This is a genomic window from Pseudaquabacterium terrae, from assembly GCF_013266755.1.
GTDB lineage: Bacteria > Pseudomonadota > Gammaproteobacteria > Burkholderiales > Burkholderiaceae_C > Pseudaquabacterium > Pseudaquabacterium terrae.
Genome location: NZ_JABRWJ010000014.1, coordinates 53,470 through 110,809 on the forward strand (window position 1 = coordinate 53,470; position 57,340 = coordinate 110,809).

45 protein-coding genes (2 of these 45 running past the window's edge) are annotated in these 57,340 nt (G+C 70.7%); 16 read left to right on the plus strand and 29 right to left on the minus strand.

Annotation, left to right across the window (positions count from 1 at the left end):
- From HLB44_RS32930 to HLB44_RS38280, 7 genes are all read right to left on the minus strand, one after another.
- Positions 1–203, minus strand: partial view of a bifunctional diguanylate cyclase/phosphodiesterase gene (locus HLB44_RS32930; protein WP_173133759.1) — the 5' end (the start) only. It extends 3,091 nt beyond the left edge of the window; only the first 203 of its 3,294 coding nucleotides appear in the window; its start codon is at positions 201–203; its stop codon lies beyond the left edge, outside the window.
- A gap of 141 nt (positions 204–344) precedes the next feature.
- On the minus strand, positions 345–686 hold the full coding sequence (locus HLB44_RS32935) for a hypothetical protein (protein WP_173133762.1): 342 nt from the start codon (positions 684–686) through the stop codon (positions 345–347).
- Positions 686–1,090: a hypothetical protein gene (locus tag HLB44_RS32940; RefSeq protein WP_173133765.1), complete on the minus strand. Its 405-nt coding sequence runs from the start codon at positions 1,088–1,090 to the stop codon at positions 686–688. Before HLB44_RS32940 ends, HLB44_RS32935 begins: the two co-directional genes overlap by 1 nt.
- Before the next feature lie 66 nt (positions 1,091–1,156).
- The gene (locus HLB44_RS32945; protein WP_173133768.1) at positions 1,157–3,526 is read right to left on the minus strand and encodes a DUF6600 domain-containing protein; all 2,370 of its coding nucleotides are present in this window, start codon (positions 3,524–3,526) and stop codon (positions 1,157–1,159) included.
- 92 nt (positions 3,527–3,618) lie between these two features.
- Positions 3,619–4,347: an ATP-binding protein gene (locus tag HLB44_RS32950; RefSeq protein WP_173133771.1), complete on the minus strand. Its 729-nt coding sequence runs from the start codon at positions 4,345–4,347 to the stop codon at positions 3,619–3,621.
- Positions 4,348–4,535: 188 nt separating this feature from the next.
- Complete coding sequence (gene xth / locus HLB44_RS32955) at positions 4,536–5,312, minus strand: exodeoxyribonuclease III (protein WP_173133774.1); 777 nt, start codon at positions 5,310–5,312, stop codon at positions 4,536–4,538.
- The gene (locus HLB44_RS38280; RefSeq protein WP_173133777.1) at positions 5,309–5,866 is read right to left on the minus strand and encodes a TraR/DksA C4-type zinc finger protein; all 558 of its coding nucleotides are present in this window, start codon (positions 5,864–5,866) and stop codon (positions 5,309–5,311) included. The genes xth and HLB44_RS38280 overlap by 4 nt, the downstream gene beginning before the upstream one ends.
- On the opposite strand from HLB44_RS38280, the gene HLB44_RS32965 reads away from it, so the two are divergent.
- Positions 5,853–6,704 carry a hypothetical protein gene (locus tag HLB44_RS32965; RefSeq protein WP_173133780.1) on the plus strand — a complete coding sequence of 284 codons (852 nt, stop codon included), beginning with the start codon at positions 5,853–5,855 and terminating at the stop codon, positions 6,702–6,704. The genes HLB44_RS38280 and HLB44_RS32965 overlap by 14 nt on opposite strands.
- Positions 6,705–6,719: 15 nt before the next feature.
- Here HLB44_RS32965 and HLB44_RS32970 read toward each other — a convergent pair whose 3' ends face one another.
- Positions 6,720–7,187 carry a VOC family protein gene (locus HLB44_RS32970; RefSeq protein ID WP_173133783.1) on the minus strand — a complete coding sequence of 156 codons (468 nt, stop codon included), beginning with the start codon at positions 7,185–7,187 and terminating at the stop codon, positions 6,720–6,722.
- Positions 7,188–7,412: 225 nt separating this feature from the next.
- Between HLB44_RS32970 and HLB44_RS32975 the strand changes: the two genes are divergently transcribed.
- Together HLB44_RS32975 and HLB44_RS32980 are read left to right on the plus strand one after the other, a co-directional pair.
- Positions 7,413–8,885, plus strand: a complete 1,473-nt coding sequence (locus HLB44_RS32975; protein ID WP_173133785.1) for a DUF4062 domain-containing protein — start codon at positions 7,413–7,415, stop codon at positions 8,883–8,885.
- A gap of 7 nt (positions 8,886–8,892) precedes the next feature.
- Positions 8,893–13,620, plus strand: a complete 4,728-nt coding sequence (locus tag HLB44_RS32980) for a WD40 repeat domain-containing protein (protein WP_173133787.1) — start codon at positions 8,893–8,895, stop codon at positions 13,618–13,620.
- Here HLB44_RS32980 and HLB44_RS32985 read toward each other — a convergent pair.
- Positions 13,607–14,155, minus strand: coding sequence for a GNAT family N-acetyltransferase (locus tag HLB44_RS32985; RefSeq protein ID WP_173133789.1), 549 nt, complete (start codon positions 14,153–14,155; stop codon positions 13,607–13,609). The genes HLB44_RS32980 and HLB44_RS32985 overlap by 14 nt on opposite strands.
- A gap of 80 nt (positions 14,156–14,235) precedes the next feature.
- Between HLB44_RS32985 and HLB44_RS32990 the strand changes: the two genes are divergently transcribed.
- On the plus strand, positions 14,236–14,598 hold the full coding sequence (locus HLB44_RS32990; protein ID WP_173133791.1) for an ankyrin repeat domain-containing protein: 363 nt from the start codon (positions 14,236–14,238) through the stop codon (positions 14,596–14,598).
- An 87-nt stretch (positions 14,599–14,685) separates the two neighbouring features.
- On the opposite strand, the gene HLB44_RS32995 is transcribed toward HLB44_RS32990, so the two are convergent.
- Positions 14,686–14,892, minus strand: a complete 207-nt coding sequence (locus tag HLB44_RS32995) for a hypothetical protein (RefSeq protein WP_173133793.1) — start codon at positions 14,890–14,892, stop codon at positions 14,686–14,688.
- Positions 14,893–15,068: 176 nt separating this feature from the next.
- Here HLB44_RS32995 and HLB44_RS33000 point away from each other — a divergent pair, with 176 nt between their 5' ends.
- Positions 15,069–17,564 (plus strand): ATP-binding protein, encoded by a 2,496-nt coding sequence (locus HLB44_RS33000; protein WP_173133796.1) that lies wholly within the window; start codon positions 15,069–15,071, stop codon positions 17,562–17,564.
- A gap of 42 nt (positions 17,565–17,606) precedes the next feature.
- Here the strand turns inward: HLB44_RS33000 and HLB44_RS33005 are convergent, their stop codons facing one another.
- From HLB44_RS33005 to HLB44_RS33030, 6 genes are read right to left on the minus strand one after another with little or no spacing between them, the layout of a single operon-like run.
- Positions 17,607–18,146, minus strand: a complete 540-nt coding sequence (locus tag HLB44_RS33005; protein ID WP_173133799.1) for a response regulator — start codon at positions 18,144–18,146, stop codon at positions 17,607–17,609.
- Complete coding sequence (gene nosR, locus HLB44_RS33010; RefSeq protein WP_343051712.1) at positions 18,143–19,486, minus strand: response regulator c-di-GMP phosphodiesterase, NosR family; 1,344 nt, start codon at positions 19,484–19,486, stop codon at positions 18,143–18,145. The genes HLB44_RS33005 and nosR overlap by 4 nt, the downstream gene beginning before the upstream one ends.
- Positions 19,483–20,400, minus strand: coding sequence for an ATP-binding protein (locus HLB44_RS33015; protein ID WP_173133801.1), 918 nt, complete (start codon positions 20,398–20,400; stop codon positions 19,483–19,485). The genes nosR and HLB44_RS33015 overlap by 4 nt, the downstream gene beginning before the upstream one ends.
- 23 nt (positions 20,401–20,423) lie before the next feature.
- Complete coding sequence (locus tag HLB44_RS33020; RefSeq protein WP_173133804.1) at positions 20,424–21,296, minus strand: HDOD domain-containing protein; 873 nt, start codon at positions 21,294–21,296, stop codon at positions 20,424–20,426.
- Entirely contained in the window at positions 21,293–21,442 is a 150-nt protein-coding gene (locus tag HLB44_RS33025) for a hypothetical protein (protein ID WP_173133807.1), read from the minus strand. The genes HLB44_RS33020 and HLB44_RS33025 overlap by 4 nt, the downstream gene beginning before the upstream one ends.
- Positions 21,443–21,466: 24 nt before the next feature.
- Positions 21,467–24,370 carry an EAL domain-containing protein gene (locus HLB44_RS33030; protein WP_173133809.1) on the minus strand — a complete coding sequence of 968 codons (2,904 nt, stop codon included), beginning with the start codon at positions 24,368–24,370 and terminating at the stop codon, positions 21,467–21,469.
- Between the two features lie 178 nt (positions 24,371–24,548).
- On the opposite strand from HLB44_RS33030, the gene HLB44_RS33035 reads away from it, so the two are divergent.
- On the plus strand, positions 24,549–26,240 hold the full coding sequence (locus HLB44_RS33035) for a sensor domain-containing diguanylate cyclase (RefSeq protein ID WP_173133821.1): 1,692 nt from the start codon (positions 24,549–24,551) through the stop codon (positions 26,238–26,240).
- Between the two features lie 20 nt (positions 26,241–26,260).
- Entirely contained in the window at positions 26,261–27,409 is a 1,149-nt protein-coding gene (locus tag HLB44_RS33040) for an HD-GYP domain-containing protein (RefSeq protein ID WP_173133823.1), read from the plus strand.
- A gap of 28 nt (positions 27,410–27,437) precedes the next feature.
- Here HLB44_RS33040 and HLB44_RS33045 read toward each other — a convergent pair whose 3' ends face one another.
- The 3 genes from HLB44_RS33045 to HLB44_RS33055 form a co-directional block, all read right to left on the minus strand.
- A complete protein-coding gene (locus HLB44_RS33045; RefSeq protein WP_173133825.1) occupies positions 27,438–27,935 on the minus strand; it encodes a hypothetical protein in 498 nt (165 codons plus the stop codon).
- A 119-nt stretch (positions 27,936–28,054) separates the two neighbouring features.
- On the minus strand, positions 28,055–29,758 hold the full coding sequence (locus HLB44_RS33050) for a CocE/NonD family hydrolase (RefSeq protein WP_173133827.1): 1,704 nt from the start codon (positions 29,756–29,758) through the stop codon (positions 28,055–28,057).
- Positions 29,759–29,833: 75 nt separating this feature from the next.
- Complete coding sequence (locus tag HLB44_RS33055) at positions 29,834–30,049, minus strand: hypothetical protein (protein ID WP_173133830.1); 216 nt, start codon at positions 30,047–30,049, stop codon at positions 29,834–29,836.
- 116 nt (positions 30,050–30,165) lie between these two features.
- Here HLB44_RS33055 and HLB44_RS33060 point away from each other — a divergent pair, with 116 nt between their 5' ends.
- Together HLB44_RS33060 and HLB44_RS33065 are read left to right on the plus strand one after the other, a co-directional pair.
- Positions 30,166–30,603, plus strand: coding sequence for a nuclear transport factor 2 family protein (locus HLB44_RS33060; RefSeq protein ID WP_173133833.1), 438 nt, complete (start codon positions 30,166–30,168; stop codon positions 30,601–30,603).
- Entirely contained in the window at positions 30,604–32,925 is a 2,322-nt protein-coding gene (locus HLB44_RS33065) for a penicillin-binding protein 1A (protein ID WP_173133850.1), read from the plus strand.
- Between the two features lie 170 nt (positions 32,926–33,095).
- Here the strand turns inward: HLB44_RS33065 and HLB44_RS33070 are convergent, their stop codons facing one another.
- The 5 genes from HLB44_RS33070 to HLB44_RS33090 form a co-directional block, all read right to left on the minus strand.
- Complete coding sequence (locus HLB44_RS33070) at positions 33,096–34,310, minus strand: glycosyltransferase (RefSeq protein ID WP_173133852.1); 1,215 nt, start codon at positions 34,308–34,310, stop codon at positions 33,096–33,098.
- Positions 34,311–34,369: 59 nt separating this feature from the next.
- Positions 34,370–36,496, minus strand: coding sequence for a hybrid sensor histidine kinase/response regulator (locus tag HLB44_RS33075; RefSeq protein ID WP_246312610.1), 2,127 nt, complete (start codon positions 36,494–36,496; stop codon positions 34,370–34,372).
- Positions 36,493–42,855, minus strand: coding sequence for a hybrid sensor histidine kinase/response regulator (locus tag HLB44_RS33080; protein WP_217283908.1), 6,363 nt, complete (start codon positions 42,853–42,855; stop codon positions 36,493–36,495). Before HLB44_RS33080 ends, HLB44_RS33075 begins: the two co-directional genes overlap by 4 nt.
- 240 nt (positions 42,856–43,095) lie before the next feature.
- Complete coding sequence (locus HLB44_RS33085; RefSeq protein ID WP_173133858.1) at positions 43,096–43,446, minus strand: hypothetical protein; 351 nt, start codon at positions 43,444–43,446, stop codon at positions 43,096–43,098.
- A 61-nt stretch (positions 43,447–43,507) separates the two neighbouring features.
- On the minus strand, positions 43,508–43,876 hold the full coding sequence (locus HLB44_RS33090; protein WP_173133860.1) for a response regulator: 369 nt from the start codon (positions 43,874–43,876) through the stop codon (positions 43,508–43,510).
- A 202-nt stretch (positions 43,877–44,078) separates the two neighbouring features.
- Between HLB44_RS33090 and HLB44_RS33095 the strand changes: the two genes are divergently transcribed.
- Together HLB44_RS33095 and HLB44_RS33100 are read left to right on the plus strand one after the other, a co-directional pair.
- Complete coding sequence (locus HLB44_RS33095; protein WP_173133862.1) at positions 44,079–45,482, plus strand: hypothetical protein; 1,404 nt, start codon at positions 44,079–44,081, stop codon at positions 45,480–45,482.
- Positions 45,482–46,666 (plus strand): serine hydrolase domain-containing protein, encoded by a 1,185-nt coding sequence (locus tag HLB44_RS33100; RefSeq protein WP_173133865.1) that lies wholly within the window; start codon positions 45,482–45,484, stop codon positions 46,664–46,666. The genes HLB44_RS33095 and HLB44_RS33100 overlap by 1 nt, the downstream gene beginning before the upstream one ends.
- Before the next feature lie 22 nt (positions 46,667–46,688).
- On the opposite strand, the gene HLB44_RS33105 is transcribed toward HLB44_RS33100, so the two are convergent.
- Positions 46,689–47,729, minus strand: a complete 1,041-nt coding sequence (locus HLB44_RS33105; RefSeq protein WP_173133868.1) for an isocitrate/isopropylmalate dehydrogenase family protein — start codon at positions 47,727–47,729, stop codon at positions 46,689–46,691.
- Positions 47,730–47,888: 159 nt separating this feature from the next.
- On the opposite strand from HLB44_RS33105, the gene HLB44_RS33110 reads away from it, so the two are divergent.
- From HLB44_RS33110 to HLB44_RS33130, 5 genes are all read left to right on the plus strand, one after another.
- On the plus strand, positions 47,889–51,317 hold the full coding sequence (locus HLB44_RS33110) for an ATP-binding protein (protein WP_173133871.1): 3,429 nt from the start codon (positions 47,889–47,891) through the stop codon (positions 51,315–51,317).
- A gap of 113 nt (positions 51,318–51,430) precedes the next feature.
- Positions 51,431–52,444 carry a hypothetical protein gene (locus HLB44_RS33115; RefSeq protein ID WP_173133874.1) on the plus strand — a complete coding sequence of 338 codons (1,014 nt, stop codon included), beginning with the start codon at positions 51,431–51,433 and terminating at the stop codon, positions 52,442–52,444.
- 23 nt (positions 52,445–52,467) lie between these two features.
- A complete protein-coding gene (locus HLB44_RS33120; protein ID WP_173133877.1) occupies positions 52,468–53,457 on the plus strand; it encodes a hypothetical protein in 990 nt (329 codons plus the stop codon).
- Between the two features lie 87 nt (positions 53,458–53,544).
- Positions 53,545–54,210 carry an NAD(P)H-binding protein gene (locus HLB44_RS33125; RefSeq protein WP_173133880.1) on the plus strand — a complete coding sequence of 222 codons (666 nt, stop codon included), beginning with the start codon at positions 53,545–53,547 and terminating at the stop codon, positions 54,208–54,210.
- Positions 54,211–54,290: 80 nt separating this feature from the next.
- Positions 54,291–55,283, plus strand: a complete 993-nt coding sequence (locus HLB44_RS33130) for a Bug family tripartite tricarboxylate transporter substrate binding protein (protein ID WP_173133883.1) — start codon at positions 54,291–54,293, stop codon at positions 55,281–55,283.
- Positions 55,284–55,308: 25 nt separating this feature from the next.
- On the opposite strand, the gene HLB44_RS33135 is transcribed toward HLB44_RS33130, so the two are convergent.
- The 4 genes in view from HLB44_RS33135 to HLB44_RS33150 are tightly spaced (at most 58 nt apart) and all read right to left on the minus strand, a layout consistent with a single transcriptional unit that may run on beyond the window.
- Positions 55,309–55,608, minus strand: a complete 300-nt coding sequence (locus HLB44_RS33135; RefSeq protein ID WP_173133886.1) for a type II toxin-antitoxin system RelE/ParE family toxin — start codon at positions 55,606–55,608, stop codon at positions 55,309–55,311.
- Positions 55,605–55,832: a hypothetical protein gene (locus HLB44_RS33140; RefSeq protein WP_173133889.1), complete on the minus strand. Its 228-nt coding sequence runs from the start codon at positions 55,830–55,832 to the stop codon at positions 55,605–55,607. The genes HLB44_RS33135 and HLB44_RS33140 overlap by 4 nt, the downstream gene beginning before the upstream one ends.
- A 56-nt stretch (positions 55,833–55,888) precedes the next feature.
- Positions 55,889–56,155 (minus strand): DUF3297 family protein, encoded by a 267-nt coding sequence (locus HLB44_RS33145; protein WP_173133892.1) that lies wholly within the window; start codon positions 56,153–56,155, stop codon positions 55,889–55,891.
- 58 nt (positions 56,156–56,213) lie between these two features.
- Positions 56,214–57,340, minus strand: partial view of a WD40/YVTN/BNR-like repeat-containing protein gene (locus HLB44_RS33150; protein WP_173133895.1) — the 3' portion only. Its footprint extends 100 nt past the window's final position; 1,127 of the gene's 1,227 nt are visible here — the last part of the coding sequence; its start codon lies beyond the right edge, outside the window — the gene reads right to left on this strand; it ends in the stop codon at positions 56,214–56,216.

Sequence of the window (57,340 nt, forward strand, 5' to 3'; positions counted from 1 at the left end):
AAGCCGCGCAGCACGGCGGTGTAGTCGTCGAAGCGGCCCTCGACCTTGCGCGCCAGGTCCATCGCCACGGCGTCGAACCGTTCGTTCGCCCCGCGTTCGATTTCCTGCTGCGCCGCGATGCCGATGAACAGCGACAGCGCGATGCCGGTAACCAGGACGATGAGCGGGAGGGCGACGCGGCCCAAGCGTGGCGGTGGGTGCATGTTGAGCTGTTTTCGCCCGCGCCCCGCCTGGGTTGATGGTTAGAAAGTGATAAATCTATAAGTTTCGATGCAATATGCAACGTTTTGGGGTGCCAAGCGCTCGCCCCCCGACGGGCGCCGGCGGGCGAGACGGGTTGGGGCCTATTGAGGCTTGGAGGCGGCGCGCTGGGCGAATGCGCGGCGGAAGCTGTCGTTGCCGGTCGGCTCGCCGGGCTGGAATACGCGCGGTCCGGCGCTGTGTTCGACGAAACCGGGGCGGACCGTGGGTGTCGTGGCGGCGTTGCGGGCAGCAACCGGGCTGACGGCCGCTGCGCTGGCCGGTGCTGCCACGGCCGGCGGCGCGAGCGCTTGCGGCATCGGCGCTGGTGCGGTCTGCGGCGCGCGCGGCGCCGCAATGAGCTTCACCGGTTCATGCTTCGGATCGCCGCAACCCGCCATCGCCGTGATGGCCGCGGCGGCCACGAGCAGCGCGCCGGTGCGCATCACTGCAGCGTGATCTGCCCGCTGCCGCGCGACACCCCGTTGGCGTCGAAGACCGTGCAGCTGCCGGAGAAGTTGACGACGCGCGGGCAGGCGACCGTGTAGCCGGCGATCAGCATCGTGATGCTCAGCGAGTCGTCGACGGCGGTGTACAGGCTGCCGGTCATGCCGTAGGCGCCGGTGGCGCAGTTCAAGGCACCGTAGACCACCAGCGAGCCGCTGTTTTGGTAGTCGCCGGTGGCGTCGAAGACGAGCTGGTTGCAGTTCGTCAACCCGGAAGCGGTGAAGCTCGCGCTCCAGACCAGGTTGGTGTAGGTCGTCGGTGTGCTGACGCCGATGGCGGCAGCCGGAAGAACACTGCCGGCGAGTGCCGCGGCGGCGGCGATGGAGGCGAGAAGCGTGCGCATGGTGGCCCCTTGTGGTGTGCCGACGCTCGGCAATTTCGGGGCCTGCAAATTTGATCGACCCGGCGCTCAGCTGCTGCCCGGCTCGCGCGGCTTGGCGCCGCGCTCGCGCTCCTGCCTGCGCTCGAACGCCGCGCGCGCATCGCTGCCGCGTTCGGCTGCCGGCGGCGCGCGGCGGGCGGCGGCTGGCGGCGCGGCTTCGGCGCGCTCGGCGCGTGGTGGCTCGCGGCCCTGCCGTTCCGCGCGGGCGGATGGCGCAGGCGTCGCGTCGCGTTGCGGCGGCGGGGCCGCGGCGGTCTCACGCGGCTTCGGCGGGCCGGACGCGGCCGCTGGCGGACGGGCGGCAATGGCCGGCGGCCGTGCATCGGGCGGAGGCGCGCTGCGCGCGGCGGCCGCTGGCGGTTGCCGCGCATCGACCGCGTTAGGCGGCACAGCCGCAGGCGGACGTGCCGGCGGCACGACCACGGCCTGGCGAGCCGGCGGTGCTGCCTCCGGTGCTGTCGGTGCGGCCACCGAAGCGGGACGCGCCGGCGGGAAGCCGCGCGGCGGACGCGCGGGTGGCGTCGCATCTGCCTGACGAGCCGGCGGCGGGGTGGCCTCTGCCTGACGAGCCGGCGGCGTGTTGTCTGCCTGGCGAGCGGGCGGCGCGGCCGGCGCCGGGCGAGCCGGCGGCGGGGCAACTTCCGCCTGCCGGGCCGGTGGCGCCGCTTCCGGCGCGCGCGCGGGCGGCAGCGATGGCGGCTGGCGGACGCCGGCCGGCGGCGGTGTCACCTCGGCCTGCCTTGCCGGCGGGACGACGGACGGGCGGCCACCCGGCGGCACCGCCTCGGGCGGCGTCGCCGCCGGCGGCAGCGCGGCGCGGCGTTCGGCAGCCGTCGCGCGATCGACGGTCGCTTGCGGCGGCATCGCGGCGGCGCGCGTCGTGACGACGCGAACCTGCGGTGCCGGCGCAGCCGCGGTCGGCCGTTGCGGCCCGGCGGGCGCGCGCGGCGCCGCAGTGGGTGCGCGCGGCTGGTCGGGCTGCGCAGCCGGGGCGCGGGCAATCATCGGCGCCGGCGGCGCGATGCGCGCGATCACCGGCCGGTTCAGCGCGGCGGCCGGCGGCAGGCGTTGTGCCGAGGGCGCGGCACCGGCGACGCTGGTCGCTTGCGGCGCAACCGGCGCGGCGCGGGCGATCGGCGCGCGCAGCACCGCTTCATGCGGCACGCGCAGCGCGGCCTGGGCGACCGGGCGCGCCTGCACGAAGGCCGTCGCCGGCACGGCCACGACACCGTCGGCGCGCCGGTTGATGAAGACGTTGGTCACCGGCGCGTTGATGATGTTGACGATGTTCGTCGTGTGGATCACCGTGTTGCTGGTGTTCACCGCCTGCAGGTAGCGCGGGCTGGCCTGGTACGGCGGGCGATAGACCTCGCGCGGCGCCAGCGCGATCCAGGCGACCGCGGCAATGCCGCCGATCATGAAGCTGTCGCGCGTGCTGGTCCCGCCGATGAATTGCACGACCGCCGGTGCATACACCGGACGCGCGCGCTGCGGTGGCGGCACCCAGGCCCAGGACTGGTCGACCCGTGTCCAGCGCCCATAGTGCGACGGCGCGAAGCCCCACGGCGCGTCGTCGATCCAGGTCCAGCCCCAAGGCTGGATCCAGGCCCAGTGGCCGTCGCGGTAAGGCGTCCAGCCGGAAGGCACGCGATGCGGCGTCCAGACCGGCCCGTACTCGGCGACGACGCGCCATTGGCCATGCTCGTCGAGGTCTTCATAACCCACCAGGTCCGGCGCGACGTAGCGCGCGGAGGCCGAGCGCTCCCAGCGCCGGTCGCGCGTGTCGGACCAGCGGTCGAACTCATCGGGGCGGGCGAGCGCATAACGCTCGTGCCGGCGCAGGTCGGTGCCGTAGAAGCGGTACGACAGGCCGGGGTTCAGCACGAAGGCGCGGCCGTCGCCGAAGGCCTCGCCGAGGCCGCTGCGCTGCGTGATCTCGGTCCAGCCGCCGGCCGGGTCGACGTCGACGCGGACGCTGCCGGGGCGCACGACGCGGAACGCGAGGTTCGGCGTGTCGATCTCCACCGGCATGTCTCGCGTGACCTGCCGCGCGCTGACGTTGATCGAGCCCTGCGTCAGTTGCAGCTGCGCGATGCGGTCGACGACGTTCAGCAGCATCACGCTGGTGTTCTCGCCCATGCGCAGCGCGGTGCTGCCGAAGCGCAGTTCGGCGCGCGAGCCGTCGTCGCTCCACAGGCGATCGCCGGCGACCAGCGGGCGATTGATCGGCGCTCCGACCCAGTCGTCGCTGCCCGCGGGCAGGAAGCTGACGGCGCCCCCGGCATGGGCCAGGCGCATCACGCGCGTCGGTGGATCGGCCTGGGCCGACGTGCCGACGGCGAGCGTCGAGACGGCGAACAGCAGGGTGGCGAGGCAACGGTACAGCATGGGCTTCATGGTCGCATCGTGGGCGCCGCGCGCGAGCGCGCAGCGCAGGAGTGCGCCGCGTTGCGATGTCGGCCCTGTCCGACGGGCCGACCAACGCCTGGTTACTGGCGCAGCGGCAAGGCGCGGTTGCGCGTCAGCCAAGCCTCCATCACCGGATCGCTGACCACGAATCGCTTGCCGCCGGTTTGACCGTAGTCGCGCGCGACCAGGCCCTTGCCCTCCAGCGCCTCCATTGCCCTCGTGATGCTCGAGGCCTGAACCTTGGTCTCGCCGAGCGCACGCGCGGCCCACTCCAGGCTATCGGCCGAGGTCGGCGCGCGGCCTTCGAACAGCAGGCGCAGCGCAGCGCGCTGCAGATCGGTCAGTGTGAACCAGTTGATCGTCCACTTGTTGCGCACCGCCGGGTCGAGCATCGCATCGAGCCCCTGCTCGAGCGTCCACTTCGGATTGCTCATCGTGTTGGCGACCGCATTGAGAAACGGCTCCGGCTGGCGGCCGAGCAGGTCGAATACGCGCAGCGCCTCGACCTGGTTCAGTTCGCGTCCGCCGGTGGCGAGGCGGTACTTCTGCGCGACGTGGCCAATGAAATCCTCGCCGAGCAACGGATAGGGCTCGGGATTGGCGAAGCCGTACAGCGGCGCCTTGGCGCGCGAGAAGGTCTGCAGCAGCAGCGTCTCCGACGAGCCGCTGAAGATCGCGCCGACGCGCGTGGTGGTCTGCGCCAGCGCGGCGCGCAGTGCAGCCGACGAGGGCTCGGCTTCGGGGCCGGTGCCGACGGCCTGGAACTCGTCGAAGACCAGCAGCACATCCTGACGCGTTTCTTCGAGCAACTGCGTCAGCAGCGCATCGAACAGCAGGAACTTGCTCTGCGGCAGCCGGCGCGCCGGCTGTTCGCCAAGCGCAGCAGTTTGCGTCAGGACGCGTAGCTGCGAATTTTACGCATCGATGCGTATCCGCGCAAAGACGCGCCGGTATTCCCACTGCCGGGTCGGCCAGGCGCTTCATCGGCGCGCTGCCGCTACTTCAGCACCACCCACGCCGGCGCGTGGTCGCTCGGCTTGTCGCGGCCACGTACTTCGCGGTCTATGCCGGCGCTCGCCAGCTGCTTCGCCGCGGCGGCATTGAGCAGCAGGTGGTCGATGCGCAGCCCGGCATTGCGCGACCAGCGGTTGCGGAAGTAGTCCCAGAAGGTGTACATCGGCACGCCCGGGTGCAGCGTGGCGATCGCGTCGGTCCAGCCCTGTGCCAGCAGGCGCCGCCAGGCGTCGCGGCTCTCGGGCTGCAGCAGCGCGTCGTCGAGCCAGGACTTGGGCGAATAGATGTCGCCGACCTCGTTGCTCGGCACCACGTTGTAGTCGCCGACCAGCACCACCGGCTCGCGGGCCTCGCACAAGGCGGCGGCATGCTGGATCAGGCGCTCGAACCAGGCCAGCTTGTAGTCGAACTTCGGCCCCGGCTGCGGGTTGCCGTTGGGCAGGTAGATCGACGCGACGGTCAGCCCGTGGACCTGCGCTTCGAGGTAGCGGCTGTGCGTGTCGTCCGGGTCGCCGGGCAGGCCGCGGCGGATCTCCACCGGCTGCGCGCCGCGCGCCAGCACCGCGACGCCATTGAAACCCTTCTGCCCGTGCCACACCGCGCCGTACCCGGCCGCTTCGATGGCCTGCAGCGGGAAGGTGGCGTCCGAGGTCTTCAGTTCCTGCAGGCAGGCGATGTCGGGCTGCGATTCGTCCAGCCACTCGAGCAGGCGCTGCAGGCGGCTGGTGATGCCGTTGACATTGAACGTGGCGATCTTCATGCGCCTGGATCGTAGCGATTCGGCGCGTGGCTGCCTTTGCGCTCGGCGATCTCCTGGCACGGTGCGCAGCGGGCGCTCGATGGTTGCACGTCGAGCCGGGCTACCGGGATGTCGCGGCCGCAATCGATGCAGACGCCATAGTGGCCGTGCGCCATGCGCGCGCGCGCCGCCTCGATGTGCCGCAGCTCGTCGATGTCGCGCTCGCGCTCGGCGTAGCGCACCTCTTCGCGCCGTTGCTGCTCACTTTGCTCGCCGGCATCCTCGACCTGGTTGCGCGGGCTCTTGCTCGGCGCGTCGTCGTCGGCATCGCCTTCGCGCACCTCGCGCTGCAGTTCGGCCTCGCGCGCGTCGAGCTGGCGGCGCAGCCGTTCGATCTGGGTGGTGTCGAGCGCAGACATGGCAATCCCTTTGAGTCGAACAAAGCGCGGCAAGGCACGTGCCCGCGCCATCACAATGCCGCCGATGCCCGACCCCTTCGGCACGCCCGATCCACCCGCCGCGCCGGCCACGCCGGTGGATTGCCCGAACTGCGCACGGCCGATGCGGCTCTTCACGCTGCAGGGGCATTACGGGCGGCAGGTGGTGGTCGACCTGTGCGAGCCCTGCCGGCTGGTGTGGTTCGACACGCTGGAGTCGGTCAACCTCGCCGGCCGCGGCTGGATCGAGCTGCTGCGCCGACTGCAGCAGGCCGCCGCGGCCGAGGCGCCCTGGCTCGGCCAGGCGCTCGGCTGCCCGCTGTGCCGCGCGCCGCTGCAGCCGGTGCACAACCTGACGCGCTTCGGACGCTGTGCGGCGCTGGAATGCAGGCAGGGTCATGGCCACCTGCAAAGCTTCGCGCTGCTGCTCGCCGAGCGCGGCCTGGTGCGGCCGCTGCTGCCGCCCGAACGGGCGCAACTGGCCGATGCGCAACGCAGCCTCGCCTGCCTGAACTGCGGCGCGTCGCTGCAGGGCAGCGACGGCGAGGCCTGCACGCATTGCGCGAGCCCGCTGGTGATGATCGACCTGCCGCGGCTGGCCGCCGCGCTGCGCGTGCGCCCGGGCGAGCCGCTGCCGACACCGGATGGCCGCCTCGCCGCCTGGCACTGCGCCGGCTGCGGCCAGGCCATCGAGCCGACCCGGCGCAACGACTGCGACCGCTGCGGCCAGCTGATCGTCGTGCCGAGCATGGCCGCGCTGGGGCCTCTGCTCGACGTCTGCGAGGCCGAGTGGTGGAAGCATCAGCAGGCGCCGGCGGCACGGCCCGCCTACAAGCGCCGTGCCCCCGACCCCGAGCCGTGGCGCGCCACCAGCTTCGCGCGCCTGCTCGGCAACTTCGGGCCGCGCGCGCAGACGCTCGGCGGCTGGATCGCGGCCGGCACCGCCGCGCTGCTGGTCTGGCTGTGGCTGCGTTAGCGGGGCCGCGCCAGCTCAGCCGCCCATCTTTCCCATGCCCTCGGCGATCTGCTCGGGCGTCAGGTCGCGCACATGCGTGGCCACCGACCAGCTGTGGCCGAACGGGTCCTTCAGCGTGCCAAAACGATCGCCCCAGAACATCTCGGTCACCGGCATCGTGAGCTCGGCACCGGCGGCCACGGCCTGCGCGACCGTGGCATCGACGTCAGGCACGTAGAGGTGGATCGTCACCGGCGAGCCCTGCGTCTTCTTCGGCCCGACCGCGCCCATCTCCGGGAACTCGTCGACCAGCATCAGCGCCGAGTCGCCGATGCGCACCTGGGCGTGGGCCAGCCGGCCGTCGGGGGTCGCCATGCGCGCCTCTTCGACGGCACCGAAGGCCTTCTTGTAGAACTCGATCGCCGCCGCGGCGCCGTCGCACACCAGGTGCGGCGTCAGGCTGCGCATGCCTTCGGGAATGGGTTTGACGGTCGGTGCAGGCATCGGGGACTCCGGTGTTGGGGGTTGAAGCAGTTCGGGCGCTGCGTGGTGGCGCGGCGCCAGCCCTTCCTACACGACGAACGGTGCGCGCGTTTGTCGACAAACTGGAAGTTGGTGCAAACCCTGGCAAGGCATGCGCCCAGGCGCTGGCCTGACAGCGCCGGCGCTGCGTGCGCTTCCGTCGAACAGCGGATGCCGGGGCGCACGCGCAGTGCTAAACCACTGCCCATGCCTCAACAGGTATTCATCAGCTACAGCCACGTCGATGACCAGCCCTACGGCCCCAAGGCCCAGCGCTGGGTCCAGACCTTCGAGCAGGCCCTCACCGAAACCTTGACCCAGCGTGTCGGCCGAGGGCGCATCGCCCTGTGGCGCGACAAGCGGCGCATGGACGGCGCCACGCTTTTCGACGAGCTGATCCAGATCGAACTGCGCAAGTCCGATGTGCTGATCACCGTGCTGTCGCAGGGCTACCTTGATTCGGACTACTGCCGCGACGAACTGGTGTGGTTCGGCAGGGACCGCCTGGCACACGGCGGATTGCAGGCCGGGCAGCGCAGCCGGATCGTCAAGGTCTACCGCGCGGCAGTGGACCGGGCGGAACTTCGCCACAGGTTCGACGCCACGCCCGAGTTGGCCGGCTTCTTCGACAGCACCGAGGGCTTCAAGCTGTTCTGCGTCGAGGGCGACATCGATCGCGATGCGCTGCTGCATCCCGATGGCATGGCGCTGGTGTGGCAGCGTGCCGACGACCTGGCGATCACGCTCAAGCGGATCATCGACGACGGCCTGTCCGAGGCGCGTGTGCCGGCGGCCCCTGGCGGCCCGGTGGTCTATCTCGCACGCACGGCGAGCGACATGGCCAATACGCGGGACCTGATTCGCCGCGAGCTGGAGGACCGCCAATGCCTGGTGCTGCCGGCGGGCGATCCGCCGCAGGATGCGGCCGACCACGCCGATGCGGTGCGCCGCGACCTCGCGTCGGCGCAGCTGTCGATCCACTTGCTGGGTCAGCGGTATGGGTCCATTCCCGAAGGCAGCCAGGAGTCGGGCGTCGCATTGCAGGTGCGGCTGGCACTGCAGGCCGCGCATGCGCCCTTCACGACGCTGCTGTGGACGCCCGAAGGAAGCGCGCCGCCCGAGGCGCCCCTGGCCGCCTTGCTCGAGGACTTGAGCGCCCACTGGACGCATCCGCCGGCGCGCGCCGAGCGCCTGCACGGCACGCAGGACCTGCTGAAGGCGCAGACGATCGCGCGCCTCGGCTCGCTGGCAGCGGCTGCTGCTACGCCGGTGCCGGCGGCAGCGGCGGCCGATCAAGCCAAGCTCGTCTATCTGATCTGCGACGCGGTCGACCACGAGCACACCAAGGCGCTGAAGCAGGCCCTCGAAACGCTCGGCTTCGAGGTGACGCGTCCGTTGCGCGAAGGCACGCCCGACGAGATCCTGGACGAGCACAAACGCTGCCTGGTCGCGTGCGATGTCGCCGTCATCCTTTGGGGCAGCGTGCGCGAGCCCTGGGTGCGCGCGAAGCTGCGCGACCTGCAGCAGTCGGTCGGCTGGGGCCGCGCGTCGCCGCCACGCGTTCGGTTGGTGCTGGTGGGCCCGCCCGATAGCGATTCCAAGCGCGACTTCGACGTTCCGGCTGGCGTGAAGGTCCTGGCAGCCACCGAGCTCTCGGCCCTCGGGCCCTTGCTGACATAAGCGACCGATGAGCGACCGCCCGGCCAACCCGTTCCCCGGTCTGCGGCCCTTCGAGGCCGGCGACACGCACCTGTATTTCGGATGCGACGGTCAGAGCGTGGCCATCATCGCCTTGCTGGCGCGTACGCGCTTCGTCGGCGTCGTCGGCAGCTCGGGCAGCGGCAAGTCCTCGCTCGTGCGCGCTGGCCTGCTGCCTCAGCTCGAGGGCGGACTGATGGCCAGTGCCGGTCCCAATTGGCGCATTGCCGTGTTCACCCCGGGCGAAACGCCGATTCGCCAGCTGGCGCAAGAGCTGGCGAGTCCGTCGGCGCTGGGCGAGGAAGGCGTCGACATATCGCTTCGCGCGGCGCAGATCGAAACCGTCCTGCGGCGCGGCAGTCTCGGACTGATCGAGGTGATCACCCAGGCGCGGCTGCCGCCGGGCGACAACCTGCTCGTGGTGGTGGATCAGTTCGAGGAGCTGTTCCGCATGGCGCGTCCGATGGCCGCCGACGGCCGGGATGACGCGGCCGCCTTCGTCGCGCTGTTGCTCGAAGCGCGCCAGTCCACATTGCCGATCCATGTCGTGCTGACGATGCGCTCGGACTACCTGGGCGACTGCGCGCAGTTCCGCGGCTTGGCCGAAGCGCTCAACGACGGCCAGTACCTGGTGCCGCGCATGACGCGCGACCAGCGCCGGCAGGCGATCGAGGGGCCGGTGGCGGTGGGCGGCGCCACGATCGCCCCGCGCCTCGTCCAGCAGATGCTCAACGATGTCGGCGACAAGGTCGACCTGCTTCCGGTGCTGCAGCATGCGCTGATGCGGACCTGGGAGGCCTGGGCCGACGATCGCCGGCCCGAGTCGCTGATCGATCTGGAGCACTATCGGCGTATCGGCACGCTCGACAAGGCCTTGTCAGAGCACGCCGAAGAGGTCCTGCAGGAGCTCAGCGCAGCCCAGCGTGCCATCGCGCGCAAGGTGTTCCAGCGGCTTTGCGACCGATCGGCCGACTACCGGGAAGCGCGGCGGCGCACGGTGCTCAGCGAACTGGCCGAAGTCGCCGAAGCCGACGAGGCGGCCGTCGCCGAGGTCATCGATCGGTTCCGGCGACCCGGACGGGCCTTCCTGCTGCCGGCCAAGCATCGGCGACCGAAGCTGGTCGGCTCCACCGTCATCGACATCAGCCACGAGTCGCTGATCCGGCTGTGGGACACGCTGCGCGGATGGGTCGACGAGGAGGCGAACGCGGCCAAGCAGTATCGACGCCTGGCCGAGGACGCCGAACGTTATGACGACGGCGAATTGGCGAAGTGGGTCGACCCGCAGTTGCGCGCCGCGCAGTTGTGGCGCGTGGCCTGGCGCCCCACCGAAGCCTGGGCTCGACGCTACCATCCCGGGTTCGCCTCGGCGATGCGCTTCCTCGATGCGAGCGTGGCGGCGCGCAATCGCGCGCGCATCGGGTGGGTCGTGCTGCTGGCCGGGTTGCCGCTTGCGCTGGTCGGTGCGTTGGCATTCTGGAAATACGATGTCGACCGGGCCGAAGCCGGCCGATTGCTGGCGCAGAAGAACACCGAGCTGGCGCAGAAGAATGACGAGCTCGAGGCGCGGACCAAGGATCTCGGTGCCCTCGCCCACCGGTACAGCGTCCAGGCGGTGACCTTGGCTGCCGAGGTGGATCAGCACAAGGCCACCAACGACATGCTGGTCGATGCCAACGAACTGGCGCGCAAGAAGACGGCATTGGCCGAAGAGCAGCGCCAGCGCGCCCAGGTGCTCAGCGGCCAGGCGCAGTCCGGTCGCCTCGCGGTGCAGTCGCTGCTGGAGAGCGACAACGAATCGGGCGCCTTGCTGGCCATCGAGGCGTGGCGCATCGCCCGCACCGAAGAGACGGCAGCCGCCTTGTGGCAGGCGATGGCGCAACCGGGGCAACTGCCGCCGTGGTCGCAGCCGGGATTGGACAAGTTCGCGATCAGCGCCGACGGGACTCGCGTGGCGACGGCGGGCCGCGATCTGCGGATCGTGCTGTGGTCGGTCGACCAGGACCTGCCGGTCGGCACCGTGCAAGCGCCGCACGCGCGCATCCAGAGCCTGGCGGTTTCCGCCGACGGCGCCTGGGTCGTCTCGGCCGGCGACAAGCCGGCGCTGGCCGTTCACCGCCTGCAGGATGGCCGTCTTCAGCGTCTGGAGGTGAGCGGTCTTCCACCGGACGAGCCCGCCGTCTCTCAACTGGCGCTCGCGCGCACCGGTGGCCTGGCCGCCACCACCACGCCAGGCGGTGCCGTGACGCTGTGGGCCATGGTGCCGACGCCGCGCGTGCTGCACCGGCTGCCGAGCATGAACAGCGAAGTGCTCGACCTGGGCTTCGACCGCCAGGGTCGCTGGCTCGCCGTGCGAAGCCGCGGCGGCGAGTTGCGCCTCATCGACGGCTCGGATGGCCGCACGATCCTGAGCATTCGTGAAGGGTCGCAAGCGCAGTTCCTCGGCGATGCCTTGGTCACCTTGACCAATGAAGGCACGGTCTCGTGGCGGCGAGGGCCCGATTTCGCCGAGGCGAAGACGATGCCCTTGCCGGGGGGCCGTCCGGCCCGGACCCTGTTTGCGACGACCCACGAATCGCTGTGGGCGGCACTCAGCGACGGGCGCCTGTTGCGCCTGAAACTCGACGAGGGCCGCCTGCGAGTCGATACCACGCTCGACTTGCGCAACCTGGGCGGTGGCGGCGGCAACCGCATCCCCCCGGAAGCATCCGCCACGGCGATTGCGGAGGGCGCGGGCGGAGAGATCGTCGCCGTGCTGGCCAGCACTCCATTGGTTCGTCTCCAGACGCACCTGGCCGTTGCCCCGCTGGGCGCGACCAGCTCGTCGATCGTGCGCAAGCTGCGTCCCACCGTGAGCGCACTGCGTTCGACCACCAGCGCCCTGGCGTTCGCCGATGGCTCGCGGCAACTGCTCGTGCGCAGCGGTACCCAGATCCTTCGGCTGCATCTCGGGGAACCGAAGGTCCTTGCGGAGCGGCAGCGCTTGCCCGCATCGCGCAACGCCGTGGTAGGGCTCGCCGCCGGCAATGGCGCCACGACGCCACTGCTCGCGATCGACGACCAGCAGACAGTCCATCGGGGTGCGCGAGGCCAGGTGCCCGCCGCAGTCAGCATGGAGCCGGCGTCGCAGCCGTCGCGTCGCGGGAACACCCCGGCGCGACCGCTCACCGCGTTGGCACCGGATGGCAGTGGCGCGGGGCTCAGTGAACTCAATGCGGACTCGCCGCCGCGGCGCACGCTGGCCTGGCTGCCTGCCGCGGGGCAGCGCGTCGACTTGCCGGTCACTCCCCGCGATGCGGGCGCCGTCGAGGCGCTGGCCGTCACCGGCGGTGGCCGTCACGTGGCCTGGGCGACCCGGACCAGCGACAGTGAGTCCACGCGTGTGGAGGTGTGGGACTCGTCGAAGCGACGCCTGCTCCACGAGTGGGTCGTCGAGCAGCAGATCAAGGCCCTCGCATTCAGCGCGGACGGGCGTTGGCTGGGCGCCGTCACGACCCTCTCTTCGAACCTCAAGCCGACGCGCGCCACGCGCGTGCGTTCGCCGGCGATCGTCGCGTCGCGCACGGAGGAACGAAGACCGGAACTGGCGCTTCGAACCTGGGCCCTGGCGGCAGGGCAGCCGGTGCAGTCAGGTCCGAGTTTCGTGCTCAACGGCGAGGCCTCGGACGAGTTCCACTTGAGCTTCGGCGCCGGCGGCCGCTGGCTGCTGGTGGGCAACGCCAGCGAAGAGACCGTCGATGTGCTGGACTGGCGCGCGGGCCACGCCGAGACCTCCACGCATCGGCCACTTCCGATCGCCGCCGACGCGTATGCGCTTTCCCCTGACGAACGCCTGCTTGCGACCGCCGATGACAACCGAGGCGTGGTGTTGTACACACTGGAGCCCGGACGCAGTGCCGCGTCCGCGTCAACGAGGCGCCTCATCACCAGCGAAGCGGGCATCACGGTGTTGAGCTTCAGTCGCGACGGCCGCTGGCTGCTCGGGGGCGGCAAGGGCGGCATGATCCATGTGTGGGATGCCACGACGCAGGTGCCGCATGCGCTGTTGCGCGCCGTCAGCTCCAAGGCCATCACAGCGCTTGCCGTGGCGGCCGACAGCCAGGCGGCGCTCAGCGGCGGCGAAGACGGCGAACTCGTCTTCTGGTCGTTGCAGGGCCTGCAGAGCCTCCCCGGCGCCGAGGACCGGCTGTGCCAGAAGGTGACGCGCAACCTGAACCTGCCGACGTGGCGTGCCTACATGAAGGACGAACCCTATCGGCGCACCTGCCCGCAGGCCGCGGTGGGCGTCGGCGTCCTGGACGGCCTCGTCGAGGAAGCCCTGGGCCATGCCGATCGGGGCGACTCGGCGCGGGCGAGCGCGAGCATCGCCCAGGTATCGGCCCTGGTCGGCGCGATCGGCGACAGCGGTGACATCGACTTTCGCAGCCTGTGCTACCAGGCGGCGCTGACCGGTGCCGGCCGCGATGCCGTTCCGCTGTGCCAGCGTGCCCTGCGGTCGGAAGCCAGTGACGGACAGGCCCACGAGGCCCACGGGATCGCCCTGGCGCTGGCCGGGCAACACGCCAAGGCCGCCCGCGCCTTTCGTGACGCGATGGTCGCCGTCGAGTTTCCGGCGGAGAACCGGCAGGAAGTCGAGGGCTGGGTACGCACGCTCGAGGGCGGACGCAATCCCTTCGACGCGGCGACGCTGCGGGCAATGCGGCTCAACGCGCGGTGACTCGCGCTCCGTCGCGCCGCGCAAGCCAGTCTTGGCGCGTGATCTCGTACACCGTCATGTCCATGTCGTACCAGCGCTCGACGCCGCGGTAGCGCATGCCCAGGCGCTGCATCACGCGCGCCGAGGCGGTGTTGTCGGGATGGCAGACGGCGCACAACACCGGCGTGCCGACCGTGTCGAAGGCGAACGCGGCCATGCACGCGGCCGCTTCCGAAGCCAGGCCCTGCTGCCAGCGGTCACGGCGCAGCCGCCAGCCGATCTCCAGCGGATGGGCCTTGTCGCGCCCGAGGTGCTGGATGCAGCCGGCACCGACGATCTCGCCGCTGACGAGCTCGACGAAGCTCCACCACGAGTAACCCCACTCGGCCCAGCGCGCCTTGACGCGCTCGATCCCGGCCATCGTCTCCTCGCGCGTCTCCGGCCGGCCGCTCAGGTAACGCATCACCTCGGGGTCGCTGCCGAGGCGATGCAGGCCGTCGAGGTGGGCGTCGGTGAAAGGCTCGAGGCGCAGGCGAGGGGTGGTCAGGATCGTCATGGGGCGGATTGGAACGCAGGTCGCCGGGGATGGCAGACTCCGGCCGATTTCACGATTTTTCTACACGGGAGCAGCGGCTGATGTCATCCGGCGGCGATTGGAAAGAGATGTTCAAGGCGGCGTGCGACGGCGACCTGGCGCTGGTCGAGTACCACGTCAAGAGCGGTGTCGACGTCAACTATGCGCACCCGGAGTTCTTTTCCACGCCCTTGGTGGGGGCCATCCTCGCCGGACAGGAAAGCATTGCGCTGCACCTGCTGGATCGCGGCGCCGATCCGCATCTGGTGTCGGAATTCGATGCGATGACACCGTTGCAGGCCGCGCGCAAGGTGCAGTTGCATGCGGTGGAGCAGCGGCTGCTGACGCTGGGCGCGCAGGCAAGCGCACCGGCGGTGGCGGCCCGGCGCAGTGGCTGGGTGTTCTGGAGGCGGCGCAGCGCCTGACACGCGAAGGACGCGCCAGTGCGGCCTGCGCGCGGCTCGTGCGCCGTTTGGGACGACATTGCTTTGCACTGCGACGCTGTCGGTCCTTCACTTCGACGCGACCATCCGGTGCTGCACGGCGCCTTGTGCCAGGGCGAGCTGTTGGCTCGCCTCGCGATGCTTGTTGAGCGCAGCCAGCTGGCTGCGCTGCGGCTCGCTGACCGAAGTCACGCCGCTGAACACCGTGAAGGTGATGACCACGGCGGCAGCGGCAGCGACGATGCGTGCGATCGGGGAAGTGCGGGTGGTGTTCATTCGGGGCTCCTGGGGCGGGGTTGAATCGCGTTCCTGCGATGGATGGACTGTCCGGCTGGAGGCCGCCTTCAGTCCTTGAGCGCGCTGAATCAGCGGCTTAAGCGTTATGAAAATGCGGCCGCGAATTCGCGCCGCCGATCGGATGCCTCCGCTACATTGGCCGCAGGAGGACCCTGATGTCCGACCGCTGGTGCTTCGGCCGCTTCGAGCTGCGCCCCACCGAACGCCAGTTGCTGGCCGACGGCGCGCCCACCCCGCTCGGTGCACGCGCTTTCGACCTGCTCCTCGCGCTGCACGCGCGGCGCGACAGGACGGTGCCGAAGTCGGAGCTGATGGACGTCGTCTGGCCCGGCTTGATCGTCGAGGAGAACAACCTCCAGGTGCAGGTCAGCGCGCTGCGCAAGCTGCTCGGGCCGCAGGCGATTGCCACCATCCCCGGGCGCGGCTATCGCTTCGCCATGGCGCCGGCCCCTGCGACGACCCCGCCCGACCCCACAGAGCCCCCGCGCGCGCCGACACACCGGCCCGAACTGCTCGGTCGCGCCGACGATCTGCTCGCGCTGCGTGCGCTGTGCGAGCAGCACGCGCTGGTGACCGTGACCGGTGCGGGCGGCATCGGCAAGACGCGCCTGGCGCAGGCATTGCTGCTCGACGAGCCGCACGGCGCATTGCCGCAAGCCACGGCATGGGTCGAACTGGCACCGCTGGTCGAACCGGCGCTGGTGCTCAGCGGCATCGCCGCCGCCTGCGGCGTGCAGCTGCCGCCCGGTGTCGACCCGCTGGCAGCGCTCAGCGCCCAGCTCGCACCGCGTGTTTTGCAGCTCGGGCTCGACAACGCCGAGCACCTGGTCGAGGAGGTCGCCCGCGTGGTACAGGCGCTGCTCGAGCGTGCCCCGCGGCTGCGCCTGCTCGTCACCTCGCAACTGCCGCTCAGACTCGTCGGCGAGCAGGTCTATCGGCTGGCCCCGCTGGCCTGTGCACCGCGCACGGCGGCGCTCGACGCCGCGATGCGCTTCGGCGCGGTGGCCCTGTTCGTACAACGCGCGCAACAGGCCGAGCGGCACTTTTCGGTCGGCGCCGCCGGCGTGCCGCTGTTGATCGACATCTGCCGCCGCCTCGACGGCGTCGCCCTCGCGATCGAGCTGGCTGCGGCGCGGGCGCCGCTGCTCGGCCTGACTGCGCTCGCGGCGCGGCTGGACGAGCGCTTCCGCCTGTTGACGGCCGGCCGGCGCGACGCGCCGAGCCGCCAGCAGACGCTGCACGCCACCTTCGATTGGAGCTACCGGCTGCTGCTGCCCACCGAGCAGTTGGTGTTCCGGCGCCTCGGCGTGTTCGCCGGCGGCTTCACGCTCGCGCTGGCGCAAGCCGTGATCGGCGGCGAAGACGGGATGGACGAATGGGCAGTGATCGACGCCCTCGGCGCGCTGGTCGATCGCTCGCTGGTGTCGGTCGAGGGCGGCGAGGCGCCGCGCTACCGCCTGCTCGAAAGCGGCCGTGCCTATGCGCTCGAACGCCTGAACGAGGCCGGCGAGGCCATGGCGACACAACGGCGCCATGCACGGGCACTGAGCCGACACTTCGACCCGGCGATCGGGGACGAGTTTGTGCTGTCCGACCGGGAGTTCGTGCTGCGTTACGAGTCCGAGCTCGACAACCTGCGCATTGCACTGCACTGGGCGCTGTTGCACGACGCGCCGGCGGCGGTCGAGCTGGTGCCGCACGTCGCGCAGCTGCTGAACCGGCTGAGCCTGTACGACGAAGGCCTGGCAGCGATCCGGGCGGGGCAGGCGCTGCTGGCGGCGGACACCCCGCCGCTGGCCGCGGCCCGGACATGGAACGCCTTGGAACGATACGCTCGCGTGCTGCCCCTGTCGCGGGCGCAAGCGGCGTGGCGCGTCGCCGTCGCGCAGTACCGCCTGGTCGATCGGCGCATCGAGCTCTATCTGGCGCTGTGCCTCGGCGTCGGCCGCGGCTTGCCCGGCGACGCCGCGGCCAGTCAGGCTGCGCTGGGCGAGGCAGCGGCGCTCGAACAGCCGCAGTGGCCGCCCGGGCAGCGCTGCCAACGCGTCTTGGCAAGCTCGGGCGAGGCTTACCTCCGGGGCGACGTGGTCGCGGCCGAACAGACCCTGCGCGAGGGCTTGCGTCTGCTCGCCGGCTGTGGACCCACCCGATCTGAAGTCGTCGCCCGCTGGAATCTCGTCGAGATGCTCCTGCTGCAGCAGCGCCACGACGAGGCCTATGACCTGGCTGCCGATCTGGCCGAGCGCACCCGCAAGCTGCACTGCAATGCGGTGCCGTTGTCGCACTGCCTGCACTCCTTGGCCATGGCACACGCCGCGCTCGGCCGCGACGCGCAGGCACGCAACGCATTGCGCGAATCGGCAGCGCTCGCGTGCCCGCTCGGACTGGTGTACCTGCGTGCCGATCTGATGGCGCTGCTGGCCGCCCGGGACGGCCGCGAGGCCGATGCGGCGCGCCTCATCGGCTACGCTGACGCCCGCTACCGCGAGCTCGAGATCACGCGCGAGCCTGTGTATGTCGCAGCGTACGAGGACGCCCGGCGCCATGTGGTCGAGCGCCTTGGCCAGGCACGATCGCAAACGCTGATCGCCGAAGGCGAACACATCGATGCCGTCGAGGCGATCCGCATCGGCTTCGGCGAGCCGGGTTGACGCAAGCGTTTTCGGCCCGCAGGGCAGCGATGCCCGTGCCGCTCAGCCCAACGGCGGCATCAACACCTCGCCCTGCGGCCCCCACTGCACGTGGGTCAGCCCGGGCTCCAGCGCTTCGAGCCGCTGCCGCTCGCGCTCCTGCGCCGACGTCGGCACGGGCGGCGCCGGCGGCGCGATGCGCGCAGCTTCGCTGATCGCCGCTTCGAGATGCGCGGCGAGCTCGCTGTCGAGCCACGGCTTGGTCAGGTAGCGGAACAGCCCGGCTTCGTTGATCGCGCGCTGCGCGGTCTCGAAGTCGGCCGATCCGGTCAGCAGCAAACGCACGCTCTTCGGCTGGATCGCCGAGGCCAGCGTCTGCAGCGTCAGGCCGTCCATCTGCGGCATGCGCAGGTCCGACAGCACGATGTCGAAAGGCTGGTCGCGCAGGCGGATCAGCGCCTCGTGCGCATCGGTGTGCGTCTCGACCTGCAGCCGCGCGCCGAAGCGCTGGCGCAGCGCGCGCTGCAGCGCGGCGAGCACCGGGGCTTCGTCGTCGACGATCAGCAGGCGGGTGACGGGGGGCATCTTGGTCGTCGTGATCATGCGGCACCTCGGGGACGGATATGCAGCTCGAGCTTGCCGCCCTCACGCTGCTCGAATTCGCGGATGCGGCGGATCAGCGCCGGCGTCAGGCGGTGGCCGGCGGTGAGCATCAGCACGCCGCGGGCGGAGATCAGGTCGGAGGCCAGCACCATGTCGGGCTCGAGCGCATCGCAGCCGAGCATCAGCCGCGTCTCGACCTTCGGCCGCTCCGGTTCGGTGATATGCAGGAAGACGTCGAGCACCTCGGGATCGAACTGCTTGCCGCGCGCCAGCCGCATCAGCGTGCGCGCTTCGAGCGCGCTGGTCGGCGTGCCGGCGACCATGCCGTTCTGCAGGTCGTCGTAGGCGTCGGCCACCGCCAGGATGCGGGCGCCGAGCGGGATGTCGGTGCCCGAGCGGCGGTCCGGAAAGCCGGTGCCGTCCCAGCGCTCGTGGTGCGAGCGGATGATCGGCATCATCGGGTGCATGTCGTCCAGGGCCATCAGCGACTGCTCGCCCTGCACGCAGTGCTCGCGGTACAGCGTCAGCTCGTCCTCGGTGTAGCGCGCCACCGGCTTGCCGAGCACCTTGTCGGCCATGCCGATCAGGCCGATGTCGTGCAGCAGGCCGGCGATGAAGACCTGGCGCTGCTCTTCCTCGGGCAGGCCCATCTTGCGGGCGATGTCGCGCGCGGTCTCGGCAACGCGGCGGCCGTGGCCGGCGAGCGTGCCGTCACGCAGCTCGAGCAGGTTCGAGAAGACCTTGATCGACTTCAGGTAGTTGCGCTGCAGCCGGACATTGGCGTCCTTCAGCTCCGCGGTGCGCGCGGCGACACGCGCCTCGAGCTCGATGTTGACCGCCTGCAGCTGCGCGTTCTGCGCTTGCGCCAGCTTCTCCAGCCGCGCGCGCTCGCGCTCCAGGTGCTGCAGCTGCAGGCCCTGGCGCACGGTGCTGATCAGCTCGGCCTCGTCCCACGGCTTGGGCAGGTAGCGGAAGATGCGGCCGCGGTTGATCGCCGCGACGGTGGAGTCCATGTCGGCATGGCCGGTCAGCAGGATGCGCACGATCTGCGGCCAGCGCTCGTTGACCTGCTCGAGCAGCTGTGCGCCGTCCATGCCGGGCATGCGCATGTCGGAGATCACCAGGTCGACCGGCATCTTCTCCAGCATCGACAAGGCCTGCGCGCCGCCGCCGGCGGTGATCACGCACAGGCCGTGGCCGCGCAGCACGCGTTTGAGCGACGACAGGATGTTCGGCTCGTCGTCGACGCACAGCACCGTCGCCAGCGACGACGACGACGCGGCGTCGGCGGGCGGCGGGGCCGCCGCTTCGGGTGGCCGATCGAGGATCTCGTTGGTCACTGGACGGCTTCCTCGGCAACGGCGAGCGCGGCGCGGCGCACCGGCAATGTGATGCGAAAGCGCGTGCCGCGGCCCGGTTCGCTGTCGACCTCGAGCCGGCCGCCGTGCTTCTTGACGATGCCGTAGGACAGCGACAGCCCGAGCCCGGTGCCCTTGCCGACCGGCTTGGTGGTGAAGAAAGGGTCGAACACGCGCGACAGGTTTTCCTTCGCGATGCCGCAGCCGTCGTCCTCGACCTCGACCCAGGCCGCGGCGCCGCCCGCGTCGACGCCGCTGCGGATGACGATCGTGCCGCGCTCCTTGCTGACGGCGTGCGCGGCGTTGACCAGCAGGTTCATGAAGACCTGGTTCAGCTCCGACGGCAGGCACTCGATCTCCGGCAGCGCGCCGTACTCGCGCACGACGTCGGCCTTGTACTTGATCTCGTTGTTGACGATGTTCAGCGTCGAGTCGATGCCCTTGTGCAGGTCGGCCCACTCCCATTCCTGGCGCGCGTCGACATGCGAGAAGTCCTTCAGGTCCTGCACGATCTTGCGCACGCGCTTGATGCCCTCGCAGGACTCGGCCATCAAGGTCGGCACGTCTTCCTTCAGGTAGTCGAGCTCGATCTCGCGCCGCAGGTCCGCCAGCCGCCGCGCGGCCGGCGTGCCGGCCAGCAGCGGCTCGGCCTCCTCATAGGCGCCGAGCATGCGGAACAGGTCGGCCAGGTAGCGTTCGAGCGTGCCGAAGTTCGAGAACACGTAGCCGACCGGGTTGTTGATCTCGTGCGCGACGCCGGCCGCCAGCTGGCCGATCGAGGCCAGCTTCTCGGACTGCATCAGCTGGTCCTGCGCGAGCTGCAGCTTGCGGTTCAGCTCGAGCAGCGATTCATTGGTGCGGATGAGGTTCTCTACCTGCTGCGCGGTCATGTCCATCGTGGACTCCTGGCCTGGGCGAATCACAGTCCGAGGGCCTGGCCGAGCGCGGCCACACCTTGTTCGGTCTGCTGGAAGATCTTGTGGAATTGCGCCGGCTTCAGCCCGAGCCGGCCCCAGGCGGCCAAGTCGACCTGCGGCACCGCTTCGTCCTCGGCCTCCGACAGGTCCAGCGCATGCGCCACGGCATCGGCGAGGTGGGCGACGTCGGCCAGGTCGGCGCGCGGCGGGCTGGCGCCCTTGGCCGAGGCCGGCAGCGGCGGCCGGTGGTGGTGGCGCACGGCGTCGACCACCGCGGCCGGCAGGCGCCACTGCGCGATGATCGCCGCGCCGAGCTCGGCATGGTCGACGTGCATCAGCGGCTCCTCGAGCTCGCAGGGCGGCAGGTCCTCGGCGCGCGCACGCCGCAGCACCGCGGCGAGCTGCTGCGGAAAGTACGCAGCCAGCGCGAGGCGGCCGATGTCGTGCAGCAGACCGACGGTGAAGGCGGCCTCCTCGTCCAGCTGCAGCTCGCGGGCGACCGCGCGCGCCGCGATCGCCACGCCCGCGGCATGGCGCCAGAAGCCGGCGAAGTCGAAGCCTTCGCAGCGCACCTCGCGGATCTGGTCGCTCACCACCGCCGCGGTGATCGCCGAGCACAGCGTGCGGCGGCCGAGCATGTTGACCGCATCGCGCACGCTGCCGACGCGGCCGGCCAGGCCGTAGAACGCGGAGTTCGCGAGCCGCAGCGTGCGTGCGGCGAGCGCCGGATCGCGTGCGATCTGCGCCGCGCAATGTTCGGCCGAGGTGTCGTCGTCGCGCAGCGCGGCCAGCGCATCGAGCGCCGCCTTCGGCAACGCGGGCAACGCCGCGACGCGCTGTTGCAGCACGCCCGGATCGATGTGCGCTGCGCTCATCCCAGCACCCCCGAGCGGTAACGCAGGATCAGGTGCTCCAGCGGGTGCACCAGGCCCGCGCGGGTCAGCGCGCGAAAGAGATGGCGCACGCGGCGCTCGATGGCATCGGTCTCGGCGGTCTTGGGTTCGGTGGCAACGGTGGTCATGTTCAGTTCTCCCTGTGGGCGGGTTCAAGCGGCTTGGGGCAGCAGCAGCAGCACCTGGCCGCGGTCCTGCCCCTCGATCGAAATCTGGCGCGCCACGGCGCGCATCGCGCGACCCTGGTGGGTCACGATGCTGTTCAGTGCGGTGAGCCGGCCGGTGGCGTCGAACAGCGCCGGCCACAGCACCGCGTTCGCCGGCTGGCCGAGCAGGCTGTCGGCATCCGGCAGCAGCTGCATCGCTTCGCCGTTGGCGAAGACGAGCACGCCGTCGGGGTCGATGCCGAGCACCGCGGCCGGCAGGCGGTCGATCAGCTCGCGCATGCTGCCGGCGCTGGCTTCGAGCAGCAGCGCCTGGTCGTGGCGCTGCGCGAGCAGGTGTTCGAGCCGGGCGTTGACGCTGGCCAGGTCGTTGTTGGCCGCTTCCACCTGGCGCGACAGGCGCCGGTTCTCGTCGGCCAGGTCCTTCTGGCGGAAGGCTTCGGCCACGTGCGCACGCAGCCGTTCGTCGTCCCAGGGCTTGGTCAGGAACTTGTAGATCGCGCCCTCGTTGACCGCGTCGATGATCGACTGCAGCTCGGTGTAGCCAGACAGCACCATGCGCACGGTGTCGGGGTAGAGCTCCTTGGCGCGGCGCAGGAATTCGACGCCGGTCATGCCGGGCATGCGCTGGTCGGAGACGATCACGTCGACCTCGTGTTCGGCCAGGCGCTGCAGGCCTTCGGCGGCGCTGCCGGCGGTGACGATGTGGTAGCCGTCGCGGCGCAGCAGGCGCTTGAGCGACGCGAGGATGTTCTCCTCGTCGTCGACCAGCAGCAGCGTGCGCCGGCGCCGCTCGCGCGACAGGAATTTCTCGGGCAGCGAGCGCTGCTCGCGCACCAGGCGCTCGAAGTCATCGGCCGCCAGCGGCGGGCTGAACCAGTAGCCCTGCGCGCGGTCGCAGCCGTTGGCCACCAGCAGGCTGAGCTGCCCGTCCGTTTCCAGCCCTTCGGCCAGGACCTGCATCTGCAGGCCGTGCGCCATGCTGATGACCGCCCGCGTCACCGAGACGTCCTTCGACGAGCCGGTGACGTCGTGCACGAACGAGCGGTCGACCTTGACGATGTCGATCGGCAGGCTCGACAGGCTGGACAGGCTGGAGAAGCCGGTGCCGAAGTCGTCGAGCGAGATCTCGACGCCGAGCGACTTGACGTCGCGCAGCACCGCCGCGGCCAGCGTCACGTCGGCCATCAGCGTGCCCTCGGTGACCTCGAAGCCGAGGCTCGCCGGATCGGCGCCGGTCTCGACCAGCACGGCCTGCACATGGCGCGCCAGGTCCGGCTGCAGCTGCATCGGCGACAGGTTGACGCCGATGCGCAGCGGCGGCAGGCCGGCGCGGCGCCACGCGGCGATCTGGCGGCAGGCCTCGCGCAGCACCCAGTCGCCGATCGCGCCGATCAGGCCGCAGCGTTCGGCGACCGGAATGAATTCGCCCGGCGACACGGTGCCGAGCTCGCGCGAGCGCCAGCGCAGCAGCGCTTCGGCGCCGCAGACGCGGCCGCTGGCCAGGTCGACCTGCGGCTGGTAGTGCAGCAGCAGCTCGCCGTTGTCGATCGCGTGGCTCAGCGCCGATTCGAGCGCCATCTCGCGCAGCACGCGGCTGTTCGATTCGGGCTTGAAGAAGGCGATGCCGCGGCCGGCGCTCAATCCAACGCGTGCGGTCTGCGCGCATTCGAGCAGCCGGTCGGCGCTGTCAGCATCGGTCGGGAACGCGGCGGCGCCGATCAGGCACTGCGGGTAGACGTCGGTCGAGCCCAGGCGCACCGGCACCTGCAGCGCACGCAGCAGCGCCTCGCCGCGCTGCGCGATCAAGCCTTGCGCTTCGCGCGGGTCGCAGTCGATCAGCAGCGCGAATTCGGTCTCGCCCAGGTGGGCCACCGACTCACCGTCGCCGCAGACGCCGCGCAGCCGCGCGGCCAGCGCCATCGCCAGCGTGTCGCCGGCGCCGAACCCCATGCTGCTCTTGATCTCGGCGATGCGGCGCACGTCCAGCGCCAGCAGCGCGACGCCGCGGCCGTCCCAGCGCGCGGCGTGCATCGCCGCATCGACCTGGTCGAGAAAGGCGCCGCGGTTCGGCAGGCCGGTGACCTCGTCGTGGTTGGCCAGCTCCTGGATGCGCAGCTCGGCCTCTTTCTGCGCGGTGATGTCCTGCAGGATCGCGAAGCCGCGCAGCCCGCCGCCTTCGCCGACTTCGAGCCGGCCGCGGTGCAGCACCTGCAGCTTGCGGCCATCGGCGCACTGCACGCGGTGCTGGAATTCAAAGGGCTCGCCGGGATCGGCGTTGCGCCAGAAGCCGGCGACGAAGGGCCGCTCATCGGCCGGCACCCAGTCCAGCGCATCGATGCGCGCCTCGCGCGAGGCGTCCGGCTCCAGGCCGGCCAGCGTGCACAGGCCTTCGGACAGCAGCAGCTGGCCCGAGGGCAGCTGGATCTCGAACGAGCCCGAGCGGCACAGCGCCTCGGTGCGCGCCAGCATGCCGGCGTTCCACTCGGCGACGCGGCGCGCCTGCTGCAGCTCGCTGACGTCGAGCAGCGTCACCAGCACGGCCGGCTGGCCGGCGTAGTCGATCAAGCGGGCGTAGACCTGGCCGTCGAAGGCCGATCCGTCGCGGCGCAGGTGGCGCGTCAGCCCGGGGCGGCCGGGCTTGCCCTCCAGCCGCCGCTGCACGACCGAGTCGGCGTGCTCGCGGAAGTCCGGCGCGGTGGTGAACGTCTGCGGCCGGCCGATCAGCTCGGCGGCCGGCCAGCCGACCAGCTCGGCGTACGCCGCGTTGGCGTAGCGGAAGACACCGTTCTGCACGACGAAGATGCCGATCGGAACCTCCTCGACCAGCGCCGGCGCCACGGCAGCGGGCAGCGCGAGCAAGGTGTCGACGAGCGGGGAGGACAGATCCATGGAGGTCCATCGGGTTGGGCGATCGGCCCCGTCGCGACAGGCTGCGGCGGGGTTGGCTGACTGCATTTCGACTGTGCAATAAATGAATAAAGGGCAAAACTGATAAATACGGGGATTTCATCACGTTGCTTTGCGAGCGCCCATCAACACCGGGCGTCGGCGGGTCGATAGCCCGGTCATGCACGCCGCGCTGCCGCTTTCGCCACCCGCCCCGACGACCCCGCCGGCGCGCTTCCGATCGCTGAAGTGGCGGCTGACGACGGCGACGCTGCTGGCCTTCACGCTGGCGCTGCTGGCCCTCGGCGCGGCACTGCTGGGCCGCGCCGAGCGCGACACGCTGAGCGCGCAGCGCCGCGACGAGCTGACCGCGGTGACCCAGGCCGCCGCCGTGCTGTCGCGCCGGGTGGTCGAGCACCAGCGCGCGCTGCAGGTGGTGGCCGCGCAGCTCGACCCGGCCACGCTGGCCGACGACACGCGGCTGTTCCAGTTCGTCGCCGGCAAGCCGGTGCTGCTGGCGATGTTCCACAACCTGGCGGTCACCGGCACCGATGGCCACGCCCGCGTGCGCCACGATGCGCGCGGCCTGCAGCGCTCGGCGCTGTACCTGGGTGACCTGGACCAGTTTCGGCAGACGCTCACCGAACAGCGGCCGCTGATCTCGCCGCCATTGGCCAGCCGCGTCACCGGCGAGCCGATCGTCGTGCTGAGCCAGCCGCTGAAGCACGCGGGCGGCGTGCACGGTGCGCTCTTCGGCACGCTGACGCTGGCCAAGCGCGAGCTGCTCGGCGAGCTGGTCCAGCTGCAGAGCGACGGTGCTCGCGCGCTGCTGATCGTCACCGACAGCAACGGCCTGATCCTGGTGCATCCGGATCCGGCCCGGCTGCTGAAGAAGCTGGCCGACGAGCCGCGCTTCACGCAGGCGCATGCGCAATGGGTCAGCGCCGGCCGGCCGGTCGAGCCGGGCGGGCTGGCTTTCGAGCAGGCCGGGCAACTGGTCAGCGCGGCCGGCGTCGCCGGCCCGGACTGGGTGGTCTGGCGCGCGCTGCCGGAAGCCGAGCTGCTGGCACCGCTGCTGGCTGCGCGCAGCCATGCGCTGGCCTGGGGAGGCGGCGTGCTGATCGGCATGGCCCTGCTGACCTGGCTGCTGATCACGTTGGAGCTGAAGCCGCTGGCCACGCTCGAACGGCGTGCCAAGCAGCTGTTCGATGCAACGCTTGCGCCCGGCGCCGGCTGGCCGGAGGCCGGTGGCGAGATCGGCAGCCTGGCCGCGGTGCTGAAGCAGGCGGCGATCGATCGCGCCGAGCTCGAAGCCTGCAACCGCCAGGCGCTGCGCAAGCTGGAATGGTCGGCAACGCACGATGCGCTGACCGGCCTGGTCAACCGCGAGGCCTTCGACGCCCGCCTGGCGCAGCTGTTCGCGCAAGTCGACGGCCTCGACGCGCGCGATCGGCCGCCGGCGGCGCTGATCGCGATCGACCTCGACCACTTCAAGCCGGTCAACGACGACGCCGGCCACGCCGCCGGCGACGAGGTGCTGCGCGCCGTGGCCGGAGCGATCGCCTCGCGCGTGCGCGCCGGCGACCTGGTCGCCCGCACCGGCGGCGACGAATTCACCGTGCTGCTCGAGCCCTGCGCGCCGGAGGGCGCCGCGCGCGCCGCCGAGGAGATCCGCCAAGCGATCCTGCAGCTCGCCGTGCCGTGGCAAGGGCGCGTGCTGCAGGTCGGCGCCAGCGTCGGCGTCACGCTGCTGACGCCGGCGATTGCCAATGCCGACCACTGGAAGCAGGCCGCTGATGCGGCCTGTTATGCCGCCAAGGCCGCCGGCCGCGCCGCGCGCGCCGAACCGCCCCGCCTCGTCCTGTTTCGTTGATCTCTTCCCCCCAACACACCATGCGCATCGTCCCCCTGCCCCCTGGCCTGCTGCATGCCGGCCGCCCCGTTCCCTGCACGGTGCGCGATGCGCGCGGCGCGGTGCTGCTGCGCCGCGCCGCGCCCTGGCCGGCCGAGGGGCTGCGCGGCCTGCCGCAAGCCTGCGGCCTGTGGGTCGAAGCCGACGAGGCCGAGCGCCTGCGGGCGCCGGCGGCCAACGAATGCGCCGCGTTCGACCAGCGGGCCGGCCTGCGCGATGCCGACGCCAGCTACTGGCCGGCGCTGCAGGCGCGCGCCGACCGGCTGCTGCGCGCACCGCGCACGCCCGGTTTTCTCGACGAGCTCGAGGCGCTGCGCCACGAGCTGTCCGAGCGGCTGCGGCGCCAGCCCGACAAGACGCTGTTCGCGCTGGTGCACCTGGCCAGCACCTCGGTCGAGCAGTACAGCGCGACGCATGCGCTGCTGTGCGCCGCGTCGGCGATGCTGATCGCGCGCCAGCTGCCCGGCTGGTCCGAGGCGCAGCAGCGCTCGCTGACGCTGGCGGCGCTGACGATGAACGTGTGGATGACCGCGCTGCAGGACGAGCTGGCGCAGCAATCGGAGGCGCCGACGCCGGCGCAGCGGGCGGTCGTCGAAGGCCATTCGCGCGGCGCCGCGAAGCTGCTGGCCGAGATCGGCGTCACCGACCCAGCCTGGCTCGAAGCCGTCGCCCATCACCACGACGCCACTGCAGGCCCGCTCGGCCAGCGCAGCACCGGTTTGCAGCTGGCGCGCGTGCTGCAGCGCGTCGACCTGTTCACCGCGCGGCTGAGCCCGCGCCGATCGCGCCGCGCCATGTCCGCCGCGGCGGCGGCGCAGGCCGCCTACCTCGCCGAGGACGGCCAGCCGGACGAAGCCGGCATGCTGCTGATCCGCGCGCTCGGGCTCTATCCGCCGGGCTGCCGCGTGCGCCTGGCCAGCGGCGAGCTCGGCATCGTGCTGCGCCGCGGCGCGCGCGCCAACACGCCGGCCGTCGCCGCGGTGGCCGATGCTGCCGGCCGCCCGCTGGCGACGCCGGCGCTGCGCCAGGCCGCCGTGCAGCCGGACCACGCGGTCAAGGCCGCGCTGGCGCCGCACGATGCGGCGCTGCAATTGCCGTTCGACCGCTTGCTGGCGCTGGTCGCCGCTTGAGCTCCTAGCGCTTGGTCGGAGCGGCCTGCTAGACGATCCGCTGTGCGGCGAACGGCGGCTCGACCGGGCCCTGCGCGTCGGTCTTGTTCAGCAGCAGGATGCTGATCTTCGATACCGCATCGGTGAACATGCCGGCGACGGTGAAGGGCCGCGCCATGCCGGTCTTGGGCACCAGGCTGATGAAGGCCCAGCCGATCGCCGGGTTGTTCGGCACGCAATAGAAGATGCCCTCCTCGGGCATGCCGGCGAGCCGCGCGAGCTTGTACCGGCCCTGGCTGCCGACGTGCCCCGGATCGAAGGTGAAGGTGGTGCGCGCCGGCTGCAGCGGGTTCTCGGCCCACAGGAATTCACCGCCCAGGCCTTCGAGCGTGGCAATGTCGTCGGCGCCGTGCCAGCCGGCGGTCTGGGTCGGAATGCGCTCGACCGGACTGCGGTAGGCGCCGTGCAGGTGTTCGATCGTGTCGGCGCCGATGCGGCACTCTTTCAGGATCCGCTCGGCATTCAGGATGACGGTGCGTTCAGGCATGGCAGCTTCCAGTGGTGTGTTGGCGGCATCCTAGGGACGACGCCCGCCTTGAACACCCCTAGATGCTGCAGTGCAGCAGGCACGTTCCTAGCGCGCAAGAGCAGCGGCGCGGTCCGTCTTCAGCGCAACGACGGCAGGATCAGCGTCGACTGCTTCGTCGCGTCGAACACGAAGCGCATGTCGAGCCGGCCGTGGCTCGGGTGGCTGACCAAGTGGTCGCGCGTGTCGATGACCACCGCGATGCGGTGGCCGGCCGGCACGTCGTAGGCCGTGGCGACGAAGTCGACCGGGAAATCGATCACCTGGCCCGGCGTGCCGAAGTGCAGCGTGCGCGCGCCGTGCGTGATCAGCGTGCCGGTGCCGAGCGCGTCGACGTCGTACAGGTAGGCGACCGCCTGCGCCTGTCCCTGCGAAGGCTTCAGGCGCAGGTTGATGCGCGGGATGCCGCGCAGCTTCAGCGGCGCGACGAGCGTCGGGCCCTCGTAGCGCACACCCTGGCCGCGGAGCACCGAGGGCAGCCAGGTGAGCACCGGCAGGCCGAGGCTCTCGCCGGTGGTCGACAGGATCGGCAGCACGCCGCTGGTGGCGGTGGTGTCGAAGGTGTTGTCGATCGCGTCCATCGCGCTCTTGGTGTTGGCGTGGGTCTGCAGCGTGCCGTGCGCGCCAAGCCAGCAGAAGCAACCCAGGTCCCAGCGGATGTCGCCGCGCGGCGCGACGTTGTAGAAGCGGTCGATCACGCTGGCCGTCGGCCAGCTGTCGAAGTGCTCGCGGGCCTGCGAGAACTTCAGCTGCATCGTCACTTTCGGCTCGGCGACGATGCCGTTGTCGATGCCCTTGAGCCAGTAATCGAACCAGCGGTGCGCCTGGTCGTAGACGACGTTGTCGACGTCCAGCAGTGCGCCGGGCAACTCGGCCTGCGCGTGGATGCCCTGGTTGATCAAGAGCTTCTTCGGCCCGCTGAGCTGCTGGAACATCTTCAGCGTCGAGTTCGGCGTGAAGAGGTCGTCCTGGAAGTTCTTGCTCAGGAACACCGGCGCGTTGCGCGCATTGATCTGCGGCACGTAGGTCAGCGGCGAGCGGATGCGCGCCCAGGCCAGGATCTCGGCGATCTTGGCGGCCGAGGTGTTCGGGTCCTTCAGCGCGGTGACGTATTCGTTGACCTTCGGGTCCGGCCGTCCGGTGACCTGGCCGGCCAGCGCCAGCACGTCGGCCCAGGTGCGGTTCGGTGTCTCGGCGCCGTACAGCTCGTCGGGCAGGCTGCCCCAGGTCGACAGCGCGGCGACGGTCTTGACGCGCGGATCGTGCGCCAGCGCCAGCAGCGAGATGCCCGAGCCGTACGAGATGCCGCTCATTGCGACCTTGCCCATGTCGGTGGGCGTCTGCAGCGCCAGGTAGTCCAGCGCCGACGAGGCATCCTTGACGTCCTCGGGCCCGGCGACCTCGATCTGCCCGCCCGAGAGCCAGAAGCCGCGCGTGGTGTAGCTGAGCACGACGTAGCCGTCCTTGGCCAGCCGGTACGACTGGCCGAGGTACTCGAACAGGTCGGTCACCGCCCAGCTGCTGACCATCACGACGGCCGGGAACTTCTGGCCCGCGCTGGTTCGGCGCGGCAGGAAGACGTTGGCGGTGAGCTGCGTGCCGTCCCACGCGGTGATGCGCAGGTTGTTGAGCCAGCAGGTGCCGTCGTGCGGGTTGATCTTGCCGGGGTTGGCGAGGTTGCCGATGAAGATCTCGCCGGGGGCGACCGGCGTGCAGGCGAGCTCGGCGTGCGCGGCCGCCGTGAACAGCAGCAGGCTCGCCGCGAGGCGCTTCGATGGGAACATGATCAGGCTCTCCTAGAACGATGGGATGCGCACGAGACGATGCCGCCCGCTCGGTCCCCGAGGACGGGCGGCGCATCACCAGGAAGCAGTCAGGCGATAACCGTTAATTGACGTGGCATCAGCGCGCAGGATCGACGGCTGCGCCGGCTCGGGCGCGCGGCACGGCGAACGTTTGGGTCCCCTGCGGCGCGAGCGAAATTTAGTACGAGCGCTGGTTTTGGTGCGCTGCGGAAGAACCCTTGGTTTGGCATCCGAATGCAACAATCCGACAGCGCAGCGGCCTTCGTTCATGGGGGGTGTCGGGTGGCGTGCGCGGCCCGGGGTACGGTTTGGTACCAGCTCGAGGTACGGTTCGGTACCGCGGCGCTGCGGCATCATCGGCGGTCCCACCCGCCGCGAGAAGTCCCATGCCCCGTCCCGAAACGCTCGAAGCCTTCATCGCCCGCGTCGAGGCCAATGCGCACGTCGAAGCGGTCGAGGAGTACTACACCGCCGACGCCTCGATGCGCGAGAACCACGAGCCGCCGCGGATCGGCCGCGACCACCATGTCGCCAACGAGCGCCGCGTGCTCGGGCGGGCGAAGCGGATCGAGTCGACCTGCGTGCGGCCGGTCTTCGTCAACGGCGACCACGTCGTGATCCGCTGGATCTTCACGTTCGACTGGCACGACGGCACGACGACGCGCATGGAGGAGCTGGCCTGGCAGCGCTGGGCGGGCGAACGCATCGCCGAAGAGCAGTTCTTCTATGACCCGGTGCAACGCACGCCGCGGCGCATCGAGTCCTACCCGAACGGCACGCCAGCGCCTACGGACAGCGCGCCGCCCGGTTCCCACAATGGGTAGATGGCTCGTACACGGCTCTCCAGGGTTTGGGCGGTCCTGCGCGATCCTGGCAGCGGATGGGCAAAGCGTTCACGCTACGCAGCAGGCGGCCTGGCCGCACTGTTCATCGCCGCTGCCGCGTTGTTCCTGCTCTATGCGCTGGTCCTGATCCCGTTCACGCCGAGCACGCGCGACCTTCGAAGCGCAAAGACGGAGTACTCCGCGGTGCTCCGATCGGCGGATGGCCAGGAGCTCGCCGCCTTCAGGCGACGCAACCGCGAATGGGTCAAACTCACCGGCATGTCCCCGGCCATCGTCGACGCGCTGGTGGCCGCCGAGGATCACCGCTTCTTCGACCACCCCGGACTCGACTTCAAGCGCACGGCCGCCGCCGTGTTCCACACCTTGACCGGCGATGTCCAGGGCGGCTCGACGATCACGCAGCAGCTGGCGCGCAACCTCTATCCCGATGACATCGGCCGCTCGCTGTCGCTGACGCGCAAGCTCAAGGAGGCGATCACCGCGCTGAAGATCGAGTCGATCTACACCAAGCAGGAGATCCTCGAGACCTATCTCAACACCGTGCCGTTTCTCTACAACGCCTACGGCATCGAGATGGCGGCGCGGACCTACTTCGACAAGTCGGCGCACGAGCTCGATACGCTGGAGAGCGCCACGCTGATCGGGATGCTCAAGGGAACGAGCTACTACAACCCGGTGCTCAATCCCGAGCGAGCGGTGCAGCGGCGCAACATCGTGCTGGCCCAGATGGTCAAGCACCAGCGCCTGACGCCGGCCCGCTTCGAGGTGCTGCACAAGCGCCCCCTGCGCCTTGACTTCGAGCGCCAGCGCGAACCCGAGGGCGTCGCACCGCACTTCGCGGAACATCTGCGCAAGTGGCTCATCGGCTGGGCCGATCGCAACGGCTACAACCTCTACGCCGATGGCCTCGTGATCTACACGACCCTCGATTCGCGCCTGCAGAGCCTTGGCAATCAGGCGGTCGCGCGGCAGGCGCAGGCACTGCAGTCGGTGGCCGATGTCGAGTGGGGCAAACGTTCGCCGCAGGTGCTCTCCACCGACCTGGCGGCCTATGGGCACTTGCGCCGGCAGGTCGAGCCGTTCGCGCACTTCTGGAGCTCGCGCGGCGAGCTCCTGGACACGTTCATCCGGGAGACGGGCGCCTACCGGGCGGCCATCGCCGAAGGCCTGTCCGACGCCGATGCGATGTTGCGCTTGAAGGCCGATGCGGCCTTCCTGAAGACGCTGCGCTCGGACAAGACGCGCCTGCAGGCCGGCTTCGTCGCCATCGACCCGCGCAACGGGCATGTCAAGGCGTGGGTCGGCAGCCGCGACTTCCAGCAGGATCCGTTCGACCACGTGCACCAGGCGCGACGGCAGCCGGGGTCGACCTTCAAGCCGTTTGTCTATGCTGCCGCGTTCGAGCAGGGCGCGAAGCCGAACGACACGCTGATCGACAAGGCGGTCGAGATTGCGCTGGAGGGCGGCGAGGTCTGGCGGCCCAACGAGGGCGACGCGACCACCGGACAGGCGATGAGCCTGCGCAACGCCCTCGCGCAGTCGAAGAACACGATCACGGCGCAGCTCGTCCAGCGCGTGGGCGCCGGCAACGCGGCCAAGGTCGCGCATGCGATGGGTGTGCGGCAGAGCAAGCTCGATCCGGTGCCCTCGCTGGCGCTTGGAACGAGCCCGGTCACGCTGAAGGAGATGGTCTCGGGCTACGGCACGATCGTCAACGACGGCCACTACATCGAACCGATCCTGATCACCCGCATCGAGGACCGGCACCGACGCGTGCTCGCCGAGTTCGAGCCGCAGATGCAGCCCGCCATCTCCAGAGCAAGTGCGCATGCACTGATCGACGCGATGCGCGCCGTCATCGACGCCGGCACCGGCACCGCCATTCGCGAGCGCTTCGGCATTCAAGCCGATGTGGCCGGAAAGACCGGCACCACGCAGAACAACACCGATGGCTGGTTCATCCTGATGCACCCGCAACTCGTCGGCGGCGCCTGGGTCGGCTTCAACGACAACCGCGTGGCGATGCGCAGCGCCCACTGGGGCCAGGGCGGCCACAGCGCCCTGCACATCGTCGGCGACTTCTTTCAGCAGGCGCTTGCCACGCAGGCCGTCGACCCGCGGGCGGGCTTTGCCGCACCGCGCGAGCGCCCCGCGTTGGAGCCGGTGCCGGTGCTGCGCGACATGGGAGGCTGGCTGGCGCGCGTCTTCGGACCGCAGCGACCGCCGGATCGCCGGCGCGGCGGTTCGGTCCCGCCGGGCGAGATCCTGCCTGAGGAAGAGGTCCACGAGCGCAGGCGGTGACTGCTGGCGTGACGCGGCATCATCGCGGCCCGCCCGCTGCGAGGAGCACCCGCACGGCAAGCCGTTGGCATGCTCCGATGAGCCGCGTTTCTTGGGCCAGAAACGCTCGCTGCTGTTCGTCGACGTGCCGTGATGCGGCGCGTCCAGCGCATGGCCGCGTCGATAACGCGTCAGGCGAGCGCGCGCTGGTCGGCTGCGGCGAATTCGGGCAGCGTCTGACCTTCGCGCTGCAGCAGCAGCGTCAGGTAGCGCGCTTCCCATTCGGTCATCACGACCGACCAGTCGCGCGCGATCGCCCGCGTGCGGCCCTGCGCGGCCCAGCGCTGCGGCGCGCCGTCCTCGAGCAGCGTGGCGAGCGCCGCGGCCCAGTCGGCCGGATCGCGCGAGCGCACGACGAGGCCGGCGCCTTCGGCCAGCTCGGGCAGCGCGCCGTAGCCGCTGGTGATCACCGGCGTGCCGCAGGCCATCGCCTCGAGCACGGCGAGGCCGAAGGTCTCGCGGTCGCCGGCATGCACGAAGCCGTCGACGTTGGCCATCAGCCGCGCCAGGCGATGGTCGGGCTGCGGCGCGAGCACGCGCACCTGCGCACCGGTCGGCGGCAGCGGCCCGCTGCCGACCGCCAGCAGCAGGCAACGGGGCCCGAGCTGGCGCACCGCCTCGACCAGCAGCGGCAGGTTCTTGTCGGCCTCGAAGCGGCCGGCGTACAGCAGCAGCGTGCTGCCGGGCGCGGCACCGATCAGCCGCTCGAGCTGCCAGCGCCACGCCGGCTCGCGCAGGCGCGGCGTGAACAGCGCGCTGTCGACGCCGAGGCTTTGCAGGCGCACGTTCGACACGCCGAAGCCGCGCAGCACGCGCACCGTCGATTCGCTGGGCGCGAGCACTTCGTCGAAGTGCGCGTAGAAGCGGCGCAGGTAGGCGCCGGTCGAGCGTTCGACCCAGCGCGCCAAGTGGCCCGAGCGCGTGTGCTGGCCGAACCAGCCGCCCAGCGCGGTCGGCAACTCGTAGAGGCAGCAGGCCACCACCGGCACGCGCAGCCTGCGCGCCGCGGCCAGCGCGGCCCAGCCGAGCACGCCGGCATCGGCGACCTCGATCAGGTCGGGCTCGGCGCGTTCGATCAGCCGCTGCGCGCGGCCGGCATCGGCCACCACGCGGCGCCCGCCGGACCACGGCGCCGGCACGCTGGGGCAGGACACGACGCCCCGGCCATGGCCCTGCGGCGCGACGATCGTGTGGCGCCAGCCGGCCGCCTGCAGCCAGGCGTGCTTGGCGCCGAGGTAACGCTGGCTCGCGTCGTCCCACAGCGCCGAGACGTCGAGCAGGTGGTTGCCCTCGCGGGGGGCGGGCAGCGGGGCCGGTTCGGAGACCGGGTCCGGGCGGGAGAGCATGGCGGTGGCGGAACGCATGGCGCCCTTGGGCAAACGGCGCGCCCGAGCGCGCCTTCACGTCACGGTCGCTTGAAGCTGTAGAGCGTGGCCTGTCCCGGGGCTGGCGCTGCCTCCGACTCCGGCGCTGGGTCGGCGGCCTGCGCCTCCTCGTCGCTGAGCGGACCACGATCGATCAGCGCGGCCAGCGCGGCCGGATCGACCGGCTTGAGCACATGCTCGTCGAAGCCCGCTTCGCGGCCGCGGCGGCGATCGGCCGGCTGGCCGTAGCCGGTCAGCGCGACGATGCGCGTGCGCTTGAGCGCCGGCATCGCGCGCATGCGGCGCGCGACCTCGTAGCCGTCGAGCAGCGGCAGGCCGATGTCGAGCAGCACGATCTCGGGCGCGAACTCGGCCACGCAGCTCAATGCGGCCATGCCGTCGCGCGACACGCGCACCGTGTGGCCGCTCATCGTCAGCATCAGCGCCGTGGTGTCGGCGACGTCGACGTTGTCCTCCACCAGCAGGATGCGTCGCCGCGGCAGGGCATCCGCCGCCGCGGGCGCGTCCGCAGCCGGCAGGTCCTCGACGGCCTGCAGGCAGGGCAGGAAGACACGGAACTCGGCGCCGCGCCCGGCGCCGGCGCTGAAGGCCTCGACATGGCCGCCGTGCAGGCGCACCAGGCGCTGCACCAACGTCAGCCCGACGCCCAGGCCGCCCTGGTTGCGGTCGAGCGCGCGCTGGCCCTGCTCGAACAGCTCGAACACGCGCGGCAGCAGCTCGGGCTCGATGCCCATGCCGTTGTCGCGCACGATCACCATCGCGCGGCCCTGCTCGACGGTCAGCCCGATGTGCAGATTGCCGCCGTTCTGGGTGTACTTGGTGGCGTTGGACAGCAGGTTGCTGATCACCTGCTGCAGCCGCGCACCATCGCCCAGCACCCACACCGGCTGCGGCGGCAGCGCCTGCGTCAGCGATTGCTGGCGCGCCGCCAGCAGCGGCCGCTGCAGCTCGATGCACTGGCTGATCAGCACGCCCAGGTCGACCGGCGACTTCTGCAGCACGATCTTGCCCTGGCTGATGCGCGCGACGTCGAGCAGCTCGTCGACCAGCCGCGTCAGCTGGCGCACCTGGCGATCGGTGATGTCGGTGGCCCAGCGCAGCTTCGGATCGTGGCCGCCGATGCGGCGGATCACCTCGACCGCGTTGGCGATCGGCGACAGCGGATTGCGCAGCTCGTGCGACAGCATCGCCAGGAACTCGTCCTTGCGCCGGTTCGCCTCCTCGAGCCGCACTTCGGCGCGGCGGCGCTCGGCGATCTCGTCCTGCAGGTTCTGGTACAGCTGCGCGGTCGCGAAGGCGATGGCCGCGCGGTTCGCCACCTCCTCGAGCACGGCCGCGCCGAGCGGGGTCGGCGGTCCGTCGATCAGCAACGCGCCGAGCGGGTGCTCGCCGCTGCGCAGCAGGTGCACGTGCTCGCCGCCGGCGGCCAGGCGCGCGCGTTCCCTCTCGCTCAAGGCCGCGGGGTCGACGTCGACCGCGGCCAGGTCACCGCTGCCGCGGCGCGCGGCGCGGTGCGGCCGCTGCTGCTCGTCGAACAGCACGACGCTGGCCTGGGTGCACAGCTGCGGCACGACCATGCCGAGCAGCTTGTGCAGGCCGGCGCGCACGTCGAGCAGGCCCGACAGCGCATGGCTCAGGTCCGACAGGCAGGCCGAGCGCCGCGTCGACTCCTCGGCCACCTGCAGCGCGGCGGCCGAGGCCGCCAGCGCGACGCGCTCGTCGGCCTGCTGCGCGATGCGCCGCTGCAGCGCATGCAGCTCGACGAAGACGCGCACCTTCGAGCGCAGGATGTCCGGCACCACCGGCGACAGGATGTAGTCGACCGCGCCGAGCGAATAACCGCGCGAGGTCTGCAGCTCGTCGGCATAGGCGGTGATGAAGATGATCGGCGTGTGCGCCGAGCGCTTGTAGCGGCGGATCAGCGTCGCGGTCTCGAAGCCGTCGATGTCCGGCATGTTGACGTCGAGCAGGATCACCGCGAACTCGCGCTGCAGCACCTCGCGCAGCGCCTCGGAACCTGAACGCACGAACACCAGGTTCTGGTGCAGGTCCTCCAGCACGGTGCGGAAGACCAGCAGCTTCTCCGGCAGGTCGTCGACGACCAGGATGTTGGCCTTGTCGACCGCGGCTTCCTTCGATGGGCTCAACGACACAGCCATCCCCTCATTACTGCAAGCAGGTGCAGCGGATCGACCGGCTTGGACAGGTAGTCCCAGGCGCCGGCCTCGATGCACTTCTGGCGGTCACCCTTCATCGCCTTCGCGGTCACCGCCACCATCGGCAGCTCGCGCCCGCGCGGCAGCTTGCGGATCTGCTGCATGGTCGCGATGCCGTCCATCTCCGGCATCATGATGTCCATCAGCACGATGTCGATCGTCGGGTCCTGCTCGACCTGGCGGATCGCATCGCGGCCATTGTCCGCCGAGACGATGATCATGCCCACTTCGTCGAGCACGGTGGCCAGCGCGAAGATGTTGCGCATGTCGTCGTCGACGATCAGCGCCTTCTTGCCCTTCAGGCCGGACTGCGCCTCGAGCGAGGCCTCGATCTCGCGCCGCTCGACGTCGGACAGCACCGCCGGGCTGCGGTGCAGCCAGAAGGCCACGTGCGTGCGCAGCGCGGCCATCGAATCGGCGTCGCTCTGGCCGAAGCCGCCGCGCTCGCGGGCCCAGACGCTGTTGCCGGCGCCTTCGGCCGGCGCATCGGCCGGCCGGTACAGCACCAGCGGCAGCTGGCAGACATCGCCGCGCTCGGCGATCGCATCCAGCACGTCCTCCGGGCCGAAGTCCGGCAGCGTGGCATCGGCGATCACGCAGTCGGCGTCGGCCAGCAGCCCGCGCGCGGCCTCGGCATCGTCGGCCACCACGGCCTCGACATCGCTGTCCAGGCCCTCGAGCAGCTCGCTGCGCGCCGGCGACGGCGGCATCACGATGGCCAGCCGCTTGACCGGCCGGTCGAGGTAGCGCCCGAGCTGCGCGATCGCCGCATGCGCGACGTCGACCGATTGCAGCGGCTTGGCCAGGAAGCCGATCGCGCCGGCCTGCAGCGCGCGGTCGCGCGCATCGTCGGTCGAGACCACGCAGATCGGGATGTGGCGCGTCACCAGGTCGGCCTTCAGCCGGTCGAGAATGCGCCAGCCTTCCATGTCCGGCAGGTGGATGTCGAGCGTGATGACGCTCGGCTGGAACTCGCGCGTCATCGTCAGCGCGCTCGCACCGGTGCCGGTGACCAGGCCCTTGAAGCCGTTCTGCCGCGCGACGTCGAGCAGCAGCTTCGCGAAGCCGAGCTCGTTCTCGACGATGAGCAGCACGCGGTCGCCGGCGCCGATCTCGTCACGATCGTCGTCGGCGTCGTTGGCGAAGACCACCGGCACGCCGGTGACCGATTGGTCGTCGGGATAACGCGGCATGACGGCCGGGATCGACTCGGCGTGGCGCGATGCGGTGGGTACGCTTTCGGCGGTGGGCGCCGGCAGCGCCGCATCCATCGGCGCGGCGCGGCGCTGGCGCTCGTCGCCGGCGTTCTCGGCAGCCGCGGCGCGGCCGTGGCGCACGCTGCGCGTCGGGTTGTAGCTCTGCGGCAGGTAGAGCGTGAACACGCTGCCCTGCCCCGGTGTGCTGACCAGCCGGATCTCGCCGCCGAGCAGGCGCGACAGCTCGCGGCTGATCGCCAGGCCCAGGCCCGTGCCGCCGTACTTGCGCGAGGTCGAGCCGTCGGCCTGCTGGAAGGCCTCGAAGATGATCTGCTGCTTGTCCGGCGAGATGCCGATGCCGGTGTCGGAGACCGAGAAGGCGATCACCTGCGCGGCGCGGTTCAGCTCCTCGTTGCCGGGCGCCCAGCCGTCGGCGGCCTGCGCGATCGTGAAGGTCACCTGGCCGACATGGGTGAACTTGAAAGCGTTCGACAGCAGGTTCTTGATGATCTGCTGCAGCCGCTTGACGTCGGTGACCAGCGTCTTCGGCAGCGGCTGCTCGAGCTGCACGACGAACTCGACGTGCTTGGACTCCGCGAAGTGGCGGAAGCCGCGCTCGACCGAGCGGTGCAGCTCGTCGAGCCGCAGCTCGCTGATGTCGACCGCGACGGTGCCCGACTCGATCTTCGACAGGTCGAGGATGTCGTTGATCAGCATCAGCAGGTCGTTGCCCGACGAGTGGATCGTCTTGGCGAACTCGACCTGCTTGCCGCTCAGGTTGCCGTCGGGGTTCTTGCACAGCTGGTCGGACAGGATCAGCAGCGAGTTGAGCGGCGTGCGCAGCTCGTGCGACATGTTGGCGAGGAATTCGCTCTTGTACTTCGAGGTCAGCGCCAGCTGCTCGGCCTTTTCTTCGAGTGCCTGGCGCGCCTGCTCGACCTCGGTGTTCTTGCGTTCGACCTCCTGGTTCTGGTGGGCAAGCAATCGCGCCTTGTTCTGCAGCTCCTGGTTGGTCGTCTGCAGCTCTTCCTGCCGGCTGCCCAGCTCCTCGGCCAGCGATTGCGACTGCTTCAGCAAGTCCTCGGTCCGAGTATTCGCCTCGATCGTATTGATCACGATGCCGATCGATTCGGTCAGCTGGTCGAGAAAGGCCTCGTGCACCGGGTTGAAGTGGCCGAGCGAGGCCAGCTCCAGCACGCCGCGCACCTGGCCTTCGAAGATCACCGGCAGCACCAGCACATCCATCGCCGCGTTCTCGGACAGGCCCGAGGCGATGCGGAAGGCCTGCGAGGGAATGTTGGTCAGCAGAACCTTGCGCTTGTCGAGCGCGCATTGGCCGACCAGGCCCTGGCCCAGGTCGACCTCCTTGCCATGCACCGCCTGGCCGCCCGACGCATAACTCGCGCGCAGCTTCAGCCGCGGCAGCTCGCCGCCGGTGCTCATGACATAGAACTCCGCCTGCTGCGCGCCGACCACCGGCGCCAGCTCCGACAGGATCAGCTGGCCGACGGTGACCAGGTCGCGCTGGCCCTGCAGCATGCGGCTGAACTTGGCGAGGTTGGTCTTCAGCCAGTCCTGCTCGGTGTTCTTCTGCGTCGTGTCCTTCAGGTTGCGGATCATCTCGTTGATGGTGTCCTTCAAGGCCGCGACCTCGCCCTGCGTCTCGACGGTGATCGATCGCGTCAGGTCGCCCTGCGTCACCGCGGTGGCCACTTCGGCGATCGCGCGCACCTGCGTGGTCAGGTTGGCCGCGAGCTCGTTGACGTTCTCGGTCAGGCCCTTCCAGGTGCCCGCGGCGCCCGGCACCTTGGCCTGCCCGCCGAGCTTGCCTTCGACGCCGACCTCGCGCGCCACCGTCGTCACCTGGTCGGCGAAGGTCGCCAGCGTGTCGATCATCGAGTTGATGGTCTCGGCCAGCGCGGCGATCTCGCCCTTGGCTTCCACGGTCAGCTTGCGCTTCAGGTCGCCGTTGGCCACTGCCGTCACCACCTTCGCGATGCCGCGTACTTGGGACGTCAGGTTGCCGGCCATGAAGTTGACGTTGTCGGTCAGGTCCTTCCAGGTGCCCGACACGCCGCGCACCTGCGCCTGGCCGCCCAGCCGCCCTTCGGTGCCGACCTCGCGCGCCACCCGCGTCACTTCCGCCGCGAACGACGACAGCTGGTCGACCATCGTGTTGATGGTGTTCTTCAACTCCAGGATCTCGCCCTTGACGTCGACGGTGATCTTCTTCGACAGCGCGCCGGCCGCGACGGCCTTGGTCACGTCGGCGATGTTGCGCACCTGGCTGGTCAGGTTCGAGGCCATCAGGTTCACGCTGTCGGTCAGGTCCTTCCAGGTGCCGGCGACGCCCTGCACATCGGCCTGGCCGCCGAGCTTGCCCTCGGTGCCGACCTCGCGCGCGACACGCGTCACTTCGGCGGCGAACGAGCGCAACTGGTCGACCATCGTGTTGATGGTGTTCTTCAGCTCCAGGATCTCGCCCTTGACGTCGACGGTGATCTTCTTGGACAGGTCGCCCGCCGCCACCGCGGTGGTCACCTCGGCGATGTTGCGCACCTGGGACGTCAGGTTCCCGGCCATGAAGTTGACGGATTCCGTCAAGTCCTTCCAGGTGCCGGCCACGCCCTGCACGTCGGCCTGGCCGCCGAGCTTGCCTTCGGTGCCCACCTCGCGCGCCACCCGCGTCACCTCGGCCGCGAACGACCGCAATTGATCGACCAGCGTATTGACGGTGTTCTTCAGCTCGAGGATCTCGCCCTTGCCGTCGACGGTGATCTTCTTCGACAAGTCACCGGCGGCCACCGCCTTGGTCACGTCGGCGATGTTGCGCACCTGGGACGTCAGGTTCGAGGCCATCGAGTTGACCGACTCGGTCAGGTCCTTCCAGGTGCCGGCCACACCCTGCACGTCGGCCTGGCCGCCGAGCTTGCCTTCGGTGCCGACCTCGCGCGCCACGCGCGTCACTTCGGCCGCGAACGACGACAGCTGGTCGACCATCGTGTTGATGGTGTTCTTCAGCTCCAGGATCTCGCCCTTGACGTCGACGGTGATCTTCTTCGACAGGTCGCCGGCCGCCACCGCGGTCGTCACGTCGGCGATGTTGCGTACTTGGGACGTTAGATTGCCGGCCATGAAGTTGACGGATTCCGTCAAGTCCTTCCAGGTGCCGGCGACACCTTGCACATCGGCCTGGCCGCCGAGCTTGCCTTCGGTGCCGACCTCGCGCGCCACGCGCGTCACTTCCGCAGCAAATGAACGCAGCTGGTCGACCATCGTGTTGATGGTCGCCTTCAGCTCGAGGATCTCGCCCTTGACGTCGACGGTGATCTTCTTCGACAAGTCACCGGCCGCCACCGCCTTGGTCACGTCGGCGATGTTGCGTACTTGGGACGTTAGATTGCCGGCCATCGAGTTGACCGAGTCCGTCAGGTCCTTCCAGGTGCCCGATACGCCCTTCACTTCGGCCTGCCCGCCCAGGCGCCCTTCGGTGCCCACTTCGCGCGCCACCCGCGTCACTTCGGCGGCGAACGACGACAACTGGTCGACCATCGTGTTGATCGTTGCCTTCAACTCCAGGATCTCGCCCTTGACGTCGACGGTGATCTTCTTCGACAGGTCGCCGGCGGCCACTGCCTTGGTCACGTCGGCGATGTTGCGCACCTGGCTCGTCAGGTTCGATGCCATCGAGTTGACCGAGTCGGTCAGGTCCTTCCAGGTGCCGGCCACGCCCTGCACCTCGGCCTGGCCACCGAGCTTGCCCTCCGTGCCGACCTCGCGCGCGACCCGTGTCACTTCGGCCGCGAACGAGCGCAGCTGGTCGACCATCGTGTTGATGGTGTTCTTCAGCTCCAGGATCTCGCCCTTGACGTCGACGGTGATCTTCTTCGACAGGTCACCGGCCGCGACGGCCGTCGTCACTTCCGCGATGTTGCGCACCTGGCTCGTCAGGTTGCCGGCCATGAAGTTGACCGACTCTGTCAGGTCCTTCCAGGTGCCGGCCACGCCCTGCACGTCGGCCTGGCCGCCGAGCTTGCCTTCGGTGCCGACCTCGCGCGCCACCCGCGTCACTTCCGCCGCGAACGACCGCAGCTGGTCGACCATCGTATTGACGGTGTTCTTCAGCTCCAGGATCTCGCCCTTGACGTCGACGGTGATCTTCTTGGACAGGTCGCCGGCGGCCACCGCCTTGGTCACGTCGGCGATGTTGCGCACCTGGCTCGTCAAGTTGCCGGCCATCGAGTTGACCGAGTCGGTCAGGTCCTTCCAGGTGCCGGAGACGCCTTCGACCCGCGCCTGGCCGCCGAGCGAACCTTCGGTGCCGACCTCGCGCGCCACGCGCGTCACTTCGGACGCGAACGAACGCAGCTGATCGACCATCGTGTTGATGGTGTTCTTCAGCGTCAGGAACTCGCCCTTGACGTCGACCTCGATCTTCTTCGACAGGTCGCCCTTGGCGACGGCGGTCGTCACGTCGGCGATGTTGCGCACCTGGTCGGTCAGGTTGCCGGCCATCGAGTTGACCGAGTCGGTCAGGTCCTTCCAGGTCCCGGCCACGCCCTTGACGGTGGCCTGGCCGCCGAGCTTGCCCTCGGTGCCGACCTCACGCGCCACGCGCGTGACCTCGGCGGAGAAGTTGCCGAGCTGGTCGACCATCTTGTTGATCGTTTCCGCCGCGCGCAGGAACTCGCCTTCGAGCGGCCGGCCGTCGACCTCCAGCGCCATGCTCTTGGAGAGGTCGCCCTGCGCCACCGCGCCGATCACCCGCGCCACCTCGGAGGTCGGGTGCACCAGGTCGTCGATCAGCGAGTTGATCGAGTCGATCGATTCGCTCCAGAAGCCGCGCGCCTCGCGCAGCGATGCCCGCTGCTTCAGCTTGCCCTGCTTGCCGACGACCTGGCGCAGCCGCGCCAGTTCTTCCGCCATCGCGGCGTTCTGCTCGACCACATCGTTGAAGGCGTCGGCAACGCGGCCGGCGACCCCTGGCCAGTGCAGCGGCAGCCGCACGCTCGCGTCCCCTTTGCGCAGCGCAACCAGCGCTGCCAGCATCATCTGCAGTTCCTCGGTGGGCTCCAGCCGGGCGGGCGATTCCATGACGGTCATGCAGTGCTCCTGGGCGTTGGGATCCGCATCGCGGATTGGAAACGGCAGCACCTTCCATGCCACGACCAGGGGCAACACCGCCAGGTCGGCAGCATCGGGAAAGCGTGACGTCGCGCACGCTTGGCCGGCGCCGCCTCGGGCGTGGCATTCGCGCGGTCTGGCGCCAGCGGCAGTAAGTCTTTGCGAGCCCCGGTAATCTTTGCAGCAAAGGCGGCGCGGCGGCGCCCGCAGTCAGCGGCGCTGGTGGCCCGGCACGCGCAGCCGCTCGTGGCGCACGGTGGGCAGGGTGTCGCCGGCCTCGGCGTGGCGCCAGGCGCGCAGCGCCGTCCAGGCGTGGGCCAGCATGTCAGGCAAGCCATCGAAGCGGCGCTCGGGTTCACCCTCGTCGAGGCCCACCGGCCCCTGCAGGCCATCGAGCGGGCCGGGGCAGGCCGCCAGGCGGCTTTGCACCCGCGTGCGGCAGGCTTCGAGCCAGTCGCGGCCGAGCTCGGTGCCGGCGTCGCCAGGCGGCGTGACCGGGGGCACCACGCTCAGGTGGCCGCGTGGGCGAGTGGACGACGATCCGGACGAATTGCCGAGCATGTCAGGGCTCCGAACAAAGGTGCGGAAGCGCCGCGAGGCAAGCACCGTGCCACGCGTCGATTCACTCCACGCGCGGGAAAAAGCGGCTCAGCATCTCCGGCTGCACCGGCTTGAGCAGCACGTAGTCGACGCCGGCGAGCTCGGCCTGCTCCCGATCCTCCTGGCGCGCCCAGCCGGTCACCGCCAGCAGCGTCAGCTCCGGGCCGTAGCGCTCGCGCAGCCGGCGCGCCAGCTCGCAGCCGTCCATCTCCGGCAGCCCCAGGTCGAGCAGCACGCAGTGCGGCGTGTGCGCGGCGATCGTCGCGAAGGCCTCGCGCGCGTCGTGGGCCACCTTGACGTTGTAACCGTCGAGCTCGAGCAGGGTCTGCAGCGCTTCGGCCGCATCGGGCTCGTCGTCGACCACCACGACCCTGACATCGTCCTTCGCCATGCACGGCACTCCGGTTGCGCTCGGACGGCGCGGCACAGGAACGCGGTACCGCCGACGGCCGAGCAAGGCATCGCAAGCATGTCGCGTGCCGGGCTGTCCCGCCGCCTGCCCCGCCCATTCCGCCGCCCGTCGCGCAGCGCGGCAGTTCGCGCGGCGGCCGCGCTAAGCTCGCCAGCTTTACAAAGCAACCCTCCCGCTCCCCATGCACGTTATCGACCGTTCCCCCGCGACCCGGCGCCTCGCGCTGCTGATGGCCACCACGGCGCTGGCCCTCACCGCCTGCGGCGGCGGCGGCAGCGCCGGCACCCCGCCACCGCCGCCGGCGCCGCTGGCCCTGGCAACGCCCGGCACCGCGGCGACCAAGGTGCGCGCCAACGGAGGCGGCTGGGTGCTGCTGACCGAGAAGCTGCGCCGGCTGGAGAACGTCACGACGCCGGACCGCCGGCTGCTGGTCTCGACCGATGGCCGCGCGGCCGGCACGCCGATCACCGCGCCGGCCGGCTGGTCGCTGATCGACGTCGCGGTGCATCCGTCGGGGCAGCTCAGCGTCGTGCTGGCGACCGACAAGGCGCTGAAGCTGCAGCGCCGCGCCGCCGATGGCGCGCTGGTCGGCGAATCGGACTTCGGCGATGCACAGGCGGCGAGCGACCCGTTCATCGGCGATCCGATCGTCATCCGCGATTCGTCATCGCTGCTGCCGCATGCCACGCGCGACGCGGTGCGCATCGCGCCGCTCGGCGAAGACCTGGTGCTGGCCGTGCGCACCGGGCGCAACGCGGTGGTGGCGCACCGGCTGGTGCACGCGGGCGCCGGCCAGTTCAACCGCAGCTGGCGCCGGCTGGTCGAGCCGGGCGTGCCGATCGGCGCGGTCGGGCTGACCTCCGGCAGCTTCGACCCGTTCAACAGCCTCGACAACCAATGGAAGCTGAGCCTGGACGTCGATGCGCAAGGCCGCAGCGCGATTGCCGTCAGCGTCGGCAACACCGAGCTGGCCGCCGGCCATGCCCAGTACTTCAACGAGCCGGTCGCCGCCGTCGTCACGCACGGCGCGCTGGCGACACGGCTCGATGCGCAGGGCCAGCGCCTGGGCACGACGGTGATCGACACGCTGCAGCGCTCCGAAGTGCATGCCGTGCGCTGGGCCGGCGAACAGCTGCTGGTGGCCGGGCGCGTGCGCACCGAGCAGCGCGCCGACGGCTTCGGCTGGGACGGCTGGCTGGCCCGGCTGCCCGCCAACGGCCAAGGCGGCAGCGTGCAGGTGCTTGACTTCGACCGCGGCGACGTGATCCTCGACCTCGTGCCGACCGGCGACGGCCGCCTGATGCTGGCCGGCGCCACCGGCTACTGGCAGAACCCGGCGGGCGGCAGCATCTCCGAAGATGCGCAGCCGCTGCTCGCTTTCGTGCCGGCCGCGGGCGGCGCCGCCAGCCGCGTCAATGCCAATGCCGGCCCGCGCCACAACCAGCTGCGCAGCCTGAGCGCCTGGCAGGGCCGCTGGCTGATCGGCGGCCTCGAGAACGGCCCCGGCACGCATTCGGCCGATGCCGATCCGGCCAGGCTCACGGCAGACGGTTATCTGCGCGACCGCACGCTGGCGCCGTTCTGATGAACACCCTTCTTCGCTCCTCGATCCTGCTCGGTGCCGCTGCGGCGCTGTCGTCCTGCAGCACGCTGCCCGGCTGGATGGTCGTGCAGGGCCGCTCGGCGATGACCGACCATCGGCACTTCCACAACGTCACGGTCGCTGCGTCGCCGGCGCCGCGGACGCTCGAGCTCGAACCCGCCGCGGCGCCGAAGCTGCCGGCCGGTGCGAACGGCGAGGCCTTCGAGGCCACGCTGGAGCGCAACGGCACGGTTGCCTTCATCGTGCTGCAGCGCGGGCGCGTCGTCTGGGAGCGTTACTTCAACGGCCACCAGCGCGACAGCCTCGGCACTTCGTTCTCGGTCGCCAAGTCGGTCGTTTCGCTGCTGCTCGGCCAGGCCATCGCCGACGGCCGCATCGCCGGCGTGGACGATCCGATCACGCGTTATGTGCCGGAATTGCTCGAGCGCGATCCGCGCTTCGCCCGCGTGCGCCTGCGCGACCTGCTGCAGATGCGCAGCGGCATTGCCTTCGAGGAGGAGTACCGCAAGCCGTGGTCCGACGCCGCGGTGTTCTACCTGACCGAGGACCTGCGCGCGGCCGTGCGCACGATGCGCATCGAAGCCGATCCCGACACGCGGCTGAAGTACAGCAGCGGCGACACGCAATTGCTCGGCATCGCGATCGAACGCGCCACCGGCCAGCCGCTGGCGCGCTATCTGGAGCAGCGGCTGTGGCAGCCGATGGGCGCCGAATTCCCCGCCAGCTGGAGCCAGGACTCGGCCGGCGGCGCGGTGACCAAGTCGTTCTGCTGCCTGAACGCGCGCGCGATCGACTTCGCGCGACTCGGGCAATTGATGCTCGACGGCGGACGCATCGGCGAGCGGCAAGTGATCCCGCAGGCCTGGATCGCCGACAGCCTCGCGGTGCGCGAGCACGCCGGCGGCGACGCCGCGGCGCGCGCGAACCTGCAGCGCCTGTCGCCGACCCGCGCGGCCTTCTACACCTGGCAATGGCGGCGCATGAGCACGCCCGCGCCGGGCGAGCTCGGCGCGCAGCCGCTGCGCGACTTCTACGCGCAAGGGCTGCACGGGCAAGTCATCTACGTCGCGCCGGAGCAGCAGATGGTGATCGTGCGGCTGGGCCGGGACTACGGCAGCGACTACTGGTGGCCGGGGCTGATGGCGCGCATGGCGCGGATGAACTGAACCCGGCTGTCGCCCAGGGCTGCTAGCCGTTCTTGATGCGCGCGATCAGCGCCTTCGTGAACTCGGCCGTGTTGGCCTTGCCCTTCAGATCGCCGGTGCGCACACCATCGGCATTGAAGGTCGCATCCAGCGCCTGGCGCAGCCGCGTCGCCATCTCGCTCAGCTTGCAGTGATCGAGCATCATCGCCGCGGCCAGCATCAGCGCGGTCGGGTTGGCGATGCCTTTGCCGGCGATGTCCGGCGCCGAGCCGTGCACCGCCTCGAAGATCGCCGCGTCGGTGCCGATGTTGGCGCCGGGCGCCATGCCCAGCCCGCCGACCAGGCCGGCGGTCAGGTCCGACAGGATGTCGCCGAACAGGTTGGTCGTCACCAGCACGTCGAACTGCCACGGGTTCAGCACCAGCTTCATCGCGCAGGCGTCGATGATCACGCTGTCGAGCTCGATGCGGCCCTTGTACTTGCGCTCCCACAGCTGCTGGCCGGTCTCGAGGAACAGGCCCGTCAGCGCCTTCATGATGTTGGCCTTGTGCACCAGCGTGACCTTCTTGCGGCCGGTGGCGATGGCGTGCTCGAACGCGTATTCCAGCAGGCGCAGGCTGCCCTTGCGGGTGTTGACGCCGGTGGCCATCGCCACCGCATGCGGGTCGTCGTCGATCGGGATGTAGGCCTCGTGGCCGATGTACAGGCCCTCGAGGTTCTCGCGCACGACCAGCAGGTCGATGTTCTCGTAGCGGCCGCCGGGGATCAGCGTGCGCGTCGGGCGCACGTTGGCGTAGAGCTGGAAGGCCTCGCGCAGCCGCACGTTCGACGAGCGGTAACCACCGCCCGAGGGCGTCTCCAGCGGCCCCTTCAATGCCAGCCGCGTCTTTCGGATGCTAGCGAGCGTGGCGTCGGGCAGCGGATCGCCGGCGGCCTGGATGCCGCCCAGCCCGGCCGTCTGCGCGTCCCAGTCGAACGGCGCGCCCAGTGCGTCGAGTGCCTGCAGCGTGGCCTCCATGATCTCGGGGCCGATGCCGTCGCCGGCGATCAGGGTGGCGGGAATGCGGGGCGTGGCAGTGCTCATGATCGGGCAGGCGGTGCGGGGTCGACGGGGGCCCGGATGATAGTCGGCGGGGCTTTCAGCCGGCTGTCAGCGCGTGCCGTCCCACGTTGACGAGTTGCGAAGTGCCCGCCATCCGGCGCATGCTTCGTTCCTCCCGCCACCGCCCGCCTCACCGCCGTCTTGACCGCCGCATTCGAACTGCAGTTGTTCGGATTCCCACGCCTGCAGCGCCACGGCCGGCCGTGTGCGCTCGGCTCGCGCAAGGCGCTGGCGATCCTGGCGGTGCTGGCGATCGAGGCGCGCAGTCCGCGCGACCGGCTGTCGGCCTGGTTGTGGCCGGACGTCGAAGCCGCCGCCGCGCGGCGCAACCTGCGCCGCGACCTGTTCCGCCTGCGCGAGCTCGGCCTGCCCGTCGCCGAGGATGCCGACGGCGGCCTGGTGCTCGAAGCCTCGGTGGCGGTCGACGTGCGGCGCTTTCGCCAGGCGCTGGCCGACGGTGAACACGGCACGGCGCTGCAGATCGCCGCGCGCACGGTGCTCGAGGGACTGGACGGCGTCGCCGGGCCGCCCTTCGACCAGTGGCTCGCCGAGCAACGCCACGGCCTGCTGCAGCGCCGCCAGCAGGCCCTGCAGGACGAGGCGGAGCGGCTCGCGGCCGCGGGCGAAAGCGATGCGGCGCTGGCGCTGTGGCGCCAGGCGCTCGATGAAGACCCCTGCCACGAGGCGGCGCTGCGCGCGGCGATGCAGCGGCTGCAAATCCGCGGCGAGCGCGCCGCCGCGCTGAGCCTCTACGAGCGCAGTGCCGAGGCGTTGCGCTCGGAGCTCGGCGTTGCGCCGTCGCCCGCCGTGCAGGCGCTGGCGCGGCAGCTGCGGCGCGATCCGCCATCGCCGGACGCTCGCCCCGCCGCGGCGCCGGCGCAGCCCGCACCCGAGCCCGCCCCCGCCACGGCGCGCAGCCTGCTCGCCGAGCGCCCGCCGTTCGTCCCGCGCGGCGCGCCCGAAGCGGCCTTGCGGGCCGCCTGCCGGCCCGGCCGGCGCATCTACCTGTCGGGCGTGCCCGGCGTCGGCAAGACGCGGCTGGCCTGCGAATGCGCGGCGCACTGCGGCGCCTGGCTGCGCCTGGCCTGCCTGGCCAACGACAGCGGCCAGCCCTACTCCACCGCCGTGCGCGCGCTGCGCAGCCTGCGCGAAGCGGCGCCCGACACCGCGCTGCCCGAGTGGGTGCAGCGCGAGCTGGCGCAGCTGATGCCCGAGCTCGGCCCCCCGCCGCATGCGCTGGCCACCGCGGAAGCGCGCCGCCGCCTCGAAGCCGCCTGCGCCGAAGCGCTGCGCTGCCAGCTGCAGGACAACTTCAACGCCGTCGTGCTCGACGACTGGCAGTGGTGCGATCCGGACAGCGCCGAGCTGCTGGCCTCGCTCGGCGCGGCCGGCTCGAGCGTCGCCTGCATCGTCGCCTTCCGCAGCGCGCAATTGCCGCTGCCGCTGCTGCAGCAGCTGCGCCTGGAGGTCGACGGCGGGCGTGCCGACTTGGTCGAGCTGTCGGGCCTCGACGAGCACGAGACGCTGGCGCTGGTGCGCGCGCTGTCGGCGTCGCCGCAAGGCGAGCGCTTTGCGCGCCGCTTGCAGCAGGCGACCGACGGCAACGCCTTCTTTCTGCTCGAAACGCTGCGCCACCTGTTCGAGCAGGGCCTGCTGCGCGAGGACGCCGGCGGCGGCTGGAGCACGCCCTTCGACGAGCGCACGCAGGACTATGCCGAGCTGCCGGTGCCGGTGAGCGTGCGCGAGGCGGTGCGCGCACGGGCCCGCGCGCTCGGCGATCCGACGCGCCGGCTGCTCGAAGCGGCCAGCCTGCTCGGCGGCGTGTTCGACCCGGCGCTGCTCGAGGGCATCGCGCCGGCCACCGCCGCCGAAGCGGTGCACCTGCTCGAGCTGGCCGAAGCCGCGCGCCTGGTGCAGCCGGCCGACGCCGGCTACCGCTTCGCGCACGACCTGGTGCGGCAATCGCTGGCCGAGAGCCTGTCGCCCGCGCGTCGCCAATGGCTGCACGGGCGCCTGGCGCTGCGGCTGGCCGAGCGCGGCGGCGCGCCGGCACTGATCGCGGCGCAGCACGAGCAGGCCGGCGACGGCACTGCGGCCGTGAGCTGGCGGCTGCGCGCCGGCGACGCCGCCTGGCGCGTGCATGCGCTGGCCGAGGCGCGCCAGCAGTACGAGCAGGCGCTCGCCGACCGCCCGGCGCCCGACGACGAAGTGCGCGCGCGGCTGGCGCTGTCGCGGCTGCAGATCCGGCTCGCCGACCAGGCTGCGGCGGCCGCCGAAGTCGACGCCGCCTGCGCCGCGGCGAATCGGGCCGGTGCGGCGCAGCGGCTGGCGGCGCTGCTCGCGCGCGCCGAGCTGTGGGCCGCGGGCGACCGCAGCGACGACTGCCTGACCCTGCTCGATTCGCTGGCAGCCGATCTCGCCCGCGCGCCGGTGGCCGAGCGCGCCCGGGCGCTGACGCTGCGCAGCAAGGTGCTGCGCCGTCGCGGCCGCCATGACGACGCGCGTGCGCTCGACGAGGCGGCCATCGCGCTGCTCGAGAGCACGCCCGAGGCGCAGCGCGAGCTGGCCGTCACGCTCAATGGCGCCGCGCGGCTGGCGATCGGCCGCGGCGAGCCGCTCGGCGGGGAAGCATTGGCCAGCCGTGCCGCCGCGGCGGCCGAGGCCGTCGACGATCCCGGCATGCTGGCCGAAGCGCTGTCGACGCTCGGCGTGTGCATCCTGCACGGCCGCGCCGACCGCGAAGCCGCGCGCGCGGTGCTCGATCGGGCACGCGGCGTCGCGCAGGCCTGCCGCCACGTGCCCGCGCAGCGCTCGGCGATCCTGAACCTGGTGAAGATCCACACCGACTCGGGCGACGCCGAAGCAGCACTCGCGCTGCTGCTCGAAGGCGAAGCGCTGGCACCGGGCTTCGAGCACCAGGTGGCCGAGCAGGCGTTCGGCCAGGCGCGCTTCTACGTGCACTACCTGCGTGGCCAGGTCGCCGAGGCCGACCTCGCGGCGCAGCGGCTGCTGGCGCTGGCGCGGCGCATCGGCGACCGCGGCACGCTGCGCATGTCGCTGCTGATGGTGGTCGACCTGTACCTGCACGTCGACCGGCTCGACCAGGCCCAGGCGCTGCTGGCCGAAGTCGAAGCCACCGCCGACGCCGAGATGCCGGTCGGCATGCGCAGCATGCTGCTGGCCAAGCGCGCCTGGCTGCACCTCGTGCGCGGCGAGCCGGCGGCGGCCCAGGTGCTGATGGACCAGGTCGACCGCGACAACAACTACCGCTTCGAGGACAAGGCGCTGCTCGCCTGGGTCGGCGCCGCGGTGGCGCTGGCGCGCGGCAACACCGACGCGGCCGCCGATTGGCTGCACAGCGTCGACATGCAGGCCGAGCTGCCGACCGAGATGCTGGCGATGCTGCTGGTGCAGCACCTGCTGTGGGCGCGCGCCGCCGGCCGCCCCGACGACGCGGCGCGCCAGCGCGCCGAGAGCCTGCTCGGCGCCGGCCGCGTGCCGGCGCTGGAAGCGCGGCGGCTGTGCGAGGCGCTCGACCTCGCGCTCGTGAAGCCCATCACGGCCGCCTGACCGCCTTCGGCCGACGCAACGCCGTTGCAACGGGATTGCAACGCGCGACGCCGAGCATGCGGGCCATGCCGCCGGTCCTGTCGAACGGGGGCACCTTCAGGAGCCTGAGCCCGATGCGCACCCAACCGTCCGCCCAACCCCCGGCCTGCCGCCGCCTGCCCGCCCTGCTGGGCGCGCTCGTGGTCGGCGCGCTGCCGCTCGCACCCGCCCTCGCGGCCTCGTTCCACAACGTCTCGATGATCGTCACCGGCAACCCCGAGCACACGCCGATCATCCTCAACAACACGCCGGTCCACCCCTGCGGCACGGCCTGCCGCTACGTCAACTCGGCGTCCACCGGCATGAGCAATTCGTACACGCTGGCGCCCAGCCCCTACACCGTCGGCGCCTGGCCGCCGGTCTACGGCACCAGCGTGCCCGGTCTCGCCTCGGTGTTCGAGGAGCTGGCCGTCGCGCCGCCGAGCGGCTCGGCCACCGTGCAGGACGGCGGCAACATCGGCGTGCGTCAGCGCTCGAAGGTCGAGTACGACTGGCAGCCGCTGCTCGGCGGCGTGCGCGAGCTGAGCGTGCAGACCTGGAAGACCGGCAGCGGCGCCAGCACGGTGAGCTACGCGATCCAGCTGACGACGGCCAAGGACCTGCCGCGCCGCACCTACCTGGAGTTCACGGCGCCGGTGCTGACGCGCAGCTGGCAGTACGCCGGTTATGTCGGCGGCCCGAGCGGCAACCAGCCGATGACGACCGAACCGAATCGCGTGCAGACGCGCGCCGCGGTCGACCTGTACATCGACGGCCTGCCGGTGTGGTCGTCCGAATCGAACCTGCTGATCCCGCGCCGCTTCAATCCGCCGTACGATCAGCAGATCTTCGTCAAGTGGGGCCAGCCGCTCGGCGACGGCAAGGTCACGCTGTTCCTGGGCACCTTGCCGGCGGGCAGCACGCGCACCATCGCGATGGTCATCCGCACCGACCAGCGTGTCGACGCGACGACCTGCCACAACGACAGCGAATACGGCACCACCTACCAGCGCTGCCACAGCCAGCTCGAAGCGCTGTCGCTGCCCTCGGTCAACACGGGCTCGGGCTACTTCGAGTTCAAGCCGGACTTCAAGATCACCACGCGCTAACCCGCGCTCAAGGCGAGGCCCCCATGCAATTCAAACACCTGACCCTTGCCGCGGCGCTCGCCGCCGCCTGCGCCGCCGCGCATGCCGACGTGCCGCTGCCGGTCCACGTGCTGAGCAGCGCCGAGACCGGCGCGCTGTCCGGCATGAGCTACCTGAGCCCGGCGAACCAGACCTTCCACGTCGCCGCGGTCAGCCACGGCTCGGCCTACAACAAGGCGACGATCGGCGTGCTCGCGCAGCGCAAGACCGGCACCCACGCCGCCGTCTACCGCGGCACGCCGGTGACCAGCCCGGCGCTGTACCCGACGGGGCCGTCGGCATCGGACATGCTCGACTTCATCACCACCGGCGACCTGTCGCAGAGCTGGGCGACGATGACCGCCGACGGCATCCCCTACCTGCGCGTGACCGGCTTCGGCGAATTCATGGCCGATGCCAGCGCCTCGTGGAATACGCGGCTGACGCTGCCGGCGGTCGGCTCGCGCGAAGTCGTGCTGCGCTTCGTGATCCCGCCGGTCAGCGTCGCCGGCGCCACCGAGCAGGAAGGCATCGCCCACTGGCGAGCGCGCATGCGCGCCGACGTGCTGGTCAACGGTTATCCGGCCTGGTCGACCGAAGCGCTGCGGCTGACGCTGGACCCGAAGATCGCGTACAGCAACCTCAACGAGACGATCGTGCTGCAGCAGTTCGGCGATGCGCTCAGCTTCCCGACCAACGACGAGGACACGCCGCTGGCCAACGGCGGGCCGAACAACGATTCCGGCCCCGGCAACGTCAGCAATGCGTCGACCAAGCGCACCGTCTACCTGAGCCTCGGCCGCTTCGACGCCAATGCGGTGGTCGACCTGTCGATGACCTTGCGCGCCAGCGCCACCAGCGTGCCCAAGAGCAGCGGCCTGACCGACAACCGCTGCAAGTACAGCCAGCAGCTCGACCGCTACTTCTGCTCGCGCGGCTCGGTGTCGGTCGATGGCAGCGCCGGCGAGGTGCCGCGGATCTACCTGCTGCCCTGAGCGACAGCGCCATCCCGTGCTTGCGGAAGCGGGCGGAGCGGGGCGCTACAGTCGCGCGTGGCCCCACTCACTGCTGCCGCCCCTTCGATGCAAGCGCGGTCCCGCCGCGCCTGGCTGGCGGGCGCGACCGGGCTGGTCGGCCGCGCGCTGCTCGAGCAACTGGTCGATAACCCGCAATACGAGCGACTCCAGGTGCTCGCGCGGCGCGCGGCACCGCAGCTGGCGGCCGCCGGCAAGCTGCAGCTGCACGTGGTTGACTTCGACCGCCTGCCGGCGCTGCCGCCGGCCGACGACGTCTTCATCGCCCTCGGCACGACGATCAAGGTGGCGGGCTCCGAGCAAGCCTTCCGGCGCGTCGACTTCGATGCCGTGGTCAACACCGCGCGCGCCGGCCGCAGCGCCGGCGCGAAGCGCCTGGCCGTGGTCTCGGCGCTTGGCGCGGATGCCACGTCGGCGGTCTTCTACAACGGCGTCAAGGGCGAGATGGAGGAAGCCGTCGCGCAGCTCGGCTACGAGACGGTGGTGATCGCGCAGCCCTCGCTGCTGGTCGGCGACCGCGCCGCGCTGGGCCAGCCGCTGCGCTTCGGCGAAGCGTGGGCGCTGAAGCTGCTGCGGCCGGTGATGGGTTTCGTGCCGCGCGGCGTGCGGCCGATTGCGGCGGAGGACGTGGCGCGGGCGATGCTGCGCGTGATGAGCGAGGCGCCGAAGGGCGTGCACGTGCTGCGGTCCGGGCAGATGCAGCCCGCCCGGTGACGGCGCCGGGCCCCATGCCGAGCCCCCTTGCCGGGCTCTTGTAAGCTCGCCCGCTACCTCACTCCCACCCACCGCCCGCCATGAGCTCCACTCCCCTGCCCCGCCGCGCGCTGCTGCGCGCCGGCGCTGCCGCCGGCCTGCTGGCCACGTTCGCAACGAGCTCGGCGCTCGCGCAGAGCGGGCGCACCGTGCGCCTGCTGGTCGGTTTTCCGCCGGGCGGCGGCACCGATGCGATCGCCCGGCTGCTGGCCGAGGCGCTGAAGGACGAGCTCGGCGGCGCGACGGTGATCGTCGAGAACAAGCCCGGTGCCGGCGGCCAGCTGGCGGCGCAGGCGCTGAAGGCGGCGGCGCCCGACGGCAATACGCTGTTCCTGTCGCACGACCACAGCATCTCGATCCTGCCGCAGGTGATCAAGTCGCCAGGCTTCGACCCGGCGCAGGACTTCGTGCCGGTGGCCGGCTTCGCCACCTTCGTCAACGCCTTCGCGGTCTCCGGCGGCACGCCGGCGAAATCGTTCAACGACTACGTCGGCTGGGTCAAGTCGCAGGGCGGCAAGGGCGCCGTCGGCGTGCCGGCGCCGGCCTCGGTGCCCGAGTTCCTGGTCAAGCTGATCGCCGAGAAATACAAGCTCGACCTGGTCGCCGCGCCCTACCGCGGCAGCGCGCCGATGATGGCCGACATGCTCGGCAACCAGATCGCCGCCGGCGTCGGCAGCATCCCCGACTTCATCGAGAACCACCGTGCCGGCAAGCTCCGCGTCGTTGGTGTGTTAGGCGGCGCGCGCCAGGCCGTGATGCCCGACGTGCCGACCTTCAGCGAGCTCGGCCTGGCCGGCTTCGAGGATGTGCCCTACTACGGCCTGTTCGCGCCGGCCGGCACGCCGCGCGCGGCGATCGACAGCTTCTCCGCCGCCATCGCCAAGGTGCTGGCCAAGCCGGCGCTGCGCGAGCGGTTGACGGCCATGGGGCTGACGGTCGGCCACATGACAGGCGACCAGCTCGGCCAGCGCGAGCGCGCCTACACGGCGACCTGGGCGCGCATCATCAAGGCGACGGGCTTCGTGCCGCAGTAACGACTGAAGAATCAGGCGGCACTCTTCAGGTGCGCGGCTGTTTCAAGCGCTGCGAGGCCCAGAACCGCAAGACCACCAACTCTTCGCCGTGGACGCGGTAGTAGACATGGTAGTGAACTCGATCCAAATGGATGCGACGGACCCCATTCAGGCGCGAGTTCATGACCTTCTGGCCGATGCGCGGCTGAGCAGCAAGGATCCGGAGCGTGCGCTCGAGATCCTCGTGAATGGCATCTGGCGCGGCTTGGCGGTTCTCACGCCACCACAAGTCCGCGCGCTCGATCTCATCCGCAGCGCGGACGGTGATGCGAATCCGCAGCGTCACTGCTTGGAGCGCTTGGCCAGGCGGGCGAAAAGTTCCTCGGGCGAGATGGTTTCGCCGCGTTCCGCCTCGGCAACGGCCTCGAGGAGAGCGATCTCATCCTCTGCATCGAGGAAGACCTCGCCAGTGGAGTCAGGCGTGAGGACAGTGACAACGCAGCCCTCTGGAAGAGCGACGCCATCGAGTTGAACCTTGCCTGCTACGACGGTGCCCGTTGCGATTCCCATGGCGCGATGGTATTCCTTTGCCGACCCGGATGGGCCTGTGCGCCAAGCCGCGACGCTCAGCGATAGAACGCCTCGACCTGCCCCTTCAGCGTGATCAGCAGCGGGTTGCCCTTGCGGTCCTTGGTCTTGCCCGAGGGCACCTTGATCCAGCCCTCGCTGACGCAGTATTCCTCGACGTCGTGGCGCTCCTTGCCGTTGAAGCGGATGCCGATGTCGTGCTCGAAGATCGCGGCGACGTGGTGCGGGCTGCGCGGATCGACCGAGAGGTGGTCGGGCAGCGGCGGGCGGGCCGGTGTGGATTCGGGCGGCGTGGATTCGGTCATGGTCGTCGTGCTGCGGGGCGAAAGGCCGCCGGGGCACGGATTCTCGCGGATTTGACCGTCAATACCCCGCGGCCGCTGCCAGCGGCAGCAGATCCGCCGTCGTGCCGACGAACAACATGCCGCCGAAGACCTCGCCGTAGACGTAGACGTTGCCGTTCAGCGCGCCCAGATAAGTCTTCGTCGCGCTGTAGTAGCGCGCCTGGTAGCCGGCGACCGCCTGCGTCTGCGCGCCGGCCGGGCCGAAGAACTGCGGGTACGCGACCTCGGCCCAGTTGAAGATGCGATCCCAGTCGCTGGGTGCGCCGAAGGTGTAGCTGTAGAGCCGGCCGGCGTAGTTGGCGATGATGGTGTCGCGGTTGACCGGGTCGAGCATCATCGTCGTGACGCCGATCGGACCGTTGTTGGCCTGGCTCCAGTTGGCGCCGCCATCGGTGGACTTGTACAGGCCCTCCATCGCGCCGAGGTAGACGATCGACGGATTGCCGGTGTCGACGACGATGCTGCGGACCCAGGAACCGTCCATCGTCAGCGGCGCGCAGCGGCCTTGCGGAATGCAGCGATTGATCGCCTTGAACGTCGTGCCGCCGTCGGTGCTCTTCCAGACGCCGGCGCCGTTGGTGCCGACATAGACGTTCATCGAATTCTTCGGATCGACCACGATGGTCTTGGCGCTGGTCAATTGCGTGCTGACCTGGCTCCAGCTTGAGCCCCCGTCGGACGTGCGGTAGATGCCCGAGGCCACGCCGCGGAACAGCACCTGCGGGTTGCCCGGGTCGATCGCCAGCGCGTACACCGGTGAATTGCCGGCCAGGTATTTCCAGGTGGCGCCGCCGTCGCTGGACTTGAAGACGCCCTGGTTCGCCCCGGCGTACACGGTGTTCGGGCTCTTCGCATCGACCGCCAGCACCAGCGCCTGCGGGTTCTCGCTGACCCAGCCGGTGCGCGCCCACGAGCTGGCGCCGTCGCTGCTCTTCTGCAGGAAGGTCGGCGCGATGTAGAGCGTCGATGCGGTGACCGCCAGGTCGCTGACGATGAAGTAGCCGGCGGGCGTCGGCACGATGCCGCTGTTGCTGAGCTGCCAGCTCTGGCCGCTGTCACGCGAGACATAGAAGCCGCTTTGCGTCGCGGCATAACGCGTCGACGCATTCGTCGGGCTCGCGGCGAGCACGTTGACGATCGCCCCGT

Excerpts from the sequence above, each read along its gene's own strand:
- HLB44_RS32935 (WP_173133762.1), bottom strand. The coding sequence starts at position 686 with ATGCGCACCGGCGCGCTGCTCGTGGCCGCCGCGGCCATCACGGCGATG.
- HLB44_RS32940 (WP_173133765.1), bottom strand. The coding sequence starts at position 1,090 with ATGCGCACGCTTCTCGCCTCCATCGCCGCCGCCGCGGCACTCGCCGGC.
- HLB44_RS32945 (WP_173133768.1), bottom strand. The coding sequence starts at position 3,526 with ATGAAGCCCATGCTGTACCGTTGCCTCGCCACCCTGCTGTTCGCCGTC.
- xth (WP_173133774.1), bottom strand. The coding sequence starts at position 5,312 with ATGAAGATCGCCACGTTCAATGTCAACGGCATCACCAGCCGCCTGCAG.
- HLB44_RS32965 (WP_173133780.1), top strand. The coding sequence starts at position 5,853 with ATGCGGCTCTTCACGCTGCAGGGGCATTACGGGCGGCAGGTGGTGGTC.
- HLB44_RS32970 (WP_173133783.1), bottom strand. The coding sequence starts at position 7,187 with ATGCCTGCACCGACCGTCAAACCCATTCCCGAAGGCATGCGCAGCCTG.
- HLB44_RS32975 (WP_173133785.1), top strand. The coding sequence starts at position 7,413 with ATGCCTCAACAGGTATTCATCAGCTACAGCCACGTCGATGACCAGCCC.
- HLB44_RS32980 (WP_173133787.1), top strand. The coding sequence starts at position 8,893 with ATGAGCGACCGCCCGGCCAACCCGTTCCCCGGTCTGCGGCCCTTCGAG.
- HLB44_RS32985 (WP_173133789.1), bottom strand. The coding sequence starts at position 14,155 with ATGACGATCCTGACCACCCCTCGCCTGCGCCTCGAGCCTTTCACCGAC.
- HLB44_RS32990 (WP_173133791.1), top strand. The coding sequence starts at position 14,236 with ATGTCATCCGGCGGCGATTGGAAAGAGATGTTCAAGGCGGCGTGCGAC.
- HLB44_RS32995 (WP_173133793.1), bottom strand. The coding sequence starts at position 14,892 with ATGAACACCACCCGCACTTCCCCGATCGCACGCATCGTCGCTGCCGCT.
- HLB44_RS33000 (WP_173133796.1), top strand. The coding sequence starts at position 15,069 with ATGTCCGACCGCTGGTGCTTCGGCCGCTTCGAGCTGCGCCCCACCGAA.
- HLB44_RS33005 (WP_173133799.1), bottom strand. The coding sequence starts at position 18,146 with ATGATCACGACGACCAAGATGCCCCCCGTCACCCGCCTGCTGATCGTC.
- HLB44_RS33015 (WP_173133801.1), bottom strand. The coding sequence starts at position 20,400 with ATGGACATGACCGCGCAGCAGGTAGAGAACCTCATCCGCACCAATGAA.
- HLB44_RS33020 (WP_173133804.1), bottom strand. The coding sequence starts at position 21,296 with ATGAGCGCAGCGCACATCGATCCGGGCGTGCTGCAACAGCGCGTCGCG.
- HLB44_RS33025 (WP_173133807.1), bottom strand. The coding sequence starts at position 21,442 with ATGACCACCGTTGCCACCGAACCCAAGACCGCCGAGACCGATGCCATC.
- HLB44_RS33030 (WP_173133809.1), bottom strand. The coding sequence starts at position 24,370 with ATGGATCTGTCCTCCCCGCTCGTCGACACCTTGCTCGCGCTGCCCGCT.
- HLB44_RS33035 (WP_173133821.1), top strand. The coding sequence starts at position 24,549 with ATGCACGCCGCGCTGCCGCTTTCGCCACCCGCCCCGACGACCCCGCCG.
- HLB44_RS33040 (WP_173133823.1), top strand. The coding sequence starts at position 26,261 with ATGCGCATCGTCCCCCTGCCCCCTGGCCTGCTGCATGCCGGCCGCCCC.
- HLB44_RS33045 (WP_173133825.1), bottom strand. The coding sequence starts at position 27,935 with ATGCCTGAACGCACCGTCATCCTGAATGCCGAGCGGATCCTGAAAGAG.
- HLB44_RS33050 (WP_173133827.1), bottom strand. The coding sequence starts at position 29,758 with ATGTTCCCATCGAAGCGCCTCGCGGCGAGCCTGCTGCTGTTCACGGCG.
- HLB44_RS33055 (WP_173133830.1), bottom strand. The coding sequence starts at position 30,049 with ATGAACGAAGGCCGCTGCGCTGTCGGATTGTTGCATTCGGATGCCAAA.
- HLB44_RS33060 (WP_173133833.1), top strand. The coding sequence starts at position 30,166 with ATGCCCCGTCCCGAAACGCTCGAAGCCTTCATCGCCCGCGTCGAGGCC.
- HLB44_RS33065 (WP_173133850.1), top strand. The coding sequence starts at position 30,604 with ATGGCTCGTACACGGCTCTCCAGGGTTTGGGCGGTCCTGCGCGATCCT.
- HLB44_RS33070 (WP_173133852.1), bottom strand. The coding sequence starts at position 34,310 with ATGCTCTCCCGCCCGGACCCGGTCTCCGAACCGGCCCCGCTGCCCGCC.
- HLB44_RS33080 (WP_217283908.1), bottom strand. The coding sequence starts at position 42,855 with ATGGAATCGCCCGCCCGGCTGGAGCCCACCGAGGAACTGCAGATGATG.
- HLB44_RS33085 (WP_173133858.1), bottom strand. The coding sequence starts at position 43,446 with ATGCTCGGCAATTCGTCCGGATCGTCGTCCACTCGCCCACGCGGCCAC.
- HLB44_RS33090 (WP_173133860.1), bottom strand. The coding sequence starts at position 43,876 with ATGGCGAAGGACGATGTCAGGGTCGTGGTGGTCGACGACGAGCCCGAT.
- HLB44_RS33095 (WP_173133862.1), top strand. The coding sequence starts at position 44,079 with ATGCACGTTATCGACCGTTCCCCCGCGACCCGGCGCCTCGCGCTGCTG.
- HLB44_RS33100 (WP_173133865.1), top strand. The coding sequence starts at position 45,482 with ATGAACACCCTTCTTCGCTCCTCGATCCTGCTCGGTGCCGCTGCGGCG.
- HLB44_RS33105 (WP_173133868.1), bottom strand. The coding sequence starts at position 47,729 with ATGAGCACTGCCACGCCCCGCATTCCCGCCACCCTGATCGCCGGCGAC.
- HLB44_RS33115 (WP_173133874.1), top strand. The coding sequence starts at position 51,431 with ATGCGCACCCAACCGTCCGCCCAACCCCCGGCCTGCCGCCGCCTGCCC.
- HLB44_RS33120 (WP_173133877.1), top strand. The coding sequence starts at position 52,468 with ATGCAATTCAAACACCTGACCCTTGCCGCGGCGCTCGCCGCCGCCTGC.
- HLB44_RS33125 (WP_173133880.1), top strand. The coding sequence starts at position 53,545 with ATGCAAGCGCGGTCCCGCCGCGCCTGGCTGGCGGGCGCGACCGGGCTG.
- HLB44_RS33130 (WP_173133883.1), top strand. The coding sequence starts at position 54,291 with ATGAGCTCCACTCCCCTGCCCCGCCGCGCGCTGCTGCGCGCCGGCGCT.
- HLB44_RS33140 (WP_173133889.1), bottom strand. The coding sequence starts at position 55,832 with ATGGGAATCGCAACGGGCACCGTCGTAGCAGGCAAGGTTCAACTCGAT.
- HLB44_RS33145 (WP_173133892.1), bottom strand. The coding sequence starts at position 56,155 with ATGACCGAATCCACGCCGCCCGAATCCACACCGGCCCGCCCGCCGCTG.